Raw genomic sequence first — 56,455 nt, 5'->3', positions numbered from 1 at the left:
AGACAGGAGTCACCCATGACCGAGAACGCCGTCTCCCCTGAATTCGCGGCCGCCACGAGCTCCGCCCAGCGCGTGCGCATCAACGGCAACGAGCTGGCGGTGGAGGTGCTCGGCCCCGAGGGCGCTCCAGTGATCATCACGCACCACGGCGCTCCCGGTCTCGGCTCCCGGGCGGAGCCGCGCGCGAGCTTCGGCCGTCTGGCCGACGAGTACCGGGTGGTGGTGTTCGATGCCCGCGGCTCCGGCCAGAGCGAGGGCTCCGGCGAGTTCAGCCACGAGCAGTGGGCCGCCGACATCGACGGTCTGCGCGAGTGGATCGGCGCCGAGACGATCGTGATGGCGGGCGGCTCCTACGGCGGATTCATGTCGATGGAGTACGCCATCCGCTATCCCGACCGGGTCACCGCCGTCGTGCTGCGCGACACCTCCGCCGACAACGGCAACGCGCACCTCGCCCGGGAGAACGCCCTGGCATCGGATCGGGTCACGATCGACATGGAGAAGTTCGACCGCATCGACGAGGGCCGGGTGCGCGACGACGACGATCTGCGCGACTGCTGGCGCGAGATCCTGCCCCTGTACGACTTCCACTACGACCCCGCGGCCGTGGAGAAGAAGGTGCAGGCCACCCCGTACCGGTACGAGGCGCACAACTACGCCTTCTCGAAGAACCTCCCGAACTACGACCTGAAGCCCCTTCTGCCGACGGTGACCGTGCCGACACTGATCACGGTGGGGCGCACGGACTGGATCACGCCGGTATCGTGTAGCGAGACCATCGCGAGCCTGATCCCGAACTCGGAGCTCGTGGTGTTCGAGGAGTCCGGGCATTCTCCCCAGATCGAAGAGGCCGAGCTATGGACAGCGACCGTTCGCAGATTCCTGCACCGGGTGGCGCCGACAGACGGGGCGAGGTCAGGCGGGGCGCACACGACGGAGTCCTGAGCGTGCGCGCACTCGACAGCCTCGACGAGCTCGACCGCAAGATCGTGGTGGCCATGCAGCACGACGGCCGGGCCAGCTGGCGCGCCATCGCGGAGATGGTGGGCTCATCCACCGCCACCGTCACCCGCCGCGGGCAGTCGCTGCTCAGCTCAGGCGTGATCAAGGTGGCCGTGAACCCCGCCCTCGGGGCGGCGGGCCAGGTGGATTCGTTCCTCATCCGCATCAACTGCGCACCGGGCACCCAGTTGATGGTGGCCGAGCAGCTGGTGGCCCACGACGACGTGCGTTTCGTCACCGTGGTCACCGGGCAGTACGACATCATCGCCGAACTCGTGGTGAAAGGCGGTGCCACGAACTACCCGCACCTGCTCGAGGAACTGCAGTCGATCGACGGCGTCGAACGCTGGCGCAGCGACCTGGTGATGCACATCTACAAGGTCACGTTCGACTGGGGCCGGCAGCTCTTCGCCGACACGCTCTCGCTGCCCGAGATCTCGAGCGACTTCGAGCACGTGGCCGAGCCGGAACCCTGCAGCCCGGTGCACTTCGACTCCTCCGACTGGAAGATCATCGACGCACTGCGCGACGACGGCCGGGAGACCTTCCAGGCGGTGGCCGACCGCGTGGGCATGAACGAGTCGAGCGTGCGGCGCCGCTTCGAGCGGCTGCGCAACGCGCAGTGCATCGACATCCTGACCCTCGTGCCCGCCCCCGCGCTCGGCATGGGGGCGGAGACCCTGCTCACCGTGAAGGTGTCGCCGTCGCAGATGGATGCGGTGGCCCGCGAGCTCGCGAAGCATCCTGCCATCCGCTATCTCGCCGCCACCCTCGACGAGAACGCCTTGTTCTGCGAGGTCATCCTGCCCTCGACGAACGAGCTGTACTCGTTCATCACGTCGACGCTCTCGCGGCTCGACGGCGTGGAGGGCTGGACGGCGTCGATGGAGCTGCTCTTCCTCAAGCGCGGCTTCATCGAGACGCCGTGGTGGCGCAGCCAGGTGGCCCCGCCGGCCTGAGGCGGATGCAGGGGCGGTCGGCCCGACCGCCGGACCCGGCTACTGGGGAGGGACGCAGGCCGAGCAGAAGCCGAAGATGTCGACCACGTGTTCCGGCCGGCTGAACCCGTGCAGGGCTGCGGTGCGCTGTGCCCACGCCTCCACTTCGTCGGCCTCGATCTCCACCGTGAGCCCGCAGCTGCGGCAGATGAGGTGGTGATGGTGCGCCAGCGAGCAGGCGCGGTACAGCGACTCACCCTCGGGCGACTGCAACGAATCGGCTTCACCCTCCTGGGCCAGATCGGCCAGTGCGCGGTACACCGTGGCCAGACCGATCTGCGAGCCGGAGCCCTTCAAGGAGGAGTGCAGGCTCTGCGCGCTCACGAAGCCCATCTGGGTGCCGAGGGCGCTCCGCACCGCCTCACGCTGCCATGTGTTGCGTTTCACGACCGCACCGCCTTCCGTGCCGGTGTCGCGTGCCCGGCATCCGTCATTCTCCCCGTGCCGGCTCCGCGGCGCCAGGCGATGAGCCGGCAGACCACGTAGATGGCGAACGAGATGGTGGTGACATAGGGGCTGATCGGCACGGATGCGCCGAGCGCCAGCATGATCCCACCCACGAGCGACGTCACCGCGAACAGGGTCGAGAGCAACGGCACCACGATCGGCGACGACGAGAGGCGAAGGGCCGCGGCTGCGGGCGTGACGAGGATCGAGAGCACCAGCAGCGAGCCCACGATCTGCACCGAGACGGCCACCGCGAGGCCGAGCAGCAGCATGAAGAAGATCGAGAGGCCGCGCACCGGCACACCGCGGGCGGAGGCGACATCCGCGTCGACGCTCGCGAAGGTGAGCGGCCGCCACACGAGGATGAGGCCAAGCACCACCACGATCGAGATCGCGATGAGGGAGTTCAGCTTGGGGTCGTCGACCGCCACGATCTGCCCGGTGAGCAGCCCGAACTTGTTGGCCGAACGACCCGGGTAGAGCGAGAGGCACAGGATGCCGAGGCCGAGGCCGAACGGCATCAGCACCGCGATGATCGAGTTGCGGTCGCGCGCCCGGGCGCCGAGCAGGCCGATCAGCAGCGCGGCGATGATCGATCCGATGATCGAGCCCTCCACCACTCCCACCCCGAAGAGCAGGCCGGCGGCGGCGCCCGCGAACGAGAGCTCGCTGATGCCGTGAACGGCGAATGCCATGTCGCGTGACATCACGAACACGCCGATCAGGCCGCCCACGATGCCGAGCACCGCGCCCGCGATGATCGAGTTGTGCAGCAGACCCAGCAGCTCGCCGTAGTCGGCGAAGTTGAAGACCTGCGACCAGAAGTCACCGCTCACGGCAGCACCCCCCGTAGGCCCGACCCGGCATCGTCGTCGTGCTCGTCGTGGTGGGCCAGGTGGTCGTCGGGGTGGCCGTGCACGCCATCCGTGGTCCCCACCACGATCACGCGACCGTGTGCGCGGATGACGTCGACCTGTGAACCGTAGAGCTCGCTCAGCACCTCTGAGCGCAGCACCTCGTCGGGCTCGCCGATGCGGAAGCCGCCGTCGGCGAGGTACAGCACCCGGTCGACCATGTCGAGCACCGGGTTGATGTCGTGGGTGACGAAGAGCACGCCGAAGCCGCGCTCGCGCCGCTGCCGGTCAATCAGTTCGCTCACCGCGCGTTGATGGGTGAGGTCGAGCGAGAGGAGGGGCTCGTCGCAGAGCAGGAGCTGCGGGTCGCCGGCGAGAGCCTGACCGATGCGCAGCCGCTGCTGCTCACCTCCGGAGAGGGTGGAGACGCCGACCTGGGCGTACTCGGTGGCTCCTACGGCCGCGAGCAGGGTATCCACCTCGCGGCGGCGCGCGGCGGAGGGCAGCGGCACCCCCCAGCGGTGGCCGGTGAGACCGAGGGCTACCAGGTCGCGAGCGCGCAAGGGCGTTCCATCGGGAGCGAGCTTCTGCTGTGGCACGTAGCCGATCCGGCGGTCGCCCCTCCGGCCGGGTGCGCCGAGCACGTCGATGCGGCCCGAGGTGAGCTTCTGCTGCCCGAGGATGGCCTTCAAGAGGCTCGACTTGCCGGATCCGTTCGACCCCAGCACCGCGATGAACTCACCCGGTGCCACGTCGAGGTCGAGATGCGACCACAGCGTGCGCGGGCCGAATGACAGGCTCGCGTCACGCAGGGTCAGCACCGGATCGGTCACCGTCAAACCCTACTGCCCTGCCCGTGCGCGCTCGTCGCGCACTCAGCCCGCGAGCGCGGAGGAGACCGCGTCGATGTTGGCCTGCATCCAGCTGAAGTAGTCGGTGCCGACGGGCATGGTCTCGGTCACGGCCACGGTGGGGATGCCGTTCTTCTCCGCCGCAGCGATCACCGCGTCGGTCTGCGGACCGCCGGTCTGCTCGTTGTACACCAGCAGCGCGACGGACTTCGCGTCGAAGAGCGCGAGGGTCTCCTGCAGCACGAGGGGCGGAACATCCGTTCCCTCCTCGATCGCTTCGCTGAAGGCGTCGGGGGTCTCGTCGTCGAGGCCCGCGGCGGCGAGGAGGTACAGCGGCACCGGCTCGGTGATGGCGACGCCCTCGCCCGCGTGGGAGGCCTTGATGGCCGCCTCTCCCGCCTCGAGATCGGCGAGCTTCGCCTTGGCGGCCTCGCCGTTGGCCTCGAATGTCGTGGCCTCGGACGGGTCGAGGCTCGAGAACTCGGTCACCAGGGAGTCGACGAGCTTCTGCATGGTGGGGAAGTCGTACCAGAGGTGCTCGTTGAACCCCTCCTGCTCGAGTCCGGAGATGTCGGTCACGTTCAGCACGGCGGGGTCGGAGCCGGATGCGGCCGACAGCATGGTGTCGATGAAGTCGTCGTAGCCGCCGCCGTTCTCGATCACGACCTGCGCCTTCGACACGGCCAGCTGGTTCTGGCCGTCGGCCTGGTACTCGTGCGGGTCTTTGCTCGGGTCGTCGATGATCGACGTCACCGCGACGGCGTCGCCGCCCACGGCCTCGGCGATGCTGCCGTAGACGTTGGTGGAGGCCACCACGCGGATGCCATCCGCCGCGCCGGAGTCGGCCGCGGTGGGGCTGGTGGAGCAGCCCGCGAGTGCGAGTGCGGCCACGCCGGCGAACAGGGGAACCAGGAGAGTGCTCTTCTTCACACCCTCACTCTATTGATAATGATTTTCAATACCAAATCGAGGTCAGTCGAGCAGCAGAGCCGGCTCCTCGATGATGGATGCGACGTCCGCCACGAACCGGCTGGCCACGTCGCCATCGACCACGCGGTGATCGAAGCTGGCGCCGATGGTGGTGACGAAGCGGGGTCGGACCTCGCCATCGACCACCCACGGGCGCTGCTTGATGGTGCCGAGTGCCACGATGGCGGCCTCGCCGGGGTTCAGGATGGGGGTGCCGGTGTCCATGCCGAACACCCCGATGTTCGTGATCGTGATGGTGCCGTCGGCCATGTCGGCGGGGGAGGTGCGGCCTTCGCGGGCCGTGAGGGTGAGACTCTCGAGCGCGCCCGCCAGCTGCAGCATGGTCATGTCGTGGGCGTCTTTCACGTTCGGCACGATCAGCCCGCGCGGCGTGGCCGCGGCGATGCCGAGGTTCACGTAGTTGCGCACGATGATCTCCTTCTCGGTGAAGACCGTGTTCACCATCGGGTTGCGGCGCACCGCCCAGATGATGGCCTTCGCCATGATGAGAAGAGGCGACACCTTGACCCCGGTGAAGTCGGGCGACGTCTTGAGTCGCTTGACGTACTCCATGGTGCGGGTGGCGTCGACGTCGACGAACAGGCTCACGTGCGGCGCGGTGAACGCGCTCGTCACCATCGCCTTCGCGATCTGCTTGCGAACGCCCTTCACCGGGATGCGCTCCTCGCGCACGGGCGCCCACTGCGGCGTCTCGATGTTGTGGAACACCTTCGCCTGGTCGGCGTGCCGGATGACGTCCTCCCGCGTGATGTCGCCGATCACCCCGGTGGGCGTCACCTCGTTGAGGTCGACGCCGAGGTCTTTCGCCAGCTTGCGGATGGGCGGCTTGGCGATCACGGGGACGCCCGGGATGGGCTGCATCGCCCGGGCGATGCGCGGGGCGCCTGTGCGGGCGGCATCCGGAGCCTCGCCGATGGCGGGAACGGGACGGCGCGCGCGGCCCGTGCGACGGCTCGCCACGTGGCCCTTGATGCCGTAGCCCACGAGAACGGCACCCGACGACGAGCTCTCGGCGGCCGAGGTGGCCTCGGCGGTGTCGGCGAGTGTCTGGGCGGCCGTGATGTCGGCGGGGTGCACGATCACCTGGGGGAGTGGCACCGGGGCGGATGCGGCATCCGCGGTTCCGGCCGAGACCGGAGCCGGAGCCGAGCCCGCGACATCGGTCACGGTGATGATGGGCGCACCCACCTCGACCGTGGCACCCTCGGCCACCAGCAGGGCCTCGACGGTACCGGCGAACGGCGAGGGCAGCTCGACGAGCGACTTGGCGGTCTCGATCTCGACGATCACCTGATTGATCTCGATGGTGTCGCCCGGAGCGACTTTCCACTCGACGATCTCGGCCTCGGTGAGACCCTCGCCGGGGTCGGGGAGAAGGAACTGCGACGAACTCATGGGGATATCTCCTAGTACGCCATCACGCGGTCGATGGCTTCCATGACGCGGTCGGCGTCGGGAAGAAACTTCGTCTCGAGCTTCGCCGGCGGGAACGGGGTGTCGAAGCCCGACACCCGCAGCACCGGCGCGGTGAGCGAGTAGAAGGCGCGCTCCGCGACCGTGGCCGCGATCTCGGAACCGACGCTCACGAAGCCGGAGGCCTCCTGCGCCACCACGAGCCGGCCGGTCTTCGTGACCGACTCGAGGATGGGCCCGTAGTCGACCGGGCTGAGCGAGCGCAGGTCGATCACCTCGACGCTCACTCCCTCGCCTGCCGCGATCTCCGCCGCCTGCATCAGCACCGCCACCATTGCTCCGTGGGCGAGAACCGTCACGTCGGTGCCCGTTCGCACCACCCGGCTCGCGTGCAGCGGGGCGGCGGTGCCGGCGAAGTCGACCGGGCCCTTGGGCCAGTAGCGGCTCTTCGGCTCGAAGAACATCACCGGGTCGTTCGAGGCGATGGCCTCCTGGATCATCCAGTAGGCGTCGTTCGGGGTCGACGGGCTCACCACCCGGAGGCCCGGGGTGTGGGCGAAGTAGGCCTCGGGGCTCTCCTGATGGTGCTCGACGGCGCCGATGTGGCCGCCGTACGGCACCCGGATGACCACGGGCATCGAGAACGCTCCGCCGCCGCGGTTGGTGAGCTTCGCGAGCTGCGAGGTGATCTGGTCGAAGCCGGGGTAGATGAAGCCGTCGAACTGGATCTCGCACACCGGGCGGTAGCCGCGAAGCGCCAATCCGATGGCGGTGCCGATGATGCCCGACTCGGCGAGCGGGGTGTCGACCACCCGGTCGCGGCCGAACTCGGCCTGCAGTCCCTCGGTGACGCGGAACACGCCGCCGAGCGGCCCGATGTCCTCGCCCATCAGCAGCACCTTGGGGTCGTCGGCGAGCGCCTGGCGAAGACCCGCGTTCAGAGCCTTGACCATGGGCAGCTCCTCGACCCGCGCAGCGGCCGCACCCCCGGGCGCGGCGGTTGCGGATGAGACGGCCGGGGTGGATTCGGTGGGGCTCATGCCTGCTCCTCCTCGAACGAGGCCTCGTAGCGTTCCAGCCACAGCTTCTGCTCGGCCAGCACGGGGTGCGGCTCCGAGTACACGTGGTCGAACATCGTGCCGATCGGCGGCGCCTCGAGAACCAGGGTGCGACGACGGATGTCGGCCGCGAAGTCGTCTGCCTCGACGCGCACCTCGTCGAAGTACGCGTCGCCCTCGCCCTTGGCCCGCAAGTACTTCTCGAAGCGCGTGATGGGGTCGCGGCTGACCCAGAGGTTGTGCACGTCTTCGTCGCGGTACTTCGTGGGGTCGTCGGACGAGGTGTGCGCGCCCACGCGGTAGGTGAGGGCCTCGATGAACTGCGGGCCCTTGCCCGAGCGGGCGTCATCCAGGTGCTTCGCGGTGACCGCATAGCTGGCGAGCACGTCGTTGCCGTCGATCTGCACGCTCGGGATGCCGAAACCGCGCGACCGCAGGTAGAGCGGGGTGCGCGACTGCACCCGCACGGGCACCGAGATGGCCCAGTGGTTGTTCTGCAGGAAGAAGACGTTGGGGGTCTGGCTCGAGGCCGAGAACACGAAGGCCTCGCTCACGTCGCCCTGGGAGGTGGCGCCGTCGCCGAAGTAGCAGAGCACCGCGGCATCCACCTCGGGGTCGCCCGTACCCACGACGCCGTCGCGCTGCATGCCCATGGCGTAGCCCGTGGCGTGCAGGGAGTGCGAGCCGATCACGAGGCAGTAGCCGTGGAAGTTGCCGTTGGTGGGGTCGGTCGGATCCCACCCGCCGTGGGTGTTGCCGCGCAGCAGCTCGACGATCGAGAGCACGTCGATACCACGCACGAGACCCACGGCGTGCTCGCGGTAGGACGGGAAGATGTGGTCCTGCGTGCGCGCCGCGAAGGCCGAACCCACCTGGGCCGCCTCCTGGCCGTGGCTCGGCACCCAGAGCGCCATCTCGCCCTGCCGCTGCAGGTTCGCGCCCTCGAGGTCGAAGCGGCGCACCACGGCCATGTGCCGGTAGAACGCGCGCAGGTCGTCGTCCGTCAGGCGCTCGAGGTACGGCGCGTACTCCTCCGCCGGCGCGCTCGTGACCAGCTCTCCCTCGGGGGTGAGGAACTGCACCGTGGGCGTGGACTCCGCGGGCATCGGATCCAAGGATGTGGACGGGGCCATCGGGCTACCTCCGAACGTCTTCTGAGATGCTGCGGAAGATCTCTTCCGAAGCGGCGAGGAGCTTCTCCACCGACTCCTCCTCGCCGATCGACAGGCGTACGCCGTCGGGCAGGTAGGCGCGGGCGATGATGCCGTGGGACTGGAAGATCTCGATCGCCTCAGCGGTGTGCCGGCCCGTGGGGAACCAGATGAAGTTGCCGTGCGGGCGCGGCACGTCGCTCCAGCCCTGGGCGACGAGCGCCTCGTACACGAGGTCGCGGCGGGCGGCGATGTCGTCGACGCGCGCCTTCAGCTCCTCGCCCCGGTCGAGCGAGGCGAGCGCGGCCACCTGGGCGTGATCGGTGAGGCTGAGCGGCACGATCGTGGTGCGGGCGGCGGCGAGGATGGCGGGGGAGCCGATGCCGTAGCCGATCCGCAGCCCCGCCAGTCCGTAGGCCTTGGAGAAGGTGCGGAGGATCACGAGGTTCGGGTAGCGGCGCACGAGTGCCCGGCCTGAGACGGCATCCGTGTCTGTGACGAACTCGGCGTAGGCCTCGTCGAGGATGACGAGCACATCGCCCGGCACCCGATCCATGAATCGCTCGAACTCGGCCGCGGTGACCACGGTGGAGGTGGGGTTGTTGGGGCTGCACACGAGCACCAGCCGGGTGCGATCGGTGATCGCCGCGGCCATCGCATCGAGGTCGTGACGGTGGTCGGGTGTGTTCGGCACGGGCACGGCCGTTGCGCCGGGCAGCACGGTCATCCACGGGTACACCTCGAACGAGCGCCAGGAGTACACGACTTCGTCGCCGTGACCTGCGGCGGCCATGGTGAACTGCATCAGCAGCGCCACCGAGCCCGCGGCCACGATCACCTCGTCGGGCTCCACGCCCCACTCCTCGGCCAGACGCGCGGTGATCTCTGGCGCGGCGGCGTTCGGATAGCGGTGCAACTGCCGGGTGGCGGCATCGACCACGTCGAGCACACCGGGCAGGGGCTCGAACGGGTTCTCGTTGCTCGACAGCTTGAAGCCGGTCGGAGCCGCCTTGCCCTGCTTGTAGGCGGGCAGCGCGAGGATCTCTGGCCTCAGCTTCACGGGCGGCGCCGCGGGCGCGCCCGAAGGGAGATCGATGCCGGAACTCATCCGGTCAGTCTAGTTCGGGCTCACATCACGTCAGCGGAATATGTTCAGCCCTCGTGAGCGGCGCGCCACTCGTCGGCGAGCATCGCGAACACCAGGGTGTCGGTCCACTCGCCTTTGAAGAACTCGTCCTCCCGGTGATGAGCCTCCTGGCGCATCCCCACTCGGCGAAGCAGAGCAGCGGATGCGCCGTTCCGCGCGTCGAGGCGGGCGATCACCCGGTGCAGTCCGAAGCGCCCGAAGGCCAACTCGAGCATCGCCTCGGCGGCCTCGGTGGCGTACCCCTGACCGCCCATGTCGGCGGCGATCGCGTAGCCCAGCTCGCCCGTGGCATCCGTATCGCTCTCGTACTTCAGCAGCATCTCGCCGATCACCCGCTGCTGGCCCTTCAGCTCGATGGCCAGAACGAGCCACTGGCCCGGCTCGAACACCACACCCTGGCGGGTTCGTGCGGCGAGCGCCTCCCGCGTCTGCTCGGGGGTGCGGACCGGCCAGGGGATGTAGCGCACCACCTCCGGGTCGGAGTGATAGCGGGTCAGGTCATCGAAGTCGTCGAGGCGGTGGGGGCGGAGGAGGAGCCGCGAGGTCTCGACGGGGTACTCGGGCGCCCAGGGCACGGTTTCAGCCATGCTCCGACCCTATGCGAGCACTGACCCGGTCTGGGATAGTGGGGGCATGCGCAGATTCCTCGTCTCCCTGGTCGCGAACGCGATCGCCCTCTGGCTCACGACCCTGATCGTGGCCGGTGTCAAGATCGATCCGCTGGGCGACGGGGGCACCTTCGCCACCATCGTCACCTACCTGATCGTGGCGCTCGTCTTCGGCATCGTGAACGGGCTCATCGGCACCATCATCCGCGTGGTCGCGTTCCCGCTCTACATCCTCACGCTCGGCATCATCTCGCTCTTCGTGAATGCGCTCCTGCTCTGGCTCGTCGCGGTGGTCACCGGCTGGTTCGGCTTCGGCCTCACCCTCGAGAGCTTCTGGTGGACGGTGCTCGGCGCGCTGGTGCTCGCCATCCTGAACGCCATCATCGGCGCGATCCTGCGCCCCCTCGCGGGCAACCGCAACCGCTGATCCGGGCTGCGGCAGATCACGGCCGGATGAGACACTAGGGGAATGGCGGAGCCCGGAGACCACGACGACGAGGCGTTCCGCATCTGCGTCGTGTGCACCGGCAACATCTGCCGTTCGCCCATGGCCGAGATCGTGCTGCGCGATCTGGTCGAGAAGGCAGGGCTCCGCGACCGTGTGGTCGTCACGTCGGCGGGCACGGGGGAGTGGCATGTGGGCGAGCACGCCGACCCCCGCACGGTCGAGGCACTCCGGGTGCAGGGGTTCGACGGCTCACAGCACCGCGCACGGCAATTCGATCCCGATTGGTTCGACGCGCTCGACCTCGTGGTCGCGCTCGACCGCAGCCACGAGCGAGTGCTCAAGTCGTGGGCCGGCACCGAGGAGAACCGGCAGAAGGTGCGCCTGCTGCTGAGCTTCGACGCCGACTACCCCGGCCGCTCCGATGTGCCCGACCCCTATTACTCTGACACGGCCATGTTCGACCAGGTGCTCGGCATGATCGAGCACTCCTCCCGGGCGCTGTTCCGGCAGCTCGAGCCGGCCTTCCGGCGCCCCCCGCATCCTGTTCTCTGACCACCTCCACCGAAAGCACTCATGCCTCCTCTGCCCCCTCAGCCCATCAGTCCCCTCGACGGCCGCTACCGCCCCGCCGTCTCGGCCCTCGGCGAATTCCTCTCCGAGGCGGGTCTCAACCGCGCCCGGGTGCACGTCGAGATCGACTGGCTGCTCTACCTCACCGACCACTCGATGTTCGGCTCCTCCCCGATCGACCCGGAGCTGTCGCGGCGCCTCCGTTCCGTCATCCAGGAATTCGGTCAAGACGACATCGACCAGATCGCATCGCTCGAGGCCACCACGAAGCACGATGTGAAGGCCGTCGAATACTATGTGCGCCGAAAGCTCGCCGACCTGGGCCTGAACGACATCGCCGAGCTCACCCACTTCGGCTGCACGAGCGAAGACATCAACAACCTGTCGTACGCCCTCACCATCCGCCAGGCGGTCACGGATGTCTGGATGCCCGCGTTCGAGGCCGTGATCGACGAGCTGCGTCGCCAGGCCGTTGAATACCGCGACGTCCCCATGCTCGCGCACACGCACGGCCAGCCGGCGACGCCCACCACCATGGGCAAAGAACTCGCGGTGGTCGTGTACCGCCTCGAGCGCGTGAAGGCCCAGATCGAGGGCACCGAGTACCTCGGCAAGTTCTCGGGTGCCACCGGAACCTTCGCCGCCGATCTCGTGGCCGACCCGGCCGCCGACTGGCAGGCCATCTCGCGCGGCTTCGTCACGTCGCTCGGCCTCGAGTGGAACCCGCTCACCACCCAGATCGAGTCGCACGACTGGCAGGCCGAGCTCTACGCCCGCATCAGCCACGCCAACCGCATCCTGCACAACCTGTGCACGGATGTCTGGACCTACATCTCGATGGGCTACTTCACGCAGATCCCCGTGGCGGGCGCCACCGGCTCATCGACCATGCCGCATAAGATCAACCCGATCCGCTTCGAGAACGCCGAGGCCAACCTCGAGCTCTCGAGCGCGCTGCTCGACTCGCTCGCCGCCACCCTCGTCACCTCGCGCCTGCAGCGCGATCTCACGGATTCGACCACCCAGCGCAACGTGGGCGTGGCCCTCGGGCACTCGCTGCTCGCGCTCGACAACATCCGGGGCGGTCTCGGGCAGATCTCGCTCAACACCGACGCGCTGGCCGCCGATCTCGACGCGAACTGGGAGGTACTCGGCGAGGCCATCCAGACGGTGGTGCGCGCCGAGGTCACGGCCGGCCGCTCGTCGATCGCCGACCCGTACGCCCTGCTGAAGGAGCTCACCCGCGGCCGTCGCATCGGCCAGGCCGACCTCATCGCGTTCGTCGAGGGGCTCGACATCGGGGCCGAGGCGAAGGCGCGACTCGTGGCGCTCACGCCTGCGGGCTATACCGGGCTGGCGTCGGAGCTGGTCGACCACATCCTGCCCACGGACGAGTAGCGCGCACGGGCGGTCGCCGGAGACCCGGCGCCGCGCATGTGCCGGGTCAGTGGCCGAGCGGCCGCTGCTCGTCGCCGGTGCCGTCGTGACCGTTGTCGTCGATCTCGTGCTGCTCGGCGTCGTTCGGCTTGATGGAGAGCGAGAACATCGCCATCACCACCAGCACCACGATGAAGGCCACGCCGAAGAAGATGGCGGCGAGGATCGGGTCGCGGGTGCTGAGAAGCACCGTCAGCCCGACGAACAGCGACAGGATGCCGGAGAGAACGAGCAGTTCGACCGGCTTCAGCCGGTCGCGCTTCGAGGGTTGGTTCACGATGCCTTTCCACTGCGTGGAGCCGGCGCAGCGCGGGAGGTGAGTGACTCCTGTGTCCCCCACCGGAGCGACAGCCCGGCGATGAGGAGGAACAGGCCCACGATGGCGCAGTACGCGCCGAACATGCCGACCACGAACACGGGGTCGGTCGGGAAGAAGATGAGAACCAGGGCGAACACCACAGTGAGGCCCCCCACCACGATCCAGTCGCGCGAGGCGGGGTTCTTGGTGGTGCGGAGCCCGGCGTAGAGCTCGAGGAACCCGGCGATGGCGGCGTTCATGGTGGCGCAGAAGAGCAGGAAGCCGAGCCCACCGGTGTTGAAGCCGAGCGCGAGCACTCCGAGCGCGACGCTCACGATGCCCTGCACGAGGAACAGGATGCGCACCGACCGCTCGGTGATCGTGCGCCACGACAGCACACCCACGATCACGCCCGTCACGATCGCGAACAGCCCATAGGAGAGCAGCCCGAGCTGCGCGGAGTGGTTCGACGAGAAGGTGACGATCAACGCCGTGATCACGAAGGGGATCGCCCGCGCGGTCGGCACACCCCAATAGGGCGACCGCACAGCGGTGCGGGGTGAGTCGCTCACTCCAGGGGCCTCGTTTCCGTGTCGAACTGCCTTTAGTTTATTGCGCTCCGGCTGAGTGCCTCGCGTGTGCCCCGGCGGACGGCCCGCTCAGCCCGGCATCCGGGGCATCCGTGGCCTTCCGCACGGGATGGGACGGCCACCAGAAGCGGTCGCCGGTGAGGAACACGAGGGCGGGTACCAGCACGGTGCGCACCACGAGGGTGTCGAGCAGCACGCCGATGCAGACGATCACCCCGATCTGGGTGAGCGCCACGACGGGCAGCACCCCGAGTACCGCGAACACGGCGGCGAGCAGGATGCCGGCGCTGGTGATCACGCCTCCCGTCGACGAGAGCGCGCGCACCATGCCCTCGCGCGTGCCGTGCACGACCGACTCCTCCCGCGCTCGGGTGGTGAGGAAGATGTTGTAGTCGACTCCCAGTGCCACCAGGAAGAGGAAGGCGAACAGGATCACGTTCGAGTCGAACGCGGGGAAGCCGAGCAGGTTCTGGAACAGCACGTTGGAGGCGCCGAGGCTCGCGAAGAAGGTGGCCAGAACGCTCGCGATGAGCAGCACCGGGGCCACGAGGCTCCGCAGCAGCAGAGCGAGGATCAGGAACACGATCGCGAGGATGAGCGGGATGATGAGGGCTTGATCGTCGGCGGCGGCCGTGTTGGTGTCGAGGGCGGTGGCGTCGTTTCCGCCCACGAGGGTGTCGGAGACCGGGGCCGCCGCGCCGGCGTAGGCCGCGCGGAGGGCCTCGATGGTGGCGAAGGCCTCTGCGCTCTCGGGTTCGGCGGAGAGGGTGGCGTCGAGACGTGTCAGGCCGCCTGAGCTCTCGCCGGACCGCACGGACTCGACCCCGTCGACGCCCTCGGCGACGCTGGTCGCATCGGCGACAGCGGCATCCGGGGTCAGCAGGATGGTCTGGCCCGTGAGGCCGGCCGAGAACGCGTCGTCGACGATCCGCTGAGCCTGCACCGACTCGGGGTTGCCGACCAGCTGGTCGGTCTGGGAGAGGCCCACCTTGTAGCCCGTGAGACCGAGAGCCAGGATGCCGATGCCGATCGTGGCGACGATGGCCACCGCGGCGGGGCGGCGGGAGACGGCGCGACCGAGCCGCATCCAGACCCCGGGCTTGGCGACGGCGTGGTGCACTCCGCCTTCGTCGAGGGCGGCCGGATGCACGCACGGCACGAATGGCCAGAACAGCCCGCGCCCGCACACCACGAGCGCCGCCGGCAGCACGAGCAGGGCGAACAGGATGGCGATCACCACGCCGATCGCGCAGGCGAAGCCGAGGGCGCGGTTGCCGGCGAGCTGGGCGAGCAGCAGGGTGAGCAGGCTGAGCGCCACCGTGCCGCCGCTCGCCGCGATGGCGGGTCCGGCGCTCGTCACGGCGGTGAGCATGGCGCGGTGCCGGTTCTGCTCACGGGTCAGTTCCTCGCGGTAGCGCGCCACGAGCAGAAGGGCGTAGTTCGTTCCCGCTCCGAACACGAGCACCGAGAGGATGCCGCCGATGGAGGCGTCGATGGTGATACCGAGGGGCTCGGCGAGGGCCGTCACCACGACGCGTGCCAGGCCGTCGGCGAGGCCCACGACGGCGAGCGGCACGATCCAGAGCACGGGGCTGCGGTAGGTGATGATGAGCAGCACGGCCACCACGATCACCGTCACGAGCAGCAGCCGGAAGTCGGCGCCGGCGAAGGCGTTCGTGATGTCGGCCTGGAAGCCGACGGGGCCGGTGAGCAGCGCCGTCAGGCCATCCGGGAGTCCGGCGGATGCGGCAGTACGGAGGTCGGTGGCCGCGCCGTCGATGTCGTTCTCGACAGTGGTGGCGTCGAGCGGCACGGCCACGAGGGCCGCGGTGCCGTCGTCGCTGAACTGCGGCACAACGGCCTGCGGGGCGATCGATCCCTCGGCGAGCGTGGCGGCGTTGGCCGTTATGGCGGTCTTGTCGGCCTCGGTGAGGGCATCGCCGCCGCGGTCGAACACCACGATGCCGACAGTGGTGTCGGCCGACGGGAACTCGCTGAGCAAGGCGGACACCTGGGCGGCCTCGCTCGAATCGGGCAGGCCTGAGGGTGGATACGCGTCGCTCGAGCCTTTGGGAAGAAGCGCGAAGAGCAGCACGATCGCGATGGCGGCGATGCCGAGGGCGATCCACGCGGTTCCACGTCCGCTGACGAATCGGGCGATCGATCGCACGGCACTCTCCTCACCATCTGGATTTAGCTAAGTAACTTAGCTACGTATGGGTTTAGCATGACAGTCATGAGTGAAGCGCGCAACTCGGATGAGGCCCCGTGGTCTCGCGAGGAATTGGCCGACTCCTCGTTGCCCCAGATCTCGGCGATCACCGACTCGCTGCGCGAGGTCGATGCGATCTCCCGGGCATTCGAGCGCCGTCTCGGCCGGGTGCTCACGGTCAATCCGACCGACCTGGCCGCCATGGAGTTCCTCATCCAGGAGGGATCGCTCACCCCGAGCGAACTGGCCGTGCGCCTGGGTGTCTCCACGGCCGCCTCCACCCTCGTGGTCGACCGCCTCGTGGCGCTCGGTCACGTGGAGCGCCACCCTCACGATCGCGACCGTCGCAAGATCGTCGTGGTGCCCTCGCGCGCCTCGGTCAACCGCGCGATCGACGAGCTGCTCCCGGTCATCCACGGCATCGCGGGCGTCGCCGAACGGATGCCGCCCTCCGAGCGCGCCGTGGTCGAACGCTTCCTCACCGACGTGATAGCCGTCTACCGCGCCGCGGTCGAGGCCCCCGAAGCCCCCTGACTCGGAGGGGTTCCCCTCCGAGCGGTCTGTGCCGCCGAAGCCCCCTGACCCGGGTCTTCATCGCCCTACCCCGTCATTCCCAGCCCGCGGACTCCAGCAAGCGTCGTCGCAACCGCGCCCGTTATGGCCCCCGGTCTGCGTCACATGTGCAGATCTCCGCAGTGCGCGGCGCGCGGCCCCCGGTCGCGGGCGCACCTCCGGCTAGGCCGGGGGCATGTCCGCGAAGCGGGAGAAGTGGCCGTGGAAGCCGACGGTGATGGTGGCGGTGGGGCCGTTACGGTGCTTGGCCACGATGAAGTCGGCCTCGCCCGCCCGCGGGTTGTCTTTCTCGTAGGCGCCCTCGCGGTGCAGCAGGATGACCATGTCGGCATCCTGCTCCAGGGAGCCCGACTCGCGGAGGTCGCTGATGGCGGGCTTCTTGTCGGAGCGCTGCTCCGGGCCACGGTTGAGCTGCGAGAGCGCGATGACCGGCACCTGCAGCTCCTTCGCCATGAGCTTCAGCGCACGCGAGAACTCCGACACCTCCTGCTGGCGGCTCTCGACCTTCTTGCCCGAGGTCATGAGCTGCAGGTAGTCGATGACCACGAGCTTCAGGCCCACCTTCTGCTTCAGCCGTCGGCACTTGGCGCGGATCTCCACCAAGGTCATGTTGGGGCTGTCGTCGATGTAGAGCGGTGAGTCGTTGATACGGCCGCGGGTCGAGGCCAGAGTCGTCCAGTCGCGGCCCTCGATGCGGCCCTTGCGCATGCTCTGCAGGGGCACGGATGCCTCGGCCGAGAGCAGTCGCATGGCGATCTCCGACCGGCCCATCTCGAGCGAGAAGAAGATCGACGGCATGTCGTGCTTGATCGACGCCGCGCGGCAGAAGTCGAGCGCGAGAGTCGACTTACCGAGGGCCGGCCGAGCGGCGACGATGATCATCTGACCCGGGTGGAAGCCGTTGGTGAGGTTGTCGAGGTCGGCGAAACCCGTGGGAACGCCGGTCATCTGGCCGTCTTTGCCCGCGGCCGCCTCGATCTCGTCGATGGCGGCTGAGACCGCGACGGTGAGCGGCACGTAGTCTTCGGCTTCGACCCCGCCGTTCACGGCGTAGATCTCGGCCTGCGCATTGTTGACGAGGTCGGTGACCTCACCCTCGCTCGCGTAGCCCATCTGCACGATGCGGGTACCGGCCTCGACGAGACGGCGGAGCACCGCCTTCTCGGAGACGATGGTGGCGTAGTAGCCCGCATTCGCCGCGGTGGGCACGAGGCCGGTGAGCGTGTGCAGGTACTCCGCACCGCCGGCCCGGTTGAGCTCGCCCGTCTTCGTGAGTTCGTCGGTGACCGCGATGACGTCGGTGGGCTCGCCGTGCGAGTAGAGGTTGAGGATGGCCTCGAAGATGACTTCGTGCTTCGGGATGTAGAAGTCGACGGAGCGCATGACCTCGACCACATCGGCCACGGCGTCTTTGCTCAGCAGCATGCCGCCGAGAGCGCTCTGCTCGGCCAGCAGATCGTGCGGAGGGGTGCGGTCTCCGGCCCGGGGCTGGCCCTGGCGCGGCTCATCGCGCTGCTCTCCTGCGAGGCCGAGATGGGCGATCGACACGTGTTCTCCTTAGGTGGTGGACCCAGCAAAGCGGCAACGTCCGACACTCACAAATCATCTTGTGGATAAAGCTGTGGAGGATGTGGGCGAAACGCCGGAAGCTATGTGGGCAATCTGTGGAGTGGCTTGGGGATAACTTCTGTGCAAATCGATGTAAAGAGCCTTTGACCAGGACTTTTAGGTTTCCACACACTGTGAGTGGAGACATCCTTCGACCACTGCTTGAAGCTTCTATTTCCCCACTTCACCTGTGTACAGATATGGGGAAATCTCGGCACCAAAAAGGGGTGTCAGGAGCCCGAAAGCCCTTGACACCCCTTGTCGGAGTGACTATTTAGCCGCAACCACCTGAAGGGTGATGGTGGCCGAGATGTCGTCACGAAGGCGCACGGTGGCCTCGTGGGTGCCCGTCAGCTTGATGGCGTTGGGGATCTCGATCTTGCGCTTGTCGAGCGAGCCGATGCCGGCCGCGGCCACCGCGTCAGCGATGTCGGCGGTCTTCACGGAGCCGAACAGGCGTCCGCCCTGGCCCGCCTTGACCGTGAGCTTCACGGTGGCGTTCTCGAGCGTCTGCTTGAGGTGCTGGGCCTCTTCGATGGTCGCGAGGGCGCGAGCGTCGCGGGCAGCCTTGATCTGCTCGACCTGCTTCTCGCCACCACGGCTCCACGTCACGGCAAAGCCCTTGGGGATGAGGTAGTTACGGGCGAAGCCGTTCTTGACCTCGACGACGTCGCCGGGGGTACCCAGACCGGTCACCTCGTGGGTGAGGATGATTTTCGACATGGTGCTACTCCTTAACGGCCAGAGCCGGCGTAGGGCAGAAGCGCCATTTCACGGGCGTTCTTGACGGCACGGGCGATGAGGCGCTGCTCCTGGACGGAGACTCCCGTGATACGGCGGGCGCGGATCTTTCCGCGCTCCGAGATGAACTTGCGAAGGGTCGCGACGTCTTTGTAGTCGATGACGCCGACGCGGATCGACTTCGCGGGTGCGGCGTTCTTCGCACCCTTGGCGCCGCGGAGCGGCTTGCGGCGGTCGCCGCTTGACTTTCCAGCCATGGTTTATGAGTCCTGTTCGTGAAAGAAGAGAAGTTTAGAAGGGAGTGTCGTCGGCGTAGCTGCCCGGAGTGTTCCAGACGTCGCCACCGGCACCACCGGAGGAGGAAGGCGCGGATGCGGCCCACGGCTCGTCGACGGCCGGCTGGCCGCCCCGGTTGCCACCGAACGAACCGCCGCCACCGCCCGCACCACCGGAGGTGGCACGGGTGACCTGAGCGGTCGCGTAGCGGAGCGAGGGACCGATCTCGTCGACCTCGAGCTCGATCGAGGTGCGCTTCTCGCCCTCTTTCGTCTCGTAGGAGCGCTGACGCAGACGACCGGTCGCGACGACACGGCTGCCCTTCGTGAGCGATCCGGCGACGTGCTCGGCGAATTCACGCCACACGCTCGCGCGGAGGAACAGCGCCTCGCCGTCTTTCCAGTCGTTCGACGCGCGGTCGAACGTGCGGGGGGTCGACGCGATCGTGAAGTTCGCGACCGCCAGCCCGTTCTGCGTGTAGCGCAGCTCGGGATCAGCGGTGAGGTTGCCCACCACGGTGATTACGGTTTCGCCGGCCATGACGGACTACTCGCCGGCCTCGGCCTTGGCAGCAGCAGGAGCTGCAGGCGCGGCAGCGGCGGGCTCGGCCTTGGCAGCCGGCTTCGACGCGGCGGCCTTGACGGCAGCGGCCGGAGCGGCAGCGGAGGCGGCACCTGCCGGAGCAGCAGCAGCCTTGGGGTTGGCGGCCTTGCGGGCGGCCTTCTCCTCGGCGAGCTTCGCAGCGGTGGCGACCTGGGCGATGGCCTCCTCGGCACGCAGCACCTTGGTGCGCATGACGGCTTCGGAGAGCTTCAGCTGACGGTCGAGCTCGACAGTGGCGTCGGAGTTCGCGGTGAGGCTCACCACGGCGTAGATGCCTTCGGTCTTCTTGTTGATCTCGTAAGCCAGGCGACGGCGACCCCAGATGTCGACCTTGTCCACGGTGCCACCATCGTTGCGGATGACGTTGAGGAACTTGTCGAGACTCGGGGCCACGGTGCGCTCATCGATCTCGGGATCGAGGATGACCATGAGTTCGTACTGATGCGTCACAAACCCACCTCCTTCGGACTAGAACGGCCACAGACGATCTGTGACAGGAGGGTTATGCATCTGTCCGCATCCGCGTAGAGAATTCCACTGGGTGCAGGACAACTTCCCTAGCGTACCAGAATGAGGGTGTGAACACCCGTGTCGCTCTCGTCTCGCTGCACACCTCGCCGCTCGAGCAGCCGGGGTCGGGCGATGCCGGCGGGATGAACGTGTATCTGGTCGGCCTCGCGGAGGCGCTGGCGGCATCCGGGGTGGAGGTGGAGTTGCTCACCCGGGCGGTGGGGGGCGAGCATCCGGATGCCCGCACCCCGGGCGGTGTTCCCGTCCGGGCCCTCCCGGCAGGGCCGGTGGGTGCCGTGCCGAAGGGCCGGCTCACCGACCTCGCGCCGGAGTTCGGGCGGGCGATGTCTCAGCTGCCCCGCTTCGACGTGGTGCACTCCCATTACTGGCTCTCCGGTCTGGCGGCACTGCCCGTCGCCGACGCGTGGGGGGCACCGCACGTTCTGAGCCTGCACACCCTCGGCGCCCTCAAGAACGCACGCCTCGCACCGGGCGACAGCGCCGAGCCCGCGGCGCGGATCGAGGGTGAACGGATGCTCGTGCGGGCGTCGGCGCTCACCGTGGCCGCCACGCAGGCGGAGCGCAACGCGATCGTGGAGGCGACGGATGCGGGCCTCGAGGCCGTGACCGTGGTGCCACCCGGCGTCGACACCTCCCTCTTCCATCCCGACGGTTCAGTCGTCACCCGTGCCCGGCCGTTCGTGCTGGTGCTCGCCCGCATCCAGCCGCTCAAGGGGATCGACCTGGCGATCACCGCGCTCGCGCGCATCCCGGCGGCAGAGCGGCCGATGCTCGTGGTGGCAGGCGGCGCGAGCCCGGGTCACGACGCGTACGCGGCCTCTCTGCACCGCCTGGCGACCGAGCTCCTGCGGCCCGGCGACCTGGAGTTCCTTCCCGCGCAGTCCCGGGAGGCGACCGCTGCGCTGCTGCGCGCAGCCTCTCTCCTTCTGGTTCCCTCGCACTCCGAGACCTTCGGCCTCGTAGCGCTCGAGGCCGCTGCGAGCGGCACGCCGGTGGTGGCCGGCCGGGCCGGGGGCCTGGCCGAGGCGGTGAGCGACGGGGTGAGCGGAGTGCTGATCGAGGGGCGTGACCCGGAGACCTGGGCGCGGGTCATCCGGAGCCTGCTGAGTGACCCGCACGGTCTCGCCACACTCTCGGCTTCGGCCGCCGCGTTCGGCGCCGCCCGATCCTGGGCCGCTGCGGCTGCCGATCTGCGCGGGCACTACGACCACCTGCTCGGCCGGTAGGGTTCCGCCATGGAGTCGATTGCTGTGTTCGGTACCGCTCCCGTCTTCGTGCACGCGCATCCCGACGACGAGTCGATCTCGACGGGGGGCACCATCGCCGCCCTGGTCGAGGCGGGGGCGGCCGTGACCATCGTCACCGGCACGCGCGGCGAGCGCGGCGAGGTCGTACCCGGCGAGTTGCATCACCTCGAGGGCACCGATGCGCTCGGGCCGCACCGCGTGCACGAGCTCGCGGCGGCGATGAGTGCCCTGGCTCCGGTCACCCACGCGTTCCTCGGCCCGCGGGTCTATGCCGATTCGGGAATGCAGTGGGGGGAGGCAGGTCTCGCCGAGGCCGCGGCGGATGCTCCGGCCGATGCCCTGAGCCTGGCTCCGCTCGACGAGGTGATCGGCGCCCTGCTCGCCGAACTGCCCGAGCATCCCACATCCGTCATCGGCTACGACGCGCTCGGCGGCTACGGACACCCCGATCACGTGCGGATGCACGAGGCCGGTCTCGAGGCGGCCCGGCGCAGGGGTCTGCCGTACTTCGCGATCGTGGAGCCCCGGGTCGGCGCCTCCGCCGCCGCGGACGGCGAGATCATCTCCGTGCACCTCAGCGCCCCCCAGTTCGCCGTCAAGCTCGCCGCGATGGCCGCCCACGCCACGCAGCTCACCGTGGCTCCCGCGGCAGACGGCACCGCCACCTTCACCCTCAGCGGGGGTCAGACACATCCGGTGGCCGTCGTCGAGAGCTATCGGCGCCTGCACTGAGCCGGCCCGCGATCGACCGATAGAATCGTTGAGTTTTGACAACGAATTGAAGAGAGCTAGGCCGCATGAGCATCAAGGTCGCCATCGCTGGAGTCGGCAACTGCGCGAACTCCCTCATCCAGGGCGTCACGTACTACAAGGATGCGGATGAGACCGAGGACGTGCCCGGCCTCATGCACGTGCGGTTCGGCCCGCACCACGTGGGCGATCTCGAGTTCGTGGCCGCCTTCGACGTCGACGCCGCCAAGGTGGGCGCCGACCTGGCCGACGCGATCTGGGCCAGCGAGAACAACACCCTGAAGTTCGCGGATGTCGCGCCCACCGGCGTCACGGTGCAGCGCGGCCCCACCCTCGACGGGCTCGGTGAGTACTACGTCGAGATGATCGACGAGTCGCCCGCGGAGCCCGTCGACGTGGTCGCCGCGCTCAAGGCGAGCGGTGCCGAGGTTCTCGTGGGCTACCTGCCTGTGGGCTCGGAGGAGGCTGTGCGCTTCTACGCGCAGGCCGCTCTCGACGCGGGCATCGCCTACGTGAACGCCATCCCGGTGTTCATCGCGTCCGACCCGGTATGGGCCGAGAAATTCCGTGCCGCGGGCCTGCCGATCGTCGGCGACGACATCAAGAGCCAGGTGGGGGCCACCATCACGCACCGGGTCCTGGCACGCTTGATGGAGAGCCGCGGGATCACGCTCGACCACACCTACCAGCTGAACGTGGGCGGCAACATGGACTTCAAGAACATGCTGGAGCGCAAGCGCCTCGACTCGAAGAAGATCTCGAAGACCCAGTCGGTGACGTCGAACATCGACGTCGACCTGGATGCGCGCGACGTGCACATCGGCCCGAGCGATCACGTGCCGTGGCTGAACGACCGCAAGTTCGCCTTCGTGCGCCTCGAGGGCCACGGATTCGGCGGCGCGCCCATGAGCATCGAGTACAAGCTCGAGGTGTGGGACTCGCCCAACTCGGCCGGCGTGATCATCGACGCCGTGCGCGCCGCGAAGATCGCCTTGGATGCCGGGCTCGGCGGCCCCGTGGAGTCGGCGAGCGCCTACTTCATGAAGTCGCCGCCCGTGCAGCTGCCCGACGACGTGGCCCGCGCCCACCTCGAAGAGTTCATCGCCGCCAACAGCCCCCGCTGACACGCCGCGCAACGCGATCGACGGACCTTCACGCCAACGACGGAGCGAAAGTCCGTCGTTGGCGCTATCCGAGCCGAGACTCCGTCGTCTCCGGAGGGGTGTCAGATGTGGCGGGTGGCCCACCACTCGCGGAGGCGGTCCGTGGCCTCCTCCTCGGGGAGCGGGCCTTCGTCGAGCCGCAACTCGAGCAGGAACGCGCGCGCCGCGCCCACCTCGCGTCCGGGCCCGATGCCGAGGATCTGCATGATCTGCTCACCGTCGAGATCGGGCCGCACCGAGTCGATCTCCTCCTGGGCGGCGAGCGTCGCGATGCGGTCTTCGAGATCGTCGTAGGCGAACGAGAGCTGATCGGCCTTGCGCCGGTTGCGCGTCGTGACATCGGCCCGGGTGAGGATGTGCAGGCGCTCCAGCTGCTCGCCGGCATCGCGCACGTAGCGCCGCACCGCCGAGTCGGTCCAGACACCCTCGGAGTAGCCGAAGAAGCGCAGGTGCAGCTCGATCAACCGTGACACCGCGGCGATGGTGTCGTTGTCGAACCGCAGCGCGCGCAGCCGCTTGCGGGCCAGCTTCGATCCCACCACGTCGTGGTGGTGGAACGACACCTGGCCGCCCGGCTCGTTGCGCTTCGTCGCCGGTTTGCCGATGTCGTGCAGCAGGGCCGCGAGTCGCAGGACGAGGTCGGGCGGGGTTCCCGGATGGCGCGACTTCTCGAGATCGATCGCCTGGTCGAGCACCGTGAGGCTGTGCTGGTAGACGTCCTTGTGGTGGTGGTGCTCATCGGATTCGAGCTGCAGCGCCGGGATCTCGGGGATGACCAGTTCGGCCAGGCCGCTCTCGACGAGCAGTTCGATGCCGAGCCGGGGCGCATCCGTCTTCAGCAGCTTCGAGAGTTCGTCGTTGACGCGCTCGATCGAGATGATGCCGATGGAGTCGCGCATCTCGGAGATGGCGATGGCGACATCGGCGGCCACCGTGAAACCGAGCTGGGCGCTGAAGCGGATGGCGCGGAGCATCCGGAGCGGATCGTCGCCGAACGACACCTCGGGGGTGCCGGGGGTGCGCAGCACGCCGGCGATGAGGTCGTCCATGCCGTGCGAGGGGTCGACGAGCACGAGTTCGGGCAGGCGCAATGCCATGGCGTTGACCGTGAAGTCGCGGCGGCCGAGGTCGCCTTCCAGGGTGTCGCCGAACTCCACAGCGGGCTTGCGGGTGGTGTGGTCGTACTGGTCGGAGCGGTAAGTGGTGATCTCCACGGTCTCGCCCTCGATCAGAGCGGCGATCGTGCCGAATGCCCGGCCCACGTCCCACTGGGTGCGGGAGATGGGAGTGACGATGGCCAGGATCTCGTCGGGTGAGGCATCCGTGGTGAAGTCGAGGTCGGTGATGGCCCGACCGAGGAACGCGTCGCGAACCGGGCCGCCGACGAGGGCGAGTTCGTGGCCGGCATCGGCGAATGCTCGCGCCAGCGTCGCCACCGGCTCTGAGGCGGCGAGCTGCGCCAGGAATTCCAAAGACCGCTGAACCGACTGCACCGCCTCATTTTAGCGGCGTCGCCCGGCTGGCCCCCGCGGTTCCCGGATCTCCCAGTCCGCTTCTCCTAGAATCGCAAGGTGGCTGCGCGCTCTCCCGAGTGCCGGCCCGCCACCGTATGAAATCCTCCGCGCGTCGATTGTCTCGAGTTGCGCCCGCGATCGCTGTAAGCGCGTTGATCGCCGGTGCACTCTTCGCGACCCCGGGCGCAGCCTTCGGCGCAGCGCCCGCGAGCAGTTCCGTCGACGTGGCCGCGGCGGATTCCGCCTCCGGTGGAGTCGCGATCGCCGTCTCCTCGGCAGACAACGGCACCGCGACCGCGGGTGCCGATCTCGTGCTGACCGTCGAGATCTCGAATCCCGGGTCTGATGCCCTGTCCGACGGCACCGTCGAGATCGCCCTCGGCCGCGACGCCCTCACCACCTCGACCGAGTTCGACGCGTGGATCGATGGGAGCTCAGCCGCCACGACCACGGTCGACACGGTCGCCACTGCCACCTCGCCCGCCGTGGGGCCGACCTCCTCGCACCTGCTGCAGATCACGGTTCCCGCCGCCCAGATCGATCCCTCCCTCTTCGACGACGGCTGGGGCGTGTACCCGCTCCGCGCGCAAGTCACCGCCGGAGGCACGACTGTGGCGAGCACGGCGAGCACGATCGTCTGGAGCGACGGGGCATCGACCGCTCCGGCCGCCACATCGGTCACGGTGATCGCACCCATCACGAGCGTGGCGAGTTCTACCGGACTCATCCAGTCCGCCGCCCTCGAGGCCTTCACGAGCGACACCGGAGTGCTCACCCGCGAACTGGATGCCGTGTTCGGGCGCCCGGTCACGATCGCGGTCGACCCCCGCATCATCGCGTCGATCCGGGCGCTCGGTTCCACTGCACCCGCCTCGGCGGTCGCCTGGCTCGAGCGCCTCGATGCGGCTCCGAACCCCATCATCCCGCTCACCTACGGCGATTCCGACATCTCGGGCGAGCGTCAGGCCGGCGCCGCGTCGGTGCTGCAGCCCACCTCCCTCGCCTACGCCCTCAAGGCGGCGAACTTCGTGAACGTGAGTCAGATCATCGAACCGGCCGGAGCGACGGATGCGGCGACCCCCACGCCCTCGCCCACTCCCGCCGGTGTCCCCACCCTCGAGCAGCTGCTCAGCTGGGACTACACGAGCACCGCGGTCGCCTGGCCCCGCTCGGGAGCGGCGAGCACGGCCGATCTGCCCTTCTTCGCCGCATCCGGACTCACCACCACCATCGTCGACTCCTCCCAGGTCACCGCCCCCGCGGCCACGGCCGGTGGCACGGCCGACCTCGACGCCACGGCGCTCGTGGGCGACCAGCGAGTGCTCGTGGCCGATCACGGGGTCTCCCAGGCCCTGCAGGACTCGGTGTCGGCCACCTCGGAGACCCGCAAGGGCGAGGCCCTCTCGCAGCTGGCCGGCTCGCTGGCGGTGGCCGCCGGTGCGGCGCAGAGCGACGACACGGCAGGTGCGGCGCCCTCGCAGACCCTCGCCGTACTCGACAGGAGCGCGATGAACCTGTCGAGCATCGACGACGCCCTGTCGGTCATCCAGTCGCGCTCCTGGTCGACCACCGGCACTCTCGACGACCTCCTCGCCACGACTCCCACGCAGACCGTGACGCTCACCGACGCCACCGAAGACGAGCAGCGAGTGGCCCAGATCCGCACGCTGCTGGGCTCTGAGCAGAGCGTCGATGCCTTCTCCTCCGTGCTCTCAGACCCCCAGGTGCTGACGGGCGAGCACCGTGCCGACCTGCTCGCGCTGCTGTCGAACAGCTGGGTGTCGAACGAGGGCGGGTGGAGTGTGGCCGCCCAGGCCTCGGTCACGGACGACCAGAAGGTGCTCGCGTCGGTGCAGATCGTCGAGGGATCGAACATCAATCTGCTGTCGAACCAGGCACCTCTCCCCGTCACCATCAGCAATGAGCTGCCCTATCCCGTGACCGTGATCGTGCACGTCACGCCCTCGAACGGCCGCCTGCTGATCGACACGAACGACGAACCGATCACCATCGAGGCGGGATCGCGCAAGGGTGCCCAGATCCCGGTGACCGCGGTGGCCAACGGATCGGTGACCCTCAGCTTCCAGTTGCTCAGCCCCTCCGGGGTGCTCGTCTCGACGCCTTCGCCCGTGATCGTGAACGTGAGCGCCGACTGGGAGACCTGGGGAACCGTGATCATCGCCCTCGTCATCGTCGTGGTGTTCGGTATCGGCGTGCTGCGGCTCATCCTGCGCAGGCGCAAGGCGCGCACCACGGCGGCGAGCGCGACCCAGGACGATACCGATACCGATACCGATACCCATACCCATACCGACGGTACGACGACGGATGAGAGCCCCCCTCAGTGACCAGCACCAGCATCGGTCGCGCCAGCGCCTTCCTCGCCTCGGGCACCATCGTCTCCCGGGTCATGGGCTTCGTGCGCGCCATCATCCTCGCGCAGACCATCGGTAGCGTCAGCAGTGCGAGCGCCGACGCGTTCGCCGTGGCGAACCAGCTGCCGAACAACATCTACGCCATCATCGCGGGCGGCACCCTGAGTGCCGTGCTCGTGCCGCAGATCGTGCGCGCCACCCTGCACTCCGACGGCGGCAAGGGCTACATCAACAAACTGCTCACCATCGCCATGGTGATCCTGGGCGGCAGCACCCTCGTGGCCACTCTTCTCGCGCCGGTGCTCGTGGCCATCTCGGCGCCGAGCTGGAGCGGTGAACAGCGCGCTCTCGGCATCGCCTTCGCCTATTGGTGCCTCCCGCAGATCTTCTTCTACGGCCTCTACACCGTGCTCGGCGAGGTGCTCAACGCGAAGGGCGTGTTCGGTCCGTTCACCTGGGCGCCGGTGGTCAACAACATCGTCTCGATCATCGGCCTCGTGATCTTCATGGTGATGTTCGGCGTCGACCCGAACGGCGAGCGGCTCGTCACCGACTGGAGCCCCGACAAGATCGCGCTCCTCGGCGGGTTCACCACGCTCGCCGTGGCCGCCCAGGCGATGATCCTCTTCGCCTTCTGGAGGCGAGCCGGCATCCGCTACCGCCCCGATTTCGCCTGGCGCGGCGTCGGACTCGGCGCGGCCGGCCGGCTGGCGGGGTGGACCTTCGGCATGCTCCTGGTCACCCAGGCCGCCGGCCTCGTGGAGACGATGGTGGCCTCGATCGCGTCGGGGAACGGCGCATCGACCGCGGCCATCCAGTACGCCTGGCTCATCTTCATCCTGCCGCACTCCCTCGTGACCGTGTCGATCGTCACGGCCTACTTCACCAAGATGAGCGGGCACGCCAACCGGGGCGAGATCACCGAGCTGAGGGGGGATGTCTCTGCGGCCATCCGCGTGACCGCGCTCTTCATGGTGCTCGGCATGGTCGTGCTCACGGTGGTGGCGTATCCCTTCTCCAGTCTCTTCACCGACACGGCGGCGCAATCGGCGGAGATGGGCAATGTGCTGATCGCGTTCCTCGTGGGCCTCATCCCGTTCAGTGTGCTGTTCGTGCTTCAGCGGGTGTTCTACTCCCTCAGCAACACGAAGACCCCGTTCTTCCTGCAGGTGCTGCAGGCTGTGATCTTCACCGCGCTCGCGCTCGGCTGTGCACTTCTGCCGGCCGAGTGGATCGCTGTCGGACTCGGTCTGGCGCTGTCGTTCGCCACGGGCATCCAGACCCTGGTGGCCGCTGTCCTCGTGCGTCGTCGACTGGGCGGCGTGGGAGGGCGCCGTGTGATCGTGAGCTTCGCGCGATACCTGGTGGCCGCCATCCCCACGGGCTTGGCCGGGTGGGGCGTGCTGATCGGCATCGGTTCTGTGTTCGGTGCGGATTTCGCCGTCACCGGCTTCGTCGGCCCACTCGTGTCGATGGCGATCATCGGCGTCGTGATGCTGGTGGTGTACCTGGGTGCTCTGTACCTCATCCGGTCACCGGAACTGAAGGATGCGCTCGCCCCTGTGCGTGCCCGTCTCGGCCGCTAGAATTCCGGGCCTGCACGGCGGCTGAGCGCCTCGCGGCACTGGAATACTCCGTGGTTAGGATGTGTTGTAACGGTCAGTGGGCGCACTGCTCGTGTGCCCGCGACCACCCTCAGGAGTAGAACGACATGCGCGAGATCATCATCATCGGATCGGGCCCTGCCGGCTTCACGGCGGCGATCTACGCCGCCCGTGCCGGCCTGAAGCCCCTTCTCCTCGCTTCGAGCGTCGAGGCCGGCGGCGAACTCATGAACACCACCGAGGTCGAGAACTTCCCCGGCTTCCCCGAGGGCATCCAGGGCCCGGAGCTCATGATCAAGCTGCAGGAGCAGGCCGAGAAGTTCGGCACCGAGGTCATCCTCGACGATGTCACCGCCGTGCACCTCTCCGGCGACGTGAAGTCGGTCGAAACCGGGTACAGCGGCACCTTCGAGGCCCGCTCAGTGATCTTCGCCACCGGATCCGCCTACCGCAAGCTCGGAATCCACGACGAGGAGCGGCTCTCGGGCCGCGGCGTCTCCTGGTGTGCGACCTGTGATGGCTTCTTCTTCAAGACCAAGACCATCGCCGTGGTCGGCGGTGGAGACTCCGCGATGGAGGAGGCCACGTTCCTCACCCGCTTCGCCGAGAAGGTGTACGTGGTGCACCGCAAAGACACCCTGCGTGCCTCGAAGATCATGCAGGAGCGGGCGTTCACGAACGAGAAGATCGAGTTCGTGTGGAACTCCGAGGTCGTCGGCATCGCGGGCGAGAACGCGGTCGAGGGTCTCAGCCTCCGCAACACGGTCGATGGCAGCGAGTCCGAGCTTCCTGTTCAAGGCCTCTTCGTGGCGATCGGCAACGACCCTCGCGTGCACCTGGTGCACGGCCAGCTCGAGCTCACCGCCGAAGGCACCATCGCCGTCGACGGCCGCTCATCGAAGACCAACCTCCCCGGCGTCTTCGCTGCGGGTGATGTCATCGACCCCCACTACCGGCAGGCCGTCACCGCGGCCGCATCCGGAACAGTGGCCGCGCTCGACGCCGAGCAGTTTCTTGCAGCACTAGACCAGGCCGCCGCCGAAGCAGCCGAGACCCTCGTCTCGGCCTCCTAGTCGCCGCTTGCTGAACGACTACCTCACGAAAGAAGGAATCATGTCCAACGCCAAGGCCGTCTCCGACGCCACCTTCCAGGCCGACGTGCTCGACTCCGAGAAGACCATCCTGGTCGACTTCTGGGCCGAGTGGTGCGGCCCCTGTCGCGCCGTCGCGCCCATCCTCGACCAGATCGCAGATGAGCACGGCGACAAGATCGAGATCGTCAAGCTGAATGTCGACGACAACCCGCAGACCGCCATGAAGTACCAGATCACCTCGATCCCGGCACTCAAGGTCTACAAGGGCGGCGAGGTCGTGAAGACCATCATCGGCGCCAAGCCGAAGGCGGCCCTCGAGGCCGACCTGGCGGCGTTCATCTGAGTCATCACCGGGTCGCCGCGCGTGACCCGAACCGGCCTTCCGGCCAGTTCTCCACAGGTGGCCCGCCGCATTCGTGCGTCGGGCCACTTTTGCATGTCATACGATGGAATTTCGGTCGACGTCGGGAAGTACCTCAGTGAGCAGTCAGAATCCCCTGCAGCAGTCAGGCAACAACCTTGACCCCTGGTACTCGAGCTACGCCGCCCGTACAGCAGGTCTCGCCGCATCCGAGGTGCGCGCTCTCTTCGCCGTGGCCTCGCGCCCCGAGGTCGTGTCGCTCGCCGGGGGCATGCCGGCGGTGTCGGCGCTCCCTCAGGAGCTGGTGATCGACTCGATGAACCGCGTCATGCGGGAACAGGGGTCTGTCGCCCTGCAGTACGGATCCGGTCAGGGCGTGCCCAAGCTGCGCGAGCAGATCCTCGACGTGATGGCCATGGAGGGCATCAAGGCGAGCGCCGACGACGTCGTGGTCACCACTGGATCGCAGCACGCACTCGAGCTGGTGTCGAAACTGTTCCTCGACCCTGGTGATGTCGTGCTGGCCGAAGGCCCCAGTTATGTCACGGCGATCGTCATCTTCCGCTCCTTCCAGGCCGAGACCCATCACGTGGCCATGGATGAGCACGGCATGGTGCCCGAGTCGCTGCGCGAGAACATCGCCCGATTGAAGGCGGATGGCCGGCGCATCAAGTTCCTCTACACGATCCCGTCGTTCCAGAACCCCGCCGGGGTGACCCTCACCTGGGAACGCCGCGTCGAGATCCTGCAGATCGCCCGGGACAACGGGATCCTGGTCCTGGAAGACAACCCGTACGGTCTGCTCCACTTCGACGCACCACCGCCACCCGCCCTCCGCTCGGTCGAAGATGAAGGTGTCATCTACCTCGGTACCTTCTCGAAGACGCTGGCTCCCGGCTTCCGAGTCGGCTGGGCGCTGGCACCGCACGCCATCCGTGAGAAGCTCATCCTCGCGAACGAAGCCGCGGTGCTTTCGCCCAGCTCGTTCAGCCAGCTCGTCGTCTCGGAGTATCTCGACACGATCGACTGGCGGGCTCAGGTCGACCGCTTCCGTGGCGTCTACCGGGAGCGAAAAGAGGCGATGATCGGGGCTTTAACCGAATATCTCCCTAACCTCTCCTGGACGGATCCGCAGGGCGGGTTCTATGTCTGGCTCACCCTTCCGCCGTATCTGAACTCGAAGCAGATGCTGCCACGTGCGGTCAAGGAACTTGTGGCATACACCCCCGGTACGGCCTTCTACGCCGACGGCAGTGGCGGCAACAACATCCGGCTCTCGTTCTGTTACCCGACGCCGGATGCGATCCGCACCGGCATCCGGCGCCTGCAGAATGTGATCAACGGCGAGATCGACCTCCTCGAGACCTTTGCGGCAACCGGTCCGCTGCACACCGTGCGCGACCGCAGCTATTCGGCACCCCCTCCCAACCTGGATTGAGTTCATGAGCGAAGACACCACTCCCCGCACCGTCGTGGTCCTTGCCGGCGGAATCTCGCACGAGCGCGATGTGTCGCTCCGCTCTGGTCGCCGGGTGGCAGATGCGCTCACCCAGCGCGGCCACACCGTGGTCGTGCGCGATCCGGATGCAACACTGCTCGAGTTCCTCGACGAGAGCCGGCCCGACGTGGTGTGGCCGGCGTTGCATGGCGCCTCCGGAGAGGACGGAGCCCTCAGGTCACTTCTCGACATGCTCGGCATCGCGTACGTCGGTTCGCAAGGCAAAGCGGCGCGGCTGGCATGGCAGAAGCCGACGTCGAAGGTGCTCGTGGAGCGTGCCGGGCTCTCCACCCCGCGCTGGGTCACCCTCCCCCGCGATACGTTCCGCGAGCTCGGTGCAACGCAGGTACTCGCACGCGTGCTGGAGTCCCTCGGCTCTGACCTCGTGGTGAAGCCGGCGATGGGTGGCTCGGCTCTGGGCGTCGGTGTCATCGAGTCCGGCGATGATCTCCCTCGCGCCGTGGTCGATGCTTATACGTATGGCGAAGTCGCTTTGATCGAGCAGCGCGTGCGTGGTGTCGAGGTGTCGGTTGGAATCATCGACCTGGGAGAGGGTGCGTTCGCGCTCCCCGTGGTGGAGATCGAGCCGCGGTCCGGCGTCTACAGCTATGAGGCGCGCTACAACGCCGGCGAGACCAGCTTCTACACACCCGCTCGACTCAGCGACGATGTCGCCGTGGCCGCCCAGAACGTTGCTCTGCAGATCTACAACACCCTGGGATTGCGCCACATCTCGCGTATCGACCTCATCATCGACGAGGCAGGCGTCCCGTGGTTCCTTGAAGCCAATGTGCTGCCGGGCCTCACCGAGACCTCGATGGTGCCGCAGGCGATCCTGGCGGCCGGTTTCTCGCTGGGCTCTGTCTACGAGAAGCTCAGTGAAGTGGCGATCGCCGAGTCTGCCTGAGGGCGTTCCTTCTCAGAACCTGGGATGTTTCACGTGAAACGTGGGCCTCGTGACGTCGGCTTGGCGCCGAAGCCGTCCTCTCCCAGCTCGCCGAGGATGCGATTGAGATCTTCAATGGTCGCGAAGTCGATCACGATCTGACCCTTCGCTCGGCCGAGGCTCACCCGAACGCGCGTGTTCAACCGATCACCCAGTCGTTCACCGATCTCATCGAGATGCCCACGCTTGTTGCCCGCAGTGGTCTTGGCCCGCGTCTGCTTCGGCGCCGACGACGCAAGAGCTTCCGCCGCGCGCACCGACAGGTCCTCGTTCACGATCTTGTCGGCGAGCTTCGTCATCGCCTCGACGTCCCCCACGGCGAGAACTGCACGTGCGTGGCCCGCGCTGAGCACTCCGGATGCGACCCGGTTCTGCACTGCGGGAGGAAGGCGCAGAAGGCGCAGCGTGTTCGTGATCTGAGGACGCGACCGTCCGATCCGCTCAGCGAGCTGCTCCTGGGTGATCCCGAAGTCTTCGAGCAACTGCTGGTACGCCGATGCCTCTTCAAGAGGGTTCAGCTGCGAGCGGTGCAGGTTCTCGAGCAGCGCATCCCGCAGCATGTCTTCATCGGCCGTGTCCTTCACGACGGCGGGGATGGTGTCGAGTCCCGCCTCCTTCGTGGCACGAAGACGTCGTTCACCCATGACGAGCTCGTACAGTTGCGGTTGGCCAGCTTCAGGCTTGGGAAGCTCGCGCACAACGATCGGCTGAAGTACGCCGATCTCCTTGATCGAATGCACCAACTCCGCCAGATCCGCAGGATCGAACACGCTACGAGGCTGCTTCGCGTTCGGCACGATTGTTTGGGGGTCCAGCTGGGCCAGCCGGGCACCGGGCACGGCGACAAGATCCGTGCTCTGCCGTGGGGCATCGAAGAACACGTCTACGGGGCGGGCACCCTCAACGCGGGGCTCTTCTGTCGGGATTAAGGCGCCGATGCCACGACCGAGTCCAGTTCGCTTCTTAGTTGCCACGCTGTGGTGCTCCTCGTTCTGCTATTTCTGCCGCCGCTTCCAGATAGGAGACGGAGCCGGGGGAACCCGGATCGAAACTGATGACCGTCTGCCCGTAGCTCGGCGCTTCGGAGATGCGAACCGACCGGGGAATGACCGCCGACAGCGTTTCGGCTGGAAAGTGCGAGCGTACGTCATCCGCCACCTGCGAAGCGAGTCGGGTGCGCCCGTCATACATCGTGAGCAGAATCGTCGAAACCGCGAGACTCGGGTTGAGATGCTTCTCGATCAGGCTGATGTTGCTGAGCAGCTGACTCAGCCCCTCGAGTGCGTAGTACTCGCACTGAATCGGGATGAGCACCTCGCGGGCTGCGACGAAAGCGTTGATCGTAAGAAGCCCCAGCGATGGGGGACAGTCGATGAAGACATAGTGGAACGGTCTTCCCGCCTCGGCCATGGCCGCGAGGAAGCGATCCAAGCTCCCGCGGAGTCGCTGCTCTCGCGCCACCATCGGAACCAGTTCGATCTCCGCACCCGCGAGATGAATCGTGGCCGGCAAGCAGAACAGGTTCGGTGACTCCGGGCTCTGCTGCACGATGTCATCCATCGGCTGGTCGTGGATCAATGCGTCATAGACACTAGGAGTCTCACCCCGATGGTCCACGCCCAGTGCTGTCGATGCGTTGCCTTGGGGGTCCAGGTCGACCACGAGTACGCGCGCACCTTCACGTGCGAGGGCCGCGGCGAGGTTGACGGTGGTGGTCGTCTTCCCCACGCCACCCTTCTGGTTCGCGACTGTCAGAACTCGAGGTGATGAAGGGAGTGGATAGGCGCGCAGGGCCAGCTGGCGCTTGCGTTGCGAGAGGTCTGCTAGTTCCCGGGCCAGCGGAGTAGACGCATCAAAAGCGGTTGCATCACTGGTCATTCTTCTCAAAATCCTGTCGGTATGTTTCACGTGAAACATGGGGGAGCGGGGAGCCCGAACGGACGTCTCCGATCGTATCGAACCTCACTGACAAACGCGGGGCCACTCGAGTAGGTGTGGACAACGATTGAACTGAGAAACCCCCCTTCGTCATGAAGTCGTGGCCCGGATCACCCGGGTTGGTTCCACATCGAGTCCGATGCCGAGCTCCTGCACGCGCACATCACGGAGGCGGAACTTGCGTATGGCCTTCTCAGCGGCGGCGATTTCGCGCTCGGCTCCCGCGCCCTTCATCAGCACCATCTCGCCCCCGGACGCAAGCAGGGGAGTGCACAGAGGGATCAACTTCGAGAACGCGCTCACGGCTCTCGCGGTGAGCTGATCGAACTTCACCGCTTCGCGGTAGTCCTCGGCTCGAGCGCGCACCACGGTGACGTTGTCGAGATCGAGGATGGTCACCTGCTCGGTGAGCCAGGCGACACGGCGCTCCATCGGCTCGATCAGCACGAAGTCGACGTCGGGACGAGCGATGGCCAAGACGATCCCGGGCAAACCTGCGCCACTTCCGACATCGCCGACCTGACCCGGACGTAGTAGGGGAGCGACAAGCGCACAGTTGATGATGTGCCTCGTCCAAATACGCGGAGGCTCAAGTGGACCGATGAGCCCGAGCTCTTCACCACGTCGGAGGAGATCCGCCGTGTAGGCCCGCGCAAGTGGAAGGCGATCGCCGAAGAGCTCCGCTGCAATGGAGGGTTCTGACTCGGGGGCGGATGTTTCACGTGAAACATCCGCCTTGGCCAGCTTTGAGACGTTCGATTCCTCGGAGGTCACTGTTTCACGTGAAACTATGCGCGCGAGATGACCGTGTGGCGATCGCGGCCTTCGCCCTCGGACTCCGACGAGAACCCGCGGGCGGCCACGATGTCATGCACCAGCTTGCGCTCGTACGACGACATCGGCTCGAGACCAGCGGATGCCGCGCCCGCCTCGATTTCAGCGATGGCGTGATCCACCAGTCGCTCGAGCTCGCGCTGTCGCTGCTCGCGGCTACCGCCGACATCCAGAATCAGTCGGGAGAATTCACCGGTCTTCGTCTGCACGGCTAGGCGGGTGAGCTCCTGCAAAGCAGCGACGGTGTCGGGGCGTGACAGAACTCGCAGGTTGCTGTCGCCAGACGCGTTGACGGAGATGTACGCCCGCCCATCCGTCACCTCGATGTCGATGTCACCATCGAGATCGCAGATATCGAGAAGCTCTTCGATGTAGTCGGCTGCCACATCACCCTCATCGTCGAGGCGGCTGGTCGAGGCGACATCCGCTGACTCTTCCGATTCCTCCCCGTTGATGGGGTCGATGATCACCGTCTCCGTCGACTCCGAAGTCTCGGCCACATCACTCATTTCTTGTCCCCTTGCTTCTTCGCCCGGTTCTTGTTCACGGGCTGCTGACGCTGTGTCGTCTTGGGCACCTCCGGGATCGACTCGATCTCCGGCGCCCCCTTCTTCGGCTCGAGCTTGCCCTTGCGTGCAAGTCGCTCCTCGCGAGCCTTCGCGGCCTCACTACCCGGAGTCGGCATGTTTCGGATCACGAGGTACTGCTGACCCATGGTCCAGAAGTTCGAGGTGAGCCAGTAGAACATGACACCGAGAGGGAAGGCCACACCGGAGAAGACGAACACGAGGGGGAGTACGTAGAGGAGCATGCGCTGCTGCTTGTACATCGGGCTCGCCTTGGCCTCAGGCGACTGGTTCTTCGACATGATCTGCAGCTGCGTGTAGAACTGCGACGCGGTCATCAGCACCACCATCGAGCCGGCGATCACCATGACCTGCCACGGCCCACCCGAGTTCCACGCCCCGATGAACGTGTCGTGCAGAGGAGCGACACCGAAGAGTGTCGCGTCACCGAACTGCTTGCCAAGCTCCGAGTTCAGCGGTCCGACACCCGCCAGGCCCTTCTGGGCGTTGTTGAGCACCGAGAAGAGGCTGAAGAAGATCGGCATCTGCAAGAGCAGAGGGAGACAGGATGCCAGCGGGTTGGTACCGGTCTTGCGATACAACTCCATGGTCTCCCGCGACATGGCCTCGCGCGAGAACTGATCCTTCTTGCCCTTGTACTTGTCCTGGATCTTCTTGAGTTGTGGCGCGACTTCGAGCATCTTGCGCTGACTCTTGATCTGCCGCACGAAGATGGGGATGAGGGCGGCACGCACCACGAGCACCAGGCCGACGATCGAGAGCACCCAGGTGAGGCCGGCGCCCGGGTCGAGGTGGACGACATTGGTCCACACCCAGTGCCAGGCAACCAGGATCAGCTCTACGACCCATTTGATGGGCCAGAGGATCGTATCGAGAAACGGGATTTCCATGGGTGGGGTTAGCCCTTTCCGTGGCTAGCTACTACAAAACCGAATGGCGTCAGCTGGTACTTCTGCCGGCGCACGGGCGGAACGTCGTCGACGCCTCCCTTGGCCCAGGGGTGGCACCGGGCGATGCGGTAGAGGCCCATCGCCGAACCGACGATCACGCCCCGCTGTTGAATCGCCTGCAAGGTGTAAGAGGAACACGAGGGGTAGTACCGGCAGACGTCGCCATAGAGAGGAGAGATCACCGCACGATAGGCCCTGAGCACCAGAACCGCGAGATTGCGGGGGAGCAGCACGATCGCAGTCACCACTGACGTCATGCGAGTACTGATCCTTTGGTGAGAGAACGCGATAGTTCTTCGAAGAGTACGCGGTAAGGCTGGGATGCAGCTTGGGGCAACGCGCGGATCACGACGTCGACGCCCGGGGCCACGTCAGGCAGCAACTCATACGACGCCGCCTTGAGGCGACGCCGAACCCGGTTGCGCACAACGGCGACCCCGACAGATTTCGCCACGATGAAGCCGAAACGCGCATCCGGCGTCGAACCGGATGCGCGAATGTAGGTGACGGTGTTCGGCCCGACGAATTTCACACCACGTCGCACCGTGCCGCGATAGTCACGGCCGTGTGTGATGCGATTGCCCTTGGCCAGCACCGCGAGGATTCAGCCTTGCTCAGGCCGAGAGCTCGGTGCGACCCTTGCGGCGACGCGCCGACAGGATCGAACGGCCCGCGCGAGTGCGCATGCGCAGACGGAAACCGTGCACCTTGGCGCGGCGGCGGTTGTTCGGCTGGAAAGTTCTCTTGCTCATAATGATCTCCGTGGCCCGATCGTGTTCGCGCGCGGATGCACGGAACCGAGATCGAGAAGTCGTGATTCTTGGTGGTAGCCACAACAGCTACAAGTCAACTGATTAAACCTACGGCCTGGAGCGCCCCGGGTCAAACTGGATCTGCCCAAAGAGTCAATTATCCACAGCATGTGGAGAACATCTGTGTATGACACGCGCTCCGTCAATACGCCGAACTTGCCCTGCGGCATGGCAGTCACTAGCTTAGGTGCCTACAGTTACTAACAGCCGGCGGGGGCCAGGAACCGGTTGGTGCCGAACGAGTGTTCGGCGAAACGGTTTCACGTTCGACAGGAGTTCCATTGGCTGACGGCGCCAGCTCGACAGAAGACAACTGGCGAACCGTTCTCGATGTCCTTTCTTCGGACTCTCGGATCACCCCCCAGCTCAAAGGCTTCCTCGGCCTGGTGGTGCCGAAAGGCGTGCTCGGCGGCTCCTTCTATCTGGAGGTTCCGAACGACTTCACTCGCGACATGCTGGAGCAGCGGGTTCGCCCCTCCCTCCTGGCGGCAATAGCCACCCTGGATGCCGGCCTCCAGGTCTCGAACTTCTCGGTGGTGGTCAATCCCGACATCGATGCCTACGATTCCTCCGCCGGCGATGGCGACCCGGCACCCGCCGTACCCGAGCCGAGCTACCCCGACACCGTGGCCGCATCCGTCGCTCCTCCCGTACAAGAGACCGTCGGCCCCCTCCGCAACAACGACACCCGGCTCAATCCGAAGTACAGCTTCGACAACTTCGTGATCGGCGGTTCCAATCGCTTCGCCCACGCAGCTGCGGTCGCGGTGGCCGAAGCGCCGGCGAAGGCCTACAACCCGCTCTTCATCTACGGCGACTCCGGGCTGGGCAAGACCCACCTCCTCCACGCCATCGGTCACTACGCCATCAGTCTCTATCCCGGCGTGCGCGTTCGATACGTCAGCTCCGAGGAGTTCACGAACGACTTCATCAACTCGATCGCCAACAACCGCGGCGCCGCCTTCCATTCGCGCTATCGCGACATCGACCTGCTGCTGATCGACGACATCCAGTTCCTGCAGGGCAAGGCCGAGACGCAGGAAGCCTTCTTCCACACGTTCAATACGCTGCACGACCACAACAAGCAGGTGGTCATCACGAGCGACCTGCCGCCGAAGCACCTCACGGGCTTCGAAGACCGTATGCGCACCCGTTTCGAATGGGGCCTGATCACGGATGTGCAGACCCCCGACCTCGAGACCCGCATCGCGATCCTCCGCAAAAAGGCCCAGAGCGAGCGCCTCCGCGTGCCCGACGACATCCTCGAGTTCATGGCCACGAAGGTGTCGAGCAATGTGCGCGAGCTCGAGGGAACCCTCATCCGAGTCACCGCGTTCGCGAGCCTGAACCGCACCCCGGTCGACATGGCCCTCGTGCAGACGGTTCTGAAAGACCTCATCACCCTCGACGACGACAACATCATCGCGCCCGTCGACATCATCAACCACACTGCCGACTACTTCAAGCTCTCGGTCGACGACCTGTACGGCTCGAGCCGCTCCCAGGCCATCGCGACCGCACGCCAGATAGCCATGTACCTGTGCCGGGAGATGACGAGCCTGTCGCTGCCGAAGATCGGCCAGCTGTTCGGCGGCCGCGATCACACCACGGTGATGTACGCCAACAACAAGATCGGCAAGCTGATGACCGAGAAGCGGTCGATCTACAACCAGGTCACCGAGATCTCGACCCGCATCAAGCACAACCAGCGCTACAAGAGCGCGTGAGTGCGCGACGCCTCCACCCTCAGAGCCCGCTCGAATCGCAGTATCCACAGATTGTGAAAAGTCTGTGGATAACTACCCCGACAGTGTTGATCGATCCGCTCCGGGTGTGGAACGGGTCATCCGCAGTTCACTCGCCGGATGTCGTCTGCACACCGATCACACACCGGTTCAACATCTCACACGGGTGTAGTTCTCAATTCCTGAGCGGTTTAAACAGAGTTATCCACATATCCACAGACGTTAAGACCATTAAGGATTAACTCTTAGATGAAAATGACATTCCACAACTTTGTCGTTCGGGCAGCTCGTCACACTGGTCCCGAGTCGGGGTGCATCCACCCGATAACATGGAGCGACCCCAGGTCTCTAATGCCGACAGAGGTGACTTCGTGAAGTTCCAAGTAAACCGAGACGTGTTCAGCGAAGCCGTGTCGTTCGCCGTCAAGCTGCTGCCTCAGCGCACCACACTGCCGATTCTGAGCGGCGTGCTGATCGAGGCGACGGATGAGGGCCTCACCCTGTCGTCGTTCGACTACGAGGTGTCGGCGCAGACGCAGATCGCCGCCGAGGTCGAGGAGACCGGGGTCATCCTCGTGTCGGGCCGGCTGCTCTCCGACATCGCAAACCGTCTGCCGAATGCTCCGGTGCGCTTCACGACCGAAGACTCGCGCATCATCGTGAGCTGCGGCTCTGCGAAGTTCACGCTCCTGAGCATGCCCGTCGAGGAGTACCCGACCCTGCCTCAGGTGGGGGCCGAATCGGGTCTGCTCCCTGCCGAGCAGTTCGCTGCCGCGGTCTCCCAGGTGGCCGTCGCCGCATCCCGCGACGATGTCACCCCCGTGATCACCGGCGTGCAGCTCGAGGTGAGCGACAACAGCATCTCGCTGGTGGCCACCGACCGCTACCGCGTGGCGGTGCGCAACATCGACTGGGATTCGAACGACTCGGGCACCGTCTCCGCCACCGCGCTGGTGCCGGCTCGCACGCTCCAGGAGGTGGGAAAGACCTTCGGCAACGCAGGCACCATCTCGGTGGCCATCACGAACACCGACGACCGCGAGCTCATCGCCTTCAAGAGCGACAAGAAGACCGTCACCACGCTGCTCATCAAGGGCAACTTCCCGCCGGTGAAGCGACTCTTCCCCGAAACCGTCGACAACTACGCGGTGATCAACACGGCCGACCTGATCGAGGCCACCAAGCGCGTGTCCCTGGTGCTCGAGCGCGAGGCCGCGCTGCGCTTCACCTTCACGATCGACGGTGTGACGCTCGAGGCCATCGGCTCCGAGCAGGCCCAGGCGTCGGAGACCATCGACGCCCTGCTCACCGGCGATGACACAGTGGTGTCGCTCAAGCCGCAGTTCCTGCTCGACGGCCTGTCCGCGGTGCACTCGGAATTCGTGCGCATCTCGTTCACGAAGACCGACAACCCGAACAAGCCGGGTCCGGTTCTCATCACGAGCCAGTCGTCGAAAGACCAGCCGGGGTCGGACGACTACAAGTACCTGCTTCAGCCGAACCTCCTGCTGCGCTGATCACGCGCCGCAGGCCGAACACTCACTCAAGGAGACGGTCATGAACATCGGACTCATCGGTCTGGGCAAAATGGGCAACAACATGCGTGCCCGCCTGAAGAAGTCGGGCATCGACGTGGTCGGTTACGACACGAACCCCGCGGTCAGCGATGTGCCCGACCTCACGGCTCTCGCCGCTGCGCTCCCGGCGCCTCGCATCGTGTGGGTCATGGTTCCGGCCGGCGCCATCACCGACTCGGTCATCCACGACCTCTCCGAGGTTCTGGATGAGGGCGATCTCATCATCGACGGCGGCAACTCGAAGTGGACCGAAGACTTCAAGCACTCCGAGTTCCTCGCCCCCAAGGGCATCCAGTTCATGGATGCGGGAGTCTCCGGCGGTGTCTGGGGCCTCGAGAACGGCTACGGCCTCATGGTCGGTGGTACCGCCGAGAACGTCGAGCGCGCCATGCCGATCTTCGATGCGCTGCGCCCTGAAGGGCCGCGCGCCGAAGGCTTCGTGCACGTGGGCGAGGTCGGCGCCGGCCACTACGCCAAGATGGTGCACAACGGCATCGAGTACGGCATCATGCAGGCCTACGCGGAGGGCTACGAACTCCTCGACGCCAAGAAGGACATCATCAAAGATGTCACCGGAACCTTCAAGGCCTGGCAGCGCGGCACGGTCGTACGCTCCTGGCTGCTCGAGCTCCTCGTGCGCGCCCTCGAGGCCGACCCCGAGTTCCACGACATCCAGGGTTACGTGGACGACTCGGGCGAGGGCCGCTGGACGCTCGAAGAGGCCATCGAGAACGCCGTGCCGATGCCCGCCATCAGCGCGTCGATCTTCGCCCGCTTCGTGTCGCGTCAAGACGATTCACCGTCGATGAAGGCCGTCGCCGCGCTGCGCAACCAGTTCGGTGGCCACGCGGTCAAAGAACTCGACTGACGCCTCGCCCGCCCTTGCTGGTACGACACCTGAGCCTCACCGACTTCCGCAACTACGAGACAGCGGATGTCGCTCTGGAGCCCGGTGCCAATCTCTTCGTGGGGAGCAATGGGCAGGGCAAGACGAATCTCGTCGAGTCGCTCGGTTACCTGAGTACCCTCGGGTCGCACCGGGTGTCGAGCGATCAGGCTCTCATCCGGGCGTCGAAGGATTCCGCCGTCATCCGGGCGCGGCTGGAGAACGAGGGTCGCGATCTGCTCGTCGAGGTGCAGATCAACCGCTCGGGGGCGAACCGGGCACAGGTGAACCGCTCGGCGATCAAACCGCGCGAACTACCGCGCTACATCTCCACGGTGCTGTTCGCGCCCGAAGACCTGGCACTCATCCGCGGTGAACCGTCGACACGACGCCGGTTCGTGGATGCTCTGCTCGGAGCGAAGTCGCCGAGACTCCTCGGAGTGTTCGGTGACTACGAGCGGGTTCTGAAGCAGCGAAACGCTCTGCTCAAGTCGGCCCGCGCATCCGGGTTGAAGGATGCCAAGCTCTCCACCCTCGAGCTGTGGAACGAGCGTCTCGTCGAGCTCGGATCGGAGATCATGGCCGAGCGTCTCGCCATCGTCGATGCCCTCGCCCCGTTTGTGCGCTCCGCCTACCAGGCGGTTGCGGGCTCGGACCAGGAGCCGACCCTCGATGTGGTGCTGAGCATCCTGGCCGACCACCCCGAGCGTGACGACGACGATCCGGGCGCCCAGACGCAGGCCACCCTCGACCGGGCGGGAATCGCGTCGGCCTTCCGTGCGGCATTGGACAAGGTGGCCCGGGCGGAGCGCGATCGCGGAATCACCCTGGTGGGGCCGCACCGCGACGACGTGCTCTTCCGACTCAACGAGCTGCCGGCGAAGGGCTACGCGAGCCACGGTGAATCGTGGTCGTTCGCCCTCGCGCTGAAACTCGCCTGTGCCGAGCTGCTGCGCTCCGACTCGGTGTCGGGCGATCCGATCGTGATCCTCGACGACGTGTTCGCCGAACTCGACCAGCGCCGCCGGGGCCGGCTGGCGGATGCGGTGAAGGGCTACCAGCAGGTGCTCATCACGGCAGCGGTGTACGACGACGTGCCGCCCGAGCTCACCTCGCACACGGTGCGGATCTCGTCAGGAACGATCGTCGAGACCCCGGATGCCGGCAGCGACTCACCACCCGATGCGGGCGCCGCCTGATGTCCGAGGCGCAGAACGTCTACCTCCGCCTGAAGACGGCCTTCGGTGATCCGGCCGCCCGCGGCGCGCGCTGGCGCGCGAAGAAGAGCCGCGCCCGCGACGACGACGAGAACGTGCCCTACGGCAAGGGCCGCGATCCGCACGGTCTCGGCGACGTGATGTCGTCGCTCTCCACCGAGCTCGGCTGGACCTCGTCCCTGGCGAAGTCCGACCTGCTCCTCGCCTGGACCGAGATCGCCGGACCCGAGACCGCCGAGCACAGCCGGCCCATCGGTATCACCGACTCCGTGCTCACCGTCCAGTGCGACTCCACGGCGTGGGCGACACAGCTGCGGCACATGCGTGTTCTGATCATGACCACCATCGCGCAGCGATTCCCGGATGCGGGCATCGAGTCGATCCGGTTCGAAGCGCCCCACGCCCCATCCTGGAAACGGGGCTCCAGATCGATTCCAGGGCGGGGCCCTCGCGATACCTACGGCTGAGTAGGCAAATGTGGTCACCGCCGCAAAATAAACCCGCCAGAACGGCATATGACCGTCGAATAGCGTGCTTCGTTTGATAGAATTAAGGGTCGTCTTGCCCGGCCGTTGGGCGCGACACTGAGGAGCACATTTCCATATGTCTGAATCGGACAAGGTCCACCCTGACAACGAGTACGGCGCGGACCAGATCCAGGTTCTTGAAGGCCTCGAGGCGGTGCGCAAACGCCCGGGCATGTACATCGGTTCCACCGGCCCCCGTGGTCTGCACCACCTTGTGTACGAGATCGTCGACAACTCGGTCGACGAGGCTCTCGCCGGCTACGCCACCCATATCGAGGTGGTGATGCGCAAAGACGGCGGTATCACGGTCACCGACGACGGCCGAGGCATCCCGGTCGACATGCACCCGACCGAGAAGAAGTCGACCGTCGAGGTCGTGCTCACCGTGCTGCACGCGGGTGGCAAGTTCGGCGGTGGCGGCTACGCGGTGTCGGGCGGTCTGCACGGCGTGGGCTCATCCGTGGTGAACGCTCTCTCGAGCGACCTCGATGTCGAGGTGCGCCGGCAGGGCAACGTGTACCGCCAGAGCTACAAGATCGGCGTGCCCCAGGCCCCCTTGGAAAAGGGTGAGGCCACAGACGAGACCGGCACCAAGACCACCTTCTGGCCGAACCCCGACATCTTCGAGACCACGGTGTTCGACTACGAGACGCTCCGTGCACGGTTCCAGCAGATGGCCTTCCTCAACAAGGGCCTCGCCATCACCCTCACCGACGAGCGCGGCGGCGAAGACGGCACGGCCGATGACGTCGTGGTGAAGTACCTCTACGAGAACGGTCTGAAGGACTACGTCGAGTACCTCAACCGCTCGAAGAAGAACGAACTCGTGAACGAGGAGATCATCTCGTTCGAGCAGGAGGACACCGAGCGCAAGATCGCCCTCGAGGTGGCCATGCAGTGGACCACCGGGTACACCGAGAGCGTCCACACCTACGCGAACACCATCAACACCCACGAGGGCGGAACGCACGAAGAGGGCTTCCGCGCCGCGCTCACCACGCTGGTGAACAAGTACGCGCGCGAGAAGAACATCATCAAGGAGAAAGACGACAACCTCTCGGGCGACGACGTTCGCGAGGGTCTCACCGCGGTGATCTCGATCAAGCTCGCCGAACCGCAGTTCGAGGGCCAGACGAAGACGAAACTCGGCAACACCGAGGCGAAGGCCTTCGTGCAGCGTGTGGTGGGCACCGAGCTCACCGACTGGTTCGACCGCAACCCCGTTCAGGCGCGGGACATCATCCGCAAGGCGATCCAGGCGTCGCAGGCCCGCCTTGCCGCCCGGAAGGCGCGCGAGCAGACCCGGCGCAAGGGCCTGCTCGAGGGCGGCGGCATGCCGGGCAAGCTCAAGGACTGCTCGAGCCGCGACCCCGCCAAGAGCGAGATCTTCATCGTGGAGGGCGACTCGGCCGGCGGCTCCGCCATCCAGGGCCGCAACCCCGAGACCCAGGCCATCCTGCCGCTGCGCGGCAAGATCCTGAACGTGGAGAAGGCCCGCCTCGACCGTGCCCTCGGCAACAACGAGGTTCAGGCCATGATCACCGCGTTCGGCGCGGGTATCGGTGAGGACTTCAACCCCGAGAAGGCGCGCTACCACAAGATCGTGCTGATGGCCGATGCCGACGTCGACGGCCAGCACATCACCACACTGCTGCTCACCCTCGTGTTCCGCTACATGCGGCCGCTCATCGAGCTCGGCTACGTGTACCTCGCGATGCCGCCGCTCTACCGCCTGAAGTGGTCGAATTCCCCGCACGAGTACGTGTACTCGGATGCGGAGCGCGATGCGCTGCTCGTCGACGGCCAGGCCGCCGGCAAGCGCATCCCCAAGGAGAACGGCATCCAGCGCTACAAGGGTCTCGGTGAGATGGACTACCGCGAACTCTGGGACACCACGATGGATCCCGACACGCGAACCCTTCGCCAGATCACGCTCGACGACGCCGCGGCGGCCGACGAGATCTTCAGCACGCTGATGGGCGAAGACGTGGAGTCGAGGCGCAACTTCATCCAGAAGAACGCCAAAGACGTGCGCTTCCTCGACATCTGAGCCCGCACCAGTACAGCCCGATCACCGACAGAGACTGATACCTGAACCATGACGGATGAATTGACTCCTCCTGCCGGCGACCGCATCGAGCAGGTCGACCTGCAGCTCGAGATGCAGCGCTCGTACCTCGACTACGCCATGAGCGTGATCGTAGGGCGGGCGCTCCCGGATGTGCGCGACGGCTTGAAGCCCGTGCATCGCCGTGTGATCTACGCGATGTACGACGGCGGCTACCGGCCCGACCGGGCGTTCTCCAAGTCGGCGCGCGTCGTCGGCGAGGTGATGGGCCAGTTCCACCCGCACGGTGACACCTCGATCTACGACACCCTCGTTCGCCTCATCCAGCCCTGGAGCCTGCGCTACCCGCTGGCCCTCGGCCAGGGCAACTTCGGGTCACCCGGCAACGACGGCGCCGCCGCCCCGCGGTACACCGAGACGAAGATGGCCCCGCTCGCCCTCGAGATGGTGCGTGACATCACCGAGGAGACCGTCGACTTCCAGGACAACTACGACGGCCGTACGCTCGAGCCCGTCGTGCTGCCCGCCCGCTTCCCGAACCTCCTGGTGAACGGATCGGTCGGTATCGCGGTGGGCATGGCCACCAACATCCCGCCGCACAACCTCCGCGAGGTCGCCGCCGGCGCCATCTGGTACCTCGAGAACCCCGAGGCGTCGCGCGAGGAGCTGCTCGACGCGCTGCTCGAGCGCATCAAGGGACCCGACTTCCCGACGGGCGCGCAGATCCTGGGCATCAAGGGCATCCAGGATGCATACCGCACCGGGCGCGGCTCCATCACCATGCGCGCCGTCGTGAGCGTCGAGGAGCTGCAGGGTCGAACCTGCCTCGTTGTCACGGAACTGCCCTACCAGGTGAACCCTGACAACCTGGCGATCAAGATCGCCGACCTGGTGAAAGACGGCAAGCTCGCGGGCATCGCCGACATCCGGGATGAGACATCCGGCCGCACCGGCCAGCGCCTCGTGATCGTGCTGAAGCGCGACGCCGTGGCGAAGGTGGTGCTCAACAACCTCTACAAGCACACGCCCCTGCAGGACAACTTCGGTGCCAACATGCTGGCGATCGTCGACGGCATCCCGCGCACCCTGCCGCTCGACGGTTTCATCACCGAGTGGGTCGCGCACCAGATCGACGTCATCGTGCGGCGCACACGGTTCCGCCTGCGCGAGGCCGAAGCGCGCATGCACATCCTGCTCGGCTATCTCAAGGCGCTCGACGCCCTCGACGAGGTGATCGCCCTCATCCGCCGATCGCCCACCGTGGAGGAAGCCCGCGACGGCCTGATCGACCTTCTCGACATCGATGAGCTGCAGGCTCGCGCGATCCTCGAGCTGCAGCTGCGCCGTCTGGCCGCTCTCGAGCGCCAGAAGATCCAGGACGAGGCCACGGAGCTCCAGGCGAAGATCGACGAGTACAACGTCATCCTCGGCTCGCCCGAGCGTCAGCGCACCATCATCATGGAGGAGCTCACCGAGATCGTCGACAAGTTCGGCGACGACCGGCGCACCGAGATCATGTTCGGCTTCGACGGCGACATGAACATCGAAGACCTCATCCCCGAGGAGGAGATGGTGGTCACGGTCACCCGCGGTGGCTACGTCAAGCGCACGCGCAGCGACAACTACCGCAGCCAGCACCGCGGCGGCAAGGGCGTCAAGGGCGCTCAGTTGCGGGCCGACGACGTGGTGGAGCACTTCTTCGTCACCACCACCCACCACTGGCTCCTGTTCTTCACGAACACGGGCCGGGTGTACCGTGCCAAGGCCTACGAGCTGCAGGAGGCGGGGCGGGATGCGAAGGGTCAGCACGTGGCCAACCTGCTCGCGCTGGCACCCGAGGAGCAGATCACCCAGATCCTCGACATCCGCGACTACCAGGCCGCGCAGTACCTCGTGCTCGCCACGCGTGACGGGTTGCTGAAGAAGACCGCGCTCACGGAGTACGACACGAACCGCTCGGGCGGCATCATCGCCATCAACCTGCGCGAGGGCGACGAACTGGTGTCGGCGCTTCTCGTGAACGAGGACAGCGACCTGCTGCTGGTGTCGAAGAAGGGTATGTCGATCCGCTTCACGGCGAGTGACGAGGCCCTGCGGCCGATGGGTCGCGCGACATCCGGAGTCATCGGCATGAAGTTCCGCGGCGAGGATTCGCTGCAGGGTGCCAACGTCGTCTCCGACGAGGGCTACGTGTTCATCGTCACCGAGGGCGGCTACGCGAAGCGCACCTCGGTCGACGAGTACCGGGTGCAGGGCCGCGGCGGTCTGGGCATCAAGGTGGCCAAATTGCAGGATGCCCGTGGCGATCTCATCGGGTCGCTCATCGTGGGCGAGGACGACGAGGTCCTTGTGGTTCTTGCCAGTGGCAAGGTGGTACGCTCTGCCGTGGCCGAAGTACCGGCCAAGGGACGCGACACGATGGGCGTTGTCTTCGCCCGTTTCGCGGATGATGACAGGATCATCGAAGTCGCCAAGAACACGGAACGCAACCTGGTCGCGGAGCTCGAAGAGGGCTCCGAAGCCGCGGAAGGTGCGGCCGAGGACAGCGCAGGCGCGAACAGTGCCCCTGGAGAGGACGTAACGACGGATGAGTAATCTTGGCGACAAATTCGCGAAGAAGACGGCAAGAGTCGCCAGCACCAAGCAGGTTCGACTGAAGCTGGTCTACATCGACTTCTGGTCGGTGCTGAAGATCTCCTTCCTCCTCGCGATCATCCTCGGGATCATCACCGTGGTCGCCGCGTTCCTCGTGTGGTCGGTGCTCAACCAGACCGGTGTGTTCGACTCCGTCAACACTCTGCTGCAGGACATCGCCGGACAGGGTAACTTCAACCTGTTCGACTTCGCGTCGCTGCCGCAGGTGATGGGCTTCGCGGTGGTCGTCGGCGTGCTCAACGTCATCGTCATCACCGCTCTCGGTGCGATCGGAGCGGCGCTCTACAACCTCGCCGTGCGCATCACGGGCGGCATCATGCTCGGCTTCACCAACAAGTGACGGCCGATTTCGGGAACAGGCCAGACGTAAGGTAGTCTCTACTCTGGTCAAAAAACGGGGCTATAGCTCAGGCGGTTAGAGCGCTTCGCTGATAACGAAGAGGTCCAAGGTTCAAGTCCTTGTAGCCCCACGAGAGATCCACAAGAAATCTCCCAGAGACGAGAGTCTTATGGGGGGCCTTAGCTCAGTTGGTAGAGCGCCTGCTTTGCAAGCAGGATGTCGGGAGTTCGATTCTCCCAGGCTCCACTCCACTGAAATACGAAAGAAGCCCCACGCATCTGCGCGGGGCTTCTTTCGTTGTGGGAGGGCTGTCAGCTCTCCGGGTTGGTCTCGGGCTCCGGGTCTTCGTCGGCGATCCACAGCTCGTCGTCGGCACGGAAGGTCTGCCAGAGCGCGTAGCCCAGGCCGACTGCCGTCACGACTCCGAGGCTGATCGCGAAGACGAGACCGACCTTCGAACCGGCCGACTTCGGGGCGGACTTCTCGAGGGCCTTCGCCGCCTTGCCGGCCTTCTTGCCGGCCTGCTTCACGAACTCGGGGTTGCGCGATGCTTGGAGCACCGCCGCCGCCGAGCCGATGGTTCCGGCGAGGGCCGGGAGCACATCGTTGGTGAACTGCTTCTTGGCGGTCTCGCCGGCCACTTTCACATCGGCGACCTTGCGGCTCACGACGGCGGTACCGGTGCCCACCGCGCTCTTCACGCGCGGCTTGATCTCCTCATCGGTGAGGAAGCTCGCCTGCTTTCCGGCCTCACGAAGAATCGCGTTGGCGCGTTCGATCACATCCTGCTGGTCGACCCACAGGTCTTCCGCAGTCCCTTTCAGGCGCTTGAGCGCCTTACGACGCTTGCGGGAAAGACTCATAAGAAACCTCCATCGGCGAGAGCACGGTCATCCTCATCTTGGCACGCTCTGCTCTGGTTCAGTAGTTCGTGGCGCTGATCATCCACTCCGCATACCCTGGGGCCTCGCTGGATGCCGGAGGGTCGTGTGACAGAATTAGGATCATGCCCGCACATACCCACGTCGCCACCCTCACCACCAACCACGGCCCGATCGTCGTGAACCTCTACGGTCACCACGCCCCGAAGACCGTCAAGAACTTCATCGGCCTCGCCTCGGGCGAGATCGAGTGGACCGACCCGAAGACCGGCAAGCCCACGAACGCACCGCTCTACGACGGCATCGTGTTCCACCGCATCATCCCCGGCTTCATGATCCAGGGTGGCGACCCGCTCGGCAACGGCACGGGCGGCCCCGGCTTCAAGTTCGACGACGAGATCAACCCCGAGCTCAACTTCACCGAGCCCTACATCCTGGCCATGGCGAACGCCGGCATCCAGGGCGGCAAGGGCACCAACGGCTCGCAGTTCTTCATCACCGTTGGCCCCACCACCTGGCTGCAGGGCAAGCACACCATCTTCGGCGAGGTGGCGGATGACGCCTCCCGCCGCATCGTCGACAAGCTCGCCGGCGTGGCCACCGACGCCTACGACCGCCCGCTCGACGAGGTCGTTCTCGAGAGCGTCACCGTCGAGGCCGTCTGAGCCCCGACGCTCCCACCGCGCGCTGCCGCTGACCTGCACCGATGACCACCGCACCGGATTCGCCGGACAACTACTGTTACCGGCATCCCGGGCGGCAGAGCTTCGTGCTGTGCCAGCGGTGTGGGCGCACGATCTGCCCCGACTGCCAGGTGCAGGCCGCGGTGGGCGTGCACTGCGTGGAGTGCGCACGGCGTGACCGCGCCTCGGCGCCGCGGGTGAACCGCGGGCGCCCGGCGTTCCTGCGCAACCTGACCGGTTCGGATGCGCCGGTGATGACGTACATCCTGATCGCCATCTGCGTGGTGGTGTACATCCTGCAGTCGATACCGGGACTCGGCGTCACGGCCGCGCTCCAGTTCGCCCCGGTGTACGTCATGCCGGGGTACGGGGCGCCGTTCGAACCGTGGCGGATGCTCACGGCTGTGTTCACGCACGGCGGGATCCTGCATCTGCTGCTGAACATGTACACGCTGTTCATCTTCGGCAGCGGTCTCGAACGACTGCTCGGACGCTGGCGCTATCTCGCGCTCTTCCTGATCTCGGGATTCGGCGGCTCGGTGGCGGTGGTGCTGCTGGCGAGTCCGCTCTCCGCCGTGGTCGGCGCATCCGGGGCCATCTTCGGGCTCATGGGCGCGTACTTCATCATCAATCGTCACCTGGGCGGCAGCAGCGTGCAGCTGCTGATCCTTGTGGCCATCAACCTGGCCTATGGATTCTTCGTACCCGGCATCTCCTGGCAGGCGCACGTGGGTGGAATCGTCGCCGGTGCCGTGGTGGCGTTGATCTACGTGCGCACACGAGCCATTCGGCAGCGGAACCTGCAGATCGCCCTGCTCGCCGTGGTGGTCGTGGTACTCGGGGCCTTGAGCGCCCTGCCCGCTCTCACCTGAGATTCCACAACGTTATCCACAGCTGTGGACTTATCCACAGGACTTTACACACTGTGGATAATTACATCGATGTAATTAGGCCCGTGAGTGGGGTGTGGATCAGCGCCAGCGAGTGGTCATGATGAAGCCGATGAAGGCGATTCCGAAGCCGATGAGGATGTTCCAGCTGCCGAGGTCGGGGATGGGAAACAGCCCCTGGCTCACGTAGAACACAATGATCCAGAGCAGACCCACGATCATGAAGCCGAACATCACCGGCTTGAACCACACCGGGTTGGGGGTGTTCGCGGAAGCGTCGTCGTTCGAGGAACGCTGGACATCGCGGGTACGGCGGGCGACGTCATTCGTGGATGCTTTGTCTCGGGCCATGCCGATGATTCTAACGGGGTTTTCCTCACGGTTCTCCACCGGTTCTCCACAGGCTGCTGCGTTCGGGGCAGGTCTCCAGCTTGCGCAACTTAGGATTGGGTCCATGAGCGAGCAAGGGGACTCGGCGCCCGCCGACATCGAGCCGGCGCGAATGCGGCCGCGCCAGAAGAAGCGGGGCATGGTCTCGCGCGTGGTCGGGGTGTTCGGCGAGCTGCTCATCACCGCGGGTGTGCTCGTGCTCCTCTTTCTCGGCTGGCAGTTCTCGCTCAACGGCATCATGCTCAGCAACCAGCAAGCATCGGATGCCGACTCGCTCGCTCAGAACTGGGCCACGCAGACGGCGGCCCCCACTCCCACGGCGACGCAGCCCAGTGCGGAGCCTGTGGCGCCGAGCACGTTCCAGTACGGTGAACCGCCGACGCTCGCCACACCGGGCAATGCCCAGGAGTTCGCGATCCTGTACGTTCCGCGGTTCGGGTCCGACTTCAAGAAGACCATCGCCGAGGGTGTCGATCCCCGCTCGGTGCTCAACAACGGTGGTGCGGGCCATTACTCCACCACGCAGATGCCCGGCCAGGTAGGCAACTTCGCCATCGCCGCGCACCGCGACGGCTGGGGCAGCCCCTTCCTCAAGATCAACGAGCTCCAGGTGGGCGACCAGATCTACGTCGAGACGCAAGATGGCTGGTACACCTACACCTACCGGAGCAGCGAGTATGTCACGCCGTACGGTGTCGGCGTGATCGACCCGGTTCCGCAGAATCCTGGCGCCAGCCCGGTCGACCGGCTGATCACGCTCACCAGCTGCAATCCGCTCTACATCGCGTCGGAGCGCGTCATCGCCTATGGCGTGCTCACCGACTGGACACCGCGATCCGCCGGCCCGCCGGCCGCGATCGCCGGACTCACGGGGGCCTAGACCATGTACGCAGCTCTCTGGCACATCCTCCCCGGCCCGGTGTGGGTGCGCATCCTCATCCTGCTGGTTCTGCTCGCCGCGGTGCTCTACGCGCTGGCCTTCTGGGTGTTCCCGTGGATCGACGATTTGACCGCTCCGGTGCGGGATGTCACGGTTGACCAATGACACGCGTTCTGGTCGTCGATAACTACGACTCCTTCGTCTACACACTGAACGGCTACCTGCAGCAGCTGGGCGCCGAGACGGATGTGGTGCGCAACGACTCGTTCGAGGCATCCGACGCGGCCGCGGTGATCGCCGACTACGACGCGGTGCTGCTCTCCCCCGGCCCGGGCAAGCCCGCCGATGCCGGTGTCTCCATTCCCGTGGTGTTCGCCGCGCTCGAAACCTCCACACCCCTGCTCGGTGTGTGCCTCGGCCATCAGGCCATCGCCGAGGCGCTGGGTGCCACGGTCACGAACGCTGAAGAGCTGATGCACGGCAAGACGTCGATCATCCGGCACGACGACAGCCCCTTCTACGATGGTGTTCCTGATGGCTTCACGGCTACCCGCTACCACTCGCTCGCGGTGGTCGACGGCACGGTGCCCGATTCGCTCGTGGTCACCTCGCGCACCGACGGCGGCGTGATCATGGGGCTGCGGCACGTCACAGCGCCCGTTTACGGCGTGCAGTTCCACCCCGAGTCCGTCCTCACCGAGGGTGGCTACCGGATGCTCGGCAACTGGCTCGCCACCGCGGGTCTGGAAGATGCACCGGAGAAGGCGGCAACGCTCAACCCTTTGCTGCGGGCGGTCTGACCGACCCGCCCGAAGCCCTGTGCTCGAGACCGCGCGTGGATCAAGGGCCGGTGCAGTACCGGATCGTGATGGCCGATTGCTGCGGGGCGTCACCGGCAGCGATCGACTGGCTCGACACCGGGTTCGAGACCACGGTCTTGCAGCCAGGATCCTGCTCGACGGTGACCTGGAGGAGGGCGCCGGTGAGAGTCGACGTGGCGACGTCGATGGGCTGACCCGCGACATCCGGAACCGTCACCATCCCGCTCGACACCACCAGGTTGATGGTGTCGCCGGCGTACCCCTGTGAACCCGAAGCCGGGTCGGAACGGATGACCACGTCGGCCGCGATGTCGGGAGAGTTCTCTTTGATGGTCTGGCCCACCACGAACTTGGCCGCCGTGATGGCGGCGGATGCGGCGGCGGTGGTCTGACCGGTGAGGTTCGGCACGGCGACCGCCTGGCGCCCCTTCGAGACGTTGACGTTGATGACGGTGCCCGGGCTCACGATGGTGCCCGAGGGAGGCGCGGTGTCGACCACCTGACCTTCTGGCACGGTGTCGCTGTAGACGTCGAAGCGCGCGGTGACGAGGTCGAGCTGCCTCAGCGTGGCATCGGCCGCATCGAAGGTCTGGCCGGTGACCGTGGGGATCTCGCGCGAACTCGAGGGCAGCTGGTCGCTCGGCTGCAGGGTGAGCACCCAGAACACGATGGCCACGAGGATGACGGCGACCGAGGCGATGCCCGCCCAGATCCACACCACCGGTGGCCGGGATTGGGTGCGCACGGCGTACTCGTCGTCGCCGGCGAGCTGCGTGAGCGGAGAGTCGACGCCCTGGCCGAGGCTCGGGGGGGCGCCGAACAGCGACGACTGGAAGTCATCGGCAGGGACGCGCTTCGAGGGGATCTTGCCCGAACCCGCGATCTCGAGGTCGGTGCGGAACTCCACGGCGCTCTGGAACCGGGCGAACCGGTCTTTGGCGAGAGCGTGCAGCACGACCTGGTCGATGGCGGGCGACACCAGCATGTTGATGCTCGACGGGGCGACGGGCATCTCGCTGACGTGCTGGTAGGCCACAGCCACCGGGGTCTCGCCCTTGAACGGCGGTTCACCGGTGAGCATCTCGAACAGCACGACGCCGGTGGAGTACAGGTCGGTGCGGGCGTCGACGGACTCGCCGCGAGCCTGTTCGGGCGAGAAGTACTGCGCGGTGCCGAGGATGGCAGTGGTCTGTGCCACCGTGGCGGACGAGTCGGAGATCGCGCGAGCGATCCCGAAGTCCATGACCTTCACCTGACCGCCGTGCGTGATCATCACGTTGCCGGGTTTGATGTCGCGGTGGACCACGCCGGCCCGGTGCGAGTACTCCAGTGCGGTGAGGATGCCCTCGGTGATGCGGATGGCCTCGGCCGAGTCGAGCGCACCCTCCTTGATGACGTCTTTGAGCAGCCTGCCCTCGACGAACTCCATGACGATGAACGGCACGATGCCCTCGAAGCCGCCGGCCTCCGCCACCCGTTCCTCGCCGGCATCGAAGACCCGAACGATGGTGGGATGCGCCATCCGCGACGCGGCCTGGGCCTCCTGCCGGAATCGCGTGCGGAAGACCGGGTCGCCCGCGAGCGACGACTTGAGCAGCTTGATCGCCACCTGGCGGCCGAGGCGTTCGTCGCGACCGGAGTACACGTTGGACATGCCGCCGCGCCCGATCAATTCGCCCAGGCGGTATCGCCCGGCGAGAAGTCGGTTGTCGTCGGTCACGTCTGGTGCTCCTGGATCGTCGGTGTGAGCATCGGGTGGCTCGGGTGGTTCGGTGGAATCGCTATCAGGTCGATACGGGGTCTACGGGGTGGGCACCGGCGTGGGGGTGACGGCCGGGCCGATGGTGAGGGTGAGCGCCGGGGACTGGCCGGAAGCCGAGCCGGAGCAGGTGACCGAGTACTTCACCTCGATGGTGGAGGTGGCCGCACCCGTGGCCACGAAGGTGGCCTGGGCGTTCGTGCCCGGCTCGCCCTGCAGCGTGGCGTTCGTGGCGGTGACCGTGTAGCCGCTCAGCGTGGTGCCCGAGGGGCAGCTGTACGACGTCCAGTTCACCACGAAGGTGCCGCCGGCCGGAACGACGTTGCCCGTGGCGCCGGACGACACCGTGGGAGCCGCACTCGGGGCCGTCGGAACGATCACGTCGGTGTAGACCGTGAGCTTGATGGTGGTGCCGGGCTGCACGTTGCCGACCGGGCTGGCCTGATAGACGACGTCCACCTGGTCGGCCGAGGGCGCCGCATTGCCGGAGACGCGCTCGGCCCCGAGACCCATGGTCTGCAGGATGCCCGACGCCTCGTCGAACGTCTTGCCCTTCAGCTCGGCCTCCGTCACCGCGACCGTGGTGGGTGTGGGCGTCGGGGTCGTGGTGGGCGTGCGCGTCGGCGTGGGAGTGCTCGACGTGGTGGCCGGGGTGACGGGCGCGTCGTTGTTGCTGCCCTGAACCACGAGGGCGACGATGGTGCCCACGAGCACGAGGCCCAGGATGATGATGAGCACGATGAGCGGCCACGTCCAGGGACTGCGCTTCTTCGGCGGCTCCTCGGTGGCGACCGCAGCATCCGCTGCCGCCTGGCTCGCCGCAGCGCCGCCGGCGGCGCTCAGAACGGTGGTGGCCTGGGTGGGGGCGCCCGACTGCATGACCGTGGTGGCCATGGTGGGCGGGAGGCCCTCACTGCCGAGAACGGCGGGAACCGCGGCCGCGGCGGAGGCGATGTCGCCGCGGCGGAGCGCCATCGCGGCACGCGCGAGGTTGGCGGTCGACGACGGGCGGTCTTCGGGCTTCTTCGCGATGCACGACAGCACGAGGTTGCGCACC

57 protein-coding genes, 2 tRNA genes and 1 pseudogene (1 of these 60 only partly in view) are annotated in these 56,455 nt (G+C 66.6%); 30 read left to right on the top strand and 30 right to left on the bottom strand.

What is annotated here, in order from left to right; translation table 11 throughout:
* Positions 1-15: 15 nt before the first annotated feature.
* The gene (locus EPO52_RS09605) at positions 16-945 is read left to right on the top strand and encodes an alpha/beta hydrolase (RefSeq protein WP_290805269.1); all 930 of its coding nucleotides are present in this window, start codon (positions 16-18) and stop codon (positions 943-945) included.
* Between the two features lie 2 nt (positions 946-947).
* On the top strand, positions 948-1,961 hold the full coding sequence (locus EPO52_RS09600; protein ID WP_290805267.1) for an Lrp/AsnC family transcriptional regulator: 1,014 nt from the start codon (positions 948-950) through the stop codon (positions 1,959-1,961).
* A 39-nt stretch (positions 1,962-2,000) separates the two neighbouring features.
* On the opposite strand, the gene EPO52_RS09595 is transcribed toward EPO52_RS09600, so the two are convergent.
* The 9 genes from EPO52_RS09595 to EPO52_RS09555 all read right to left on the bottom strand — a co-directional run bounded on the left by EPO52_RS09595 (position 2,001) and on the right by EPO52_RS09555 (position 10,498).
* Positions 2,001-2,387: a transcriptional repressor gene (locus tag EPO52_RS09595; RefSeq protein ID WP_290805264.1), complete on the bottom strand. Its 387-nt coding sequence runs from the start codon at positions 2,385-2,387 to the stop codon at positions 2,001-2,003.
* Positions 2,384-3,283 carry a metal ABC transporter permease gene (locus tag EPO52_RS09590; RefSeq protein ID WP_290805261.1) on the bottom strand — a complete coding sequence of 300 codons (900 nt, stop codon included), beginning with the start codon at positions 3,281-3,283 and terminating at the stop codon, positions 2,384-2,386. The genes EPO52_RS09595 and EPO52_RS09590 overlap by 4 nt, the downstream gene beginning before the upstream one ends.
* Complete coding sequence (locus EPO52_RS09585) at positions 3,280-4,134, bottom strand: metal ABC transporter ATP-binding protein (protein WP_290805258.1); 855 nt, start codon at positions 4,132-4,134, stop codon at positions 3,280-3,282. The genes EPO52_RS09590 and EPO52_RS09585 overlap by 4 nt, the downstream gene beginning before the upstream one ends.
* A gap of 42 nt (positions 4,135-4,176) precedes the next feature.
* Positions 4,177-5,082, bottom strand: a complete 906-nt coding sequence (locus tag EPO52_RS09580) for a zinc ABC transporter substrate-binding protein (RefSeq protein ID WP_290805255.1) — start codon at positions 5,080-5,082, stop codon at positions 4,177-4,179.
* A gap of 42 nt (positions 5,083-5,124) precedes the next feature.
* Positions 5,125-6,537 (bottom strand): 2-oxo acid dehydrogenase subunit E2, encoded by a 1,413-nt coding sequence (locus EPO52_RS09575; protein WP_290805252.1) that lies wholly within the window; start codon positions 6,535-6,537, stop codon positions 5,125-5,127.
* A gap of 11 nt (positions 6,538-6,548) precedes the next feature.
* Positions 6,549-7,508: an alpha-ketoacid dehydrogenase subunit beta gene (locus EPO52_RS09570; protein ID WP_290806185.1), complete on the bottom strand. Its 960-nt coding sequence runs from the start codon at positions 7,506-7,508 to the stop codon at positions 6,549-6,551.
* A gap of 83 nt (positions 7,509-7,591) precedes the next feature.
* Positions 7,592-8,719 (bottom strand): thiamine pyrophosphate-dependent dehydrogenase E1 component subunit alpha, encoded by a 1,128-nt coding sequence (locus tag EPO52_RS09565; protein ID WP_290805249.1) that lies wholly within the window; start codon positions 8,717-8,719, stop codon positions 7,592-7,594.
* Between the two features lie 31 nt (positions 8,720-8,750).
* Positions 8,751-9,872, bottom strand: a complete 1,122-nt coding sequence (locus tag EPO52_RS09560) for a histidinol-phosphate transaminase (protein WP_290805246.1) — start codon at positions 9,870-9,872, stop codon at positions 8,751-8,753.
* Between the two features lie 44 nt (positions 9,873-9,916).
* The gene (locus EPO52_RS09555) at positions 9,917-10,498 is read right to left on the bottom strand and encodes a GNAT family protein (protein WP_290805243.1); all 582 of its coding nucleotides are present in this window, start codon (positions 10,496-10,498) and stop codon (positions 9,917-9,919) included.
* A gap of 46 nt (positions 10,499-10,544) precedes the next feature.
* Here EPO52_RS09555 and EPO52_RS09550 point away from each other — a divergent pair, with 46 nt between their 5' ends.
* The 3 genes from EPO52_RS09550 to purB are packed head-to-tail and all read left to right on the top strand — an operon-like array spanning position 10,545 to position 12,935.
* Entirely contained in the window at positions 10,545-10,946 is a 402-nt protein-coding gene (locus EPO52_RS09550; protein WP_290805240.1) for a phage holin family protein, read from the top strand.
* Positions 10,947-10,988: 42 nt separating this feature from the next.
* A complete protein-coding gene (locus EPO52_RS09545) occupies positions 10,989-11,519 on the top strand; it encodes a low molecular weight protein-tyrosine-phosphatase (protein WP_290805237.1) in 531 nt (176 codons plus the stop codon).
* A gap of 21 nt (positions 11,520-11,540) precedes the next feature.
* A complete protein-coding gene (gene purB / locus EPO52_RS09540) occupies positions 11,541-12,935 on the top strand; it encodes an adenylosuccinate lyase (protein WP_290805235.1) in 1,395 nt (464 codons plus the stop codon).
* Positions 12,936-12,981: 46 nt separating this feature from the next.
* On the opposite strand, the gene EPO52_RS09535 is transcribed toward purB, so the two are convergent.
* The 3 genes from EPO52_RS09535 to EPO52_RS09525 are packed head-to-tail and all read right to left on the bottom strand — an operon-like array spanning position 12,982 to position 16,032.
* Positions 12,982-13,251: a hypothetical protein gene (locus tag EPO52_RS09535; protein ID WP_290805232.1), complete on the bottom strand. Its 270-nt coding sequence runs from the start codon at positions 13,249-13,251 to the stop codon at positions 12,982-12,984.
* On the bottom strand, positions 13,248-13,844 hold the full coding sequence (locus EPO52_RS09530) for a hypothetical protein (RefSeq protein WP_290805229.1): 597 nt from the start codon (positions 13,842-13,844) through the stop codon (positions 13,248-13,250). The genes EPO52_RS09535 and EPO52_RS09530 overlap by 4 nt, the downstream gene beginning before the upstream one ends.
* Positions 13,845-13,881: 37 nt before the next feature.
* Positions 13,882-16,032 carry an MMPL family transporter gene (locus EPO52_RS09525; protein ID WP_290805226.1) on the bottom strand — a complete coding sequence of 717 codons (2,151 nt, stop codon included), beginning with the start codon at positions 16,030-16,032 and terminating at the stop codon, positions 13,882-13,884.
* A gap of 66 nt (positions 16,033-16,098) precedes the next feature.
* On the opposite strand from EPO52_RS09525, the gene EPO52_RS09520 reads away from it, so the two are divergent.
* Complete coding sequence (locus tag EPO52_RS09520; RefSeq protein WP_290805223.1) at positions 16,099-16,608, top strand: MarR family transcriptional regulator; 510 nt, start codon at positions 16,099-16,101, stop codon at positions 16,606-16,608.
* A gap of 201 nt (positions 16,609-16,809) precedes the next feature.
* Here the strand turns inward: EPO52_RS09520 and dnaB are convergent, their stop codons facing one another.
* The 5 genes and pseudogenes from dnaB to rpsF all read right to left on the bottom strand — a co-directional run.
* Positions 16,810-18,195, bottom strand: a complete 1,386-nt coding sequence (dnaB, locus tag EPO52_RS09515) for a replicative DNA helicase (protein ID WP_290805221.1) — start codon at positions 18,193-18,195, stop codon at positions 16,810-16,812.
* A 330-nt stretch (positions 18,196-18,525) separates the two neighbouring features.
* On the bottom strand, positions 18,526-18,978 hold the full coding sequence (gene rplI / locus EPO52_RS09510; RefSeq protein ID WP_290805218.1) for a 50S ribosomal protein L9: 453 nt from the start codon (positions 18,976-18,978) through the stop codon (positions 18,526-18,528).
* Between the two features lie 11 nt (positions 18,979-18,989).
* Positions 18,990-19,253, bottom strand: a complete 264-nt coding sequence (gene rpsR, locus EPO52_RS09505) for a 30S ribosomal protein S18 (RefSeq protein WP_022895757.1) — start codon at positions 19,251-19,253, stop codon at positions 18,990-18,992.
* 34 nt (positions 19,254-19,287) lie between these two features.
* On the bottom strand, positions 19,288-19,812 hold the full coding sequence (locus EPO52_RS09500) for a single-stranded DNA-binding protein (protein ID WP_290805201.1): 525 nt from the start codon (positions 19,810-19,812) through the stop codon (positions 19,288-19,290).
* Positions 19,813-19,974: 162 nt separating this feature from the next.
* Positions 19,975-20,325 (bottom strand): annotated as a pseudogene (rpsF, locus tag EPO52_RS09495) (30S ribosomal protein S6); the annotation flags it as partial.
* 128 nt (positions 20,326-20,453) lie between these two features.
* Here rpsF and EPO52_RS09490 point away from each other — a divergent pair.
* The 3 genes from EPO52_RS09490 (at position 20,454) to EPO52_RS09480 (ending at position 23,527) form a co-directional block, all read left to right on the top strand.
* Complete coding sequence (locus EPO52_RS09490) at positions 20,454-21,632, top strand: glycosyltransferase (RefSeq protein WP_290805196.1); 1,179 nt, start codon at positions 20,454-20,456, stop codon at positions 21,630-21,632.
* Positions 21,633-21,641: 9 nt separating this feature from the next.
* Positions 21,642-22,385: a PIG-L family deacetylase gene (locus tag EPO52_RS09485; protein WP_290805193.1), complete on the top strand. Its 744-nt coding sequence runs from the start codon at positions 21,642-21,644 to the stop codon at positions 22,383-22,385.
* A 65-nt stretch (positions 22,386-22,450) separates the two neighbouring features.
* Entirely contained in the window at positions 22,451-23,527 is a 1,077-nt protein-coding gene (locus EPO52_RS09480) for an inositol-3-phosphate synthase (protein ID WP_290805190.1), read from the top strand.
* 101 nt (positions 23,528-23,628) lie between these two features.
* Here the strand turns inward: EPO52_RS09480 and EPO52_RS09475 are convergent, their stop codons facing one another.
* Complete coding sequence (locus tag EPO52_RS09475) at positions 23,629-25,059, bottom strand: CCA tRNA nucleotidyltransferase (RefSeq protein ID WP_290805188.1); 1,431 nt, start codon at positions 25,057-25,059, stop codon at positions 23,629-23,631.
* Here EPO52_RS09475 and EPO52_RS09470 point away from each other — a divergent pair.
* The 6 genes from EPO52_RS09470 to EPO52_RS09445 all read left to right on the top strand — a co-directional run bounded on the left by EPO52_RS09470 (position 24,981) and on the right by EPO52_RS09445 (position 32,919).
* On the top strand, positions 24,981-27,428 hold the full coding sequence (locus EPO52_RS09470; RefSeq protein ID WP_363339861.1) for a DUF6049 family protein: 2,448 nt from the start codon (positions 24,981-24,983) through the stop codon (positions 27,426-27,428). The two genes, EPO52_RS09475 and EPO52_RS09470, sit on opposite strands and share 79 nt — an antisense overlap.
* Positions 27,425-29,041, top strand: coding sequence for a murein biosynthesis integral membrane protein MurJ (gene murJ / locus EPO52_RS09465; RefSeq protein WP_290805183.1), 1,617 nt, complete (start codon positions 27,425-27,427; stop codon positions 29,039-29,041). The genes EPO52_RS09470 and murJ overlap by 4 nt, the downstream gene beginning before the upstream one ends.
* A gap of 125 nt (positions 29,042-29,166) precedes the next feature.
* On the top strand, positions 29,167-30,132 hold the full coding sequence (gene trxB, locus EPO52_RS09460) for a thioredoxin-disulfide reductase (protein ID WP_290805180.1): 966 nt from the start codon (positions 29,167-29,169) through the stop codon (positions 30,130-30,132).
* 40 nt (positions 30,133-30,172) lie between these two features.
* Entirely contained in the window at positions 30,173-30,496 is a 324-nt protein-coding gene (trxA, locus tag EPO52_RS09455) for a thioredoxin (RefSeq protein WP_290805177.1), read from the top strand.
* Between the two features lie 103 nt (positions 30,497-30,599).
* Entirely contained in the window at positions 30,600-31,952 is a 1,353-nt protein-coding gene (locus tag EPO52_RS09450) for a PLP-dependent aminotransferase family protein (protein WP_290805174.1), read from the top strand.
* 4 nt (positions 31,953-31,956) lie between these two features.
* Entirely contained in the window at positions 31,957-32,919 is a 963-nt protein-coding gene (locus tag EPO52_RS09445) for a D-alanine--D-alanine ligase (RefSeq protein ID WP_290805171.1), read from the top strand.
* Between the two features lie 29 nt (positions 32,920-32,948).
* Here EPO52_RS09445 and EPO52_RS09440 read toward each other — a convergent pair whose 3' ends face one another.
* From EPO52_RS09440 to rpmH, 8 genes are all read right to left on the bottom strand, one after another.
* Positions 32,949-33,932: a ParB/RepB/Spo0J family partition protein gene (locus EPO52_RS09440; RefSeq protein WP_290805168.1), complete on the bottom strand. Its 984-nt coding sequence runs from the start codon at positions 33,930-33,932 to the stop codon at positions 32,949-32,951.
* A complete protein-coding gene (locus EPO52_RS09435; protein ID WP_290805165.1) occupies positions 33,922-34,836 on the bottom strand; it encodes a ParA family protein in 915 nt (304 codons plus the stop codon). Before EPO52_RS09435 ends, EPO52_RS09440 begins: the two co-directional genes overlap by 11 nt.
* Before the next feature lie 150 nt (positions 34,837-34,986).
* Entirely contained in the window at positions 34,987-35,640 is a 654-nt protein-coding gene (gene rsmG / locus EPO52_RS09430; protein WP_290806182.1) for a 16S rRNA (guanine(527)-N(7))-methyltransferase RsmG, read from the bottom strand.
* Positions 35,641-35,684: 44 nt separating this feature from the next.
* Positions 35,685-36,239 carry a R3H domain-containing nucleic acid-binding protein gene (locus EPO52_RS09425; RefSeq protein ID WP_290805163.1) on the bottom strand — a complete coding sequence of 185 codons (555 nt, stop codon included), beginning with the start codon at positions 36,237-36,239 and terminating at the stop codon, positions 35,685-35,687.
* Complete coding sequence (gene yidC / locus EPO52_RS09420) at positions 36,236-37,201, bottom strand: membrane protein insertase YidC (RefSeq protein WP_290806180.1); 966 nt, start codon at positions 37,199-37,201, stop codon at positions 36,236-36,238. The genes EPO52_RS09425 and yidC overlap by 4 nt, the downstream gene beginning before the upstream one ends.
* 14 nt (positions 37,202-37,215) lie before the next feature.
* A complete protein-coding gene (gene yidD / locus EPO52_RS09415; RefSeq protein ID WP_290805161.1) occupies positions 37,216-37,524 on the bottom strand; it encodes a membrane protein insertion efficiency factor YidD in 309 nt (102 codons plus the stop codon).
* On the bottom strand, positions 37,521-37,862 hold the full coding sequence (rnpA, locus tag EPO52_RS09410) for a ribonuclease P protein component (protein ID WP_290805158.1): 342 nt from the start codon (positions 37,860-37,862) through the stop codon (positions 37,521-37,523). Before rnpA ends, yidD begins: the two co-directional genes overlap by 4 nt.
* A gap of 19 nt (positions 37,863-37,881) precedes the next feature.
* Positions 37,882-38,019, bottom strand: coding sequence for a 50S ribosomal protein L34 (gene rpmH, locus EPO52_RS09405; RefSeq protein ID WP_055810406.1), 138 nt, complete (start codon positions 38,017-38,019; stop codon positions 37,882-37,884).
* Between the two features lie 341 nt (positions 38,020-38,360).
* On the opposite strand from rpmH, the gene dnaA reads away from it, so the two are divergent.
* The 10 genes from dnaA to EPO52_RS09355 all read left to right on the top strand — a co-directional run bounded on the left by dnaA (position 38,361) and on the right by EPO52_RS09355 (position 49,340).
* On the top strand, positions 38,361-39,806 hold the full coding sequence (gene dnaA / locus EPO52_RS09400) for a chromosomal replication initiator protein DnaA (protein WP_290805145.1): 1,446 nt from the start codon (positions 38,361-38,363) through the stop codon (positions 39,804-39,806).
* A gap of 389 nt (positions 39,807-40,195) precedes the next feature.
* On the top strand, positions 40,196-41,341 hold the full coding sequence (gene dnaN, locus EPO52_RS09395; protein ID WP_290805143.1) for a DNA polymerase III subunit beta: 1,146 nt from the start codon (positions 40,196-40,198) through the stop codon (positions 41,339-41,341).
* A 40-nt stretch (positions 41,342-41,381) separates the two neighbouring features.
* Positions 41,382-42,269: a phosphogluconate dehydrogenase (NAD(+)-dependent, decarboxylating) gene (gene gnd / locus EPO52_RS09390; RefSeq protein WP_290805141.1), complete on the top strand. Its 888-nt coding sequence runs from the start codon at positions 41,382-41,384 to the stop codon at positions 42,267-42,269.
* A gap of 14 nt (positions 42,270-42,283) precedes the next feature.
* Positions 42,284-43,486 carry a DNA replication/repair protein RecF gene (recF, locus tag EPO52_RS09385; protein WP_290805139.1) on the top strand — a complete coding sequence of 401 codons (1,203 nt, stop codon included), beginning with the start codon at positions 42,284-42,286 and terminating at the stop codon, positions 43,484-43,486.
* Entirely contained in the window at positions 43,486-43,971 is a 486-nt protein-coding gene (locus tag EPO52_RS09380; RefSeq protein WP_290805137.1) for a DciA family protein, read from the top strand. Before recF ends, EPO52_RS09380 begins: the two co-directional genes overlap by 1 nt.
* A 136-nt stretch (positions 43,972-44,107) precedes the next feature.
* Positions 44,108-46,081, top strand: coding sequence for a DNA topoisomerase (ATP-hydrolyzing) subunit B (gene gyrB, locus EPO52_RS09375; protein ID WP_290805134.1), 1,974 nt, complete (start codon positions 44,108-44,110; stop codon positions 46,079-46,081).
* A 48-nt stretch (positions 46,082-46,129) separates the two neighbouring features.
* Entirely contained in the window at positions 46,130-48,694 is a 2,565-nt protein-coding gene (gene gyrA, locus EPO52_RS09370) for a DNA gyrase subunit A (protein WP_290805131.1), read from the top strand.
* The gene (locus tag EPO52_RS09365; RefSeq protein ID WP_290805128.1) at positions 48,687-49,094 is read left to right on the top strand and encodes a DUF3566 domain-containing protein; all 408 of its coding nucleotides are present in this window, start codon (positions 48,687-48,689) and stop codon (positions 49,092-49,094) included. The genes gyrA and EPO52_RS09365 overlap by 8 nt, the downstream gene beginning before the upstream one ends.
* 56 nt (positions 49,095-49,150) lie before the next feature.
* Positions 49,151-49,224 (top strand) — tRNA-Ile (locus EPO52_RS09360).
* A 43-nt stretch (positions 49,225-49,267) separates the two neighbouring features.
* A tRNA-Ala gene (locus EPO52_RS09355) sits at positions 49,268-49,340 on the top strand.
* Between the two features lie 65 nt (positions 49,341-49,405).
* Here the strand turns inward: EPO52_RS09355 and EPO52_RS09350 are convergent.
* A complete protein-coding gene (locus EPO52_RS09350) occupies positions 49,406-49,957 on the bottom strand; it encodes a hypothetical protein (RefSeq protein WP_290805125.1) in 552 nt (183 codons plus the stop codon).
* Between the two features lie 143 nt (positions 49,958-50,100).
* Here EPO52_RS09350 and EPO52_RS09345 point away from each other — a divergent pair, with 143 nt between their 5' ends.
* Together EPO52_RS09345 and EPO52_RS09340 are read left to right on the top strand one after the other, a co-directional pair.
* The gene (locus tag EPO52_RS09345; protein WP_290805123.1) at positions 50,101-50,640 is read left to right on the top strand and encodes a peptidylprolyl isomerase; all 540 of its coding nucleotides are present in this window, start codon (positions 50,101-50,103) and stop codon (positions 50,638-50,640) included.
* Positions 50,641-50,681: 41 nt separating this feature from the next.
* Positions 50,682-51,530: a rhomboid family intramembrane serine protease gene (locus EPO52_RS09340; RefSeq protein WP_290805120.1), complete on the top strand. Its 849-nt coding sequence runs from the start codon at positions 50,682-50,684 to the stop codon at positions 51,528-51,530.
* A gap of 99 nt (positions 51,531-51,629) precedes the next feature.
* Here the strand turns inward: EPO52_RS09340 and EPO52_RS09335 are convergent, their stop codons facing one another.
* The gene (locus tag EPO52_RS09335) at positions 51,630-51,899 is read right to left on the bottom strand and encodes a cell division protein CrgA (RefSeq protein WP_290805118.1); all 270 of its coding nucleotides are present in this window, start codon (positions 51,897-51,899) and stop codon (positions 51,630-51,632) included.
* Between the two features lie 103 nt (positions 51,900-52,002).
* Here EPO52_RS09335 and EPO52_RS09330 point away from each other — a divergent pair, with 103 nt between their 5' ends.
* From EPO52_RS09330 to EPO52_RS09320, 3 genes are read left to right on the top strand one after another with little or no spacing between them, the layout of a single operon-like run.
* Positions 52,003-52,818 carry a class E sortase gene (locus EPO52_RS09330; protein ID WP_290805117.1) on the top strand — a complete coding sequence of 272 codons (816 nt, stop codon included), beginning with the start codon at positions 52,003-52,005 and terminating at the stop codon, positions 52,816-52,818.
* 3 nt (positions 52,819-52,821) lie between these two features.
* Positions 52,822-52,983, top strand: a complete 162-nt coding sequence (locus EPO52_RS09325; RefSeq protein WP_290805115.1) for a hypothetical protein — start codon at positions 52,822-52,824, stop codon at positions 52,981-52,983.
* On the top strand, positions 52,980-53,618 hold the full coding sequence (locus EPO52_RS09320; protein WP_290805112.1) for a gamma-glutamyl-gamma-aminobutyrate hydrolase family protein: 639 nt from the start codon (positions 52,980-52,982) through the stop codon (positions 53,616-53,618). Before EPO52_RS09325 ends, EPO52_RS09320 begins: the two co-directional genes overlap by 4 nt.
* Before the next feature lie 40 nt (positions 53,619-53,658).
* Here the strand turns inward: EPO52_RS09320 and pknB are convergent, their stop codons facing one another.
* Both pknB and EPO52_RS09310 read right to left on the bottom strand, forming a co-directional pair.
* Entirely contained in the window at positions 53,659-55,359 is a 1,701-nt protein-coding gene (pknB, locus tag EPO52_RS09315; RefSeq protein WP_290805109.1) for a Stk1 family PASTA domain-containing Ser/Thr kinase, read from the bottom strand.
* 81 nt (positions 55,360-55,440) lie between these two features.
* Positions 55,441-56,455 carry the 3' portion of a serine/threonine-protein kinase gene (locus EPO52_RS09310; RefSeq protein WP_290805106.1) on the bottom strand. 716 nt of this gene lie beyond the right edge of the window, so only the last 1,015 of its 1,731 coding nucleotides appear in the window; the start codon falls outside the window, past its right edge; its stop codon occupies positions 55,441-55,443.

This window comes from Herbiconiux sp., assembly GCF_004297105.1.
In the GTDB taxonomy this organism is placed as follows: domain Bacteria; phylum Actinomycetota; class Actinomycetes; order Actinomycetales; family Microbacteriaceae; genus Herbiconiux.
This window is presented reverse-complemented; position numbering and strand designations above follow the sequence as displayed.

Coding starts and splice junctions, on each gene's coding strand:
- EPO52_RS09565 (WP_290805249.1), bottom strand. CDS start 8,719: ATGCCCGCGGAGTCCACGCCCACGGTGCAGTTCCTCACCCCCGAGGGA.
- EPO52_RS09485 (WP_290805193.1), top strand. CDS start 21,642: ATGGAGTCGATTGCTGTGTTCGGTACCGCTCCCGTCTTCGTGCACGCG.
- rplI (WP_290805218.1), bottom strand. CDS start 18,978: ATGTCGAAAATCATCCTCACCCACGAGGTGACCGGTCTGGGTACCCCC.
- EPO52_RS09570 (WP_290806185.1), bottom strand. CDS start 7,508: ATGGTCAAGGCTCTGAACGCGGGTCTTCGCCAGGCGCTCGCCGACGAC.
- rpsR (WP_022895757.1), bottom strand. CDS start 19,253: ATGGCTGGAAAGTCAAGCGGCGACCGCCGCAAGCCGCTCCGCGGCGCC.
- yidD (WP_290805161.1), bottom strand. CDS start 37,524: ATGACGTCAGTGGTGACTGCGATCGTGCTGCTCCCCCGCAATCTCGCG.
- EPO52_RS09480 (WP_290805190.1), top strand. CDS start 22,451: ATGAGCATCAAGGTCGCCATCGCTGGAGTCGGCAACTGCGCGAACTCC.
- EPO52_RS09330 (WP_290805117.1), top strand. CDS start 52,003: ATGAGCGAGCAAGGGGACTCGGCGCCCGCCGACATCGAGCCGGCGCGA.
- EPO52_RS09445 (WP_290805171.1), top strand. CDS start 31,957: ATGAGCGAAGACACCACTCCCCGCACCGTCGTGGTCCTTGCCGGCGGA.
- purB (WP_290805235.1), top strand. CDS start 11,541: ATGCCTCCTCTGCCCCCTCAGCCCATCAGTCCCCTCGACGGCCGCTAC.
- EPO52_RS09380 (WP_290805137.1), top strand. CDS start 43,486: ATGTCCGAGGCGCAGAACGTCTACCTCCGCCTGAAGACGGCCTTCGGT.
- gyrB (WP_290805134.1), top strand. CDS start 44,108: ATGTCTGAATCGGACAAGGTCCACCCTGACAACGAGTACGGCGCGGAC.
- EPO52_RS09320 (WP_290805112.1), top strand. CDS start 52,980: ATGACACGCGTTCTGGTCGTCGATAACTACGACTCCTTCGTCTACACA.
- EPO52_RS09545 (WP_290805237.1), top strand. CDS start 10,989: ATGGCGGAGCCCGGAGACCACGACGACGAGGCGTTCCGCATCTGCGTC.
- EPO52_RS09425 (WP_290805163.1), bottom strand. CDS start 36,239: ATGAGTGATGTGGCCGAGACTTCGGAGTCGACGGAGACGGTGATCATC.
- EPO52_RS09520 (WP_290805223.1), top strand. CDS start 16,099: ATGAGTGAAGCGCGCAACTCGGATGAGGCCCCGTGGTCTCGCGAGGAA.
- EPO52_RS09325 (WP_290805115.1), top strand. CDS start 52,822: ATGTACGCAGCTCTCTGGCACATCCTCCCCGGCCCGGTGTGGGTGCGC.
- EPO52_RS09340 (WP_290805120.1), top strand. CDS start 50,682: ATGACCACCGCACCGGATTCGCCGGACAACTACTGTTACCGGCATCCC.
- EPO52_RS09365 (WP_290805128.1), top strand. CDS start 48,687: ATGAGTAATCTTGGCGACAAATTCGCGAAGAAGACGGCAAGAGTCGCC.
- EPO52_RS09350 (WP_290805125.1), bottom strand. CDS start 49,957: ATGAGTCTTTCCCGCAAGCGTCGTAAGGCGCTCAAGCGCCTGAAAGGG.
- EPO52_RS09435 (WP_290805165.1), bottom strand. CDS start 34,836: ATGACCAGTGATGCAACCGCTTTTGATGCGTCTACTCCGCTGGCCCGG.
- gnd (WP_290805141.1), top strand. CDS start 41,382: ATGAACATCGGACTCATCGGTCTGGGCAAAATGGGCAACAACATGCGT.
- EPO52_RS09555 (WP_290805243.1), bottom strand. CDS start 10,498: ATGGCTGAAACCGTGCCCTGGGCGCCCGAGTACCCCGTCGAGACCTCG.
- EPO52_RS09560 (WP_290805246.1), bottom strand. CDS start 9,872: ATGAGTTCCGGCATCGATCTCCCTTCGGGCGCGCCCGCGGCGCCGCCC.
- EPO52_RS09470 (WP_363339861.1), top strand. CDS start 24,981: ATGCTCGCGCCAGCGTCGCCACCGGCTCTGAGGCGGCGAGCTGCGCCA.
- EPO52_RS09575 (WP_290805252.1), bottom strand. CDS start 6,537: ATGAGTTCGTCGCAGTTCCTTCTCCCCGACCCCGGCGAGGGTCTCACC.
- rpmH (WP_055810406.1), bottom strand. CDS start 38,019: ATGAGCAAGAGAACTTTCCAGCCGAACAACCGCCGCCGCGCCAAGGTG.
- EPO52_RS09450 (WP_290805174.1), top strand. CDS start 30,600: ATGGAATTTCGGTCGACGTCGGGAAGTACCTCAGTGAGCAGTCAGAAT.
- EPO52_RS09345 (WP_290805123.1), top strand. CDS start 50,101: ATGCCCGCACATACCCACGTCGCCACCCTCACCACCAACCACGGCCCG.
- EPO52_RS09500 (WP_290805201.1), bottom strand. CDS start 19,812: ATGGCCGGCGAAACCGTAATCACCGTGGTGGGCAACCTCACCGCTGAT.
- EPO52_RS09335 (WP_290805118.1), bottom strand. CDS start 51,899: ATGGCCCGAGACAAAGCATCCACGAATGACGTCGCCCGCCGTACCCGC.
- EPO52_RS09605 (WP_290805269.1), top strand. CDS start 16: ATGACCGAGAACGCCGTCTCCCCTGAATTCGCGGCCGCCACGAGCTCC.
- EPO52_RS09550 (WP_290805240.1), top strand. CDS start 10,545: ATGCGCAGATTCCTCGTCTCCCTGGTCGCGAACGCGATCGCCCTCTGG.
- trxB (WP_290805180.1), top strand. CDS start 29,167: ATGCGCGAGATCATCATCATCGGATCGGGCCCTGCCGGCTTCACGGCG.
- trxA (WP_290805177.1), top strand. CDS start 30,173: ATGTCCAACGCCAAGGCCGTCTCCGACGCCACCTTCCAGGCCGACGTG.
- gyrA (WP_290805131.1), top strand. CDS start 46,130: ATGACGGATGAATTGACTCCTCCTGCCGGCGACCGCATCGAGCAGGTC.